Source organism: Pseudomonas sp. MPB03 (assembly GCF_046605385.1).
Taxonomy (GTDB): domain Bacteria; phylum Pseudomonadota; class Gammaproteobacteria; order Pseudomonadales; family Pseudomonadaceae; genus Aquipseudomonas; species Aquipseudomonas zanjanensis.
Genome location: NZ_CP176770.1, coordinates 4,975,357 through 5,030,856, shown reverse-complemented (window position 1 = coordinate 5,030,856; position 55,500 = coordinate 4,975,357). Strand labels below are relative to the sequence as shown.

Below are 55,500 nucleotides of genomic sequence, written 5' to 3'. Positions count from 1 at the left end.
GTCGGCGTTCAGCAAGGCTTGCAGGCCGGCGTAGCATGACAGCAGGTTGTCCAGGCGCGCGCCGGCAATGAAATCACCATGCAGGCCAATGACCGCGGCGCTTTGGGTGTCGTAGAAGCTCAACTCGTAATCGAGCACCACGTCGGCGTTCAGGCCGTGTTCCCGGGCCAGTTGATCGGTGAGCACGGCACGGAAGTCGACGCGCTCGTCACCGGCGAACTGCGCGAGGATCGGCGGCAGCTCGTTCTGCGGGTTGATGGCCCAGCCTTGGTTGGCTTCGCGATTGAGGTGGATGGCCAGGTTGGGAATCGTGGCGATCGGCGCCTTGAAATCGATCAGTTGGCTCTCGACCTTGCCATCGCGGCGGAAAGTCACGCGCCCGGCCAGGGACAGGTCACGGTCGAACCATGGCGCCAGCAGCGCGCCGCCATAGACTTCCACCCCCAGTTGCCAGAACCCGTGGCGTTGCAGCTCCGGCTGCGGCTTGACCCGCAGGCAGGGGCTGTCGGTGTGGGCGCCGACCAGGCGGATGCCGTCGTGCAGCGGTGAGTGGCGGCCGAGCTTGAAGGCAATGATCGAAGAGTCGTTGCGCGTGACGTAATAACGACCGTTGGCCTCGGTGGCCCAAGTCTCGCGTTCGTCAAGACGCTGGTAACCGGCCGCCTCCAGGCGCTTGGCCAGGCTGGCGGTGGCATGAAACGGGGTAGGGGAGGCCTTGAGGAAGTCGATCAGGCCTTGGTTCAACTCTGCGCGCATAAATCACTCCAGACAGCGATGGGCGGGAGTTTACCGTATTGGTGACGGATGGGGAGGCATCTGTTCGTTGTGCAGACTGTGGGAGCGAGCTTGCTCGCGATAGCGTCAGATCAGCCAACAGGGTTGTCGTCTGACACAACGCATCGCGAGCAAGCTCGCTCCCACATTGGTTTGCGTGTCGGATCCGGTTTCAGCGTCCGCCCCAAATCCCTGTGGGAGTGAGCTCCCACAGGAGGTCATGCGAACTTCAGAACGGTGCCGGGCACTCGAAGCGCAGGCGCTCGCCGCTTTGCGGGTGGGTGAAGCTCAACATGCTCGCGTGCAGGCACAGGCGCGGCCACGCGGCGAGGGCCTGGGGGTGGGCGTAGAGCCCGTCGCCCAGCAGCGGGTGACCGATGGAGAGCATGTGCACGCGCAGTTGGTGCGAGCGTCCGGTGATCGGTGTCAGCTCGACCCGGCACCAGTCGCCGCAACGTTCCAGCACGCGCCAGAAGGTCAGGGCGTGTTTGCCCTGTTCATGGTCCACCACATGCCGGGGTTTGGTCGGCGGGTCGTAGCGCAGGGGCAGGTCGATGCTGCCGCTGTCCAGCTCCGGTTGGCCCCAGCACAATGCCGTGTAGGCTTTTTCGGTTTCGCGGTCATGAAATTGCCGGGACAGTTCGCGATGAGTGTCCGGGTCACGGGCCAGCAGGATAATGCCAGAGGTTTCCCAGTCCAGTCGGTGTACGATTCGCGCTTCCGGATAGCCGTTTTCCTGCAGGCGGGTGATCAGGCAGTCCTTGTTGTCGTCGGCCCGGCCGGGCACGGAAAGCAACAGGGTCGGCTTGTCGACCACCAGGACAGCGGCGTCCTGATGAATGATGCGGATGTTGGACAGGGGCATTAAAAACAGTCTCGCTACAAACGCCAACGGCGGCTCGGGCCCGGCCCTTGTGGGAGCGGGCTTGCTCGCGAAAGCGGTGTCTCAGACACATTGATATCGAATGCGTCACCGTCTTCGCGAGCAAGCCCGCTCCCACAAAAAAGGCTGTGGGGACCCGAGCCGCCGTGGCTCCCGCCGGTGCGATCAGCGATCCGGCAGGGTGATATTGAGTTCCAGGATCGAGCAGCTGCCCTGGCTTTCCAGCGCCACATGCACGTCATCGCTACCGATGTTGACGTATTTGCGGATCACTTCCACCAGTTCCTTCTGCAAGGCTGGCAGGTAGTCAGGGGTACTGCGTTGGCCGCGTTCGTGCGCCACGATGATCTGTAGACGCTCTTTCGCGACCGAGGCGGTACTGGGCTTTTTGTTGGCACGAAAGAAGTCAAAAAGGTTCATTACCTACCTCCAAACAGGCGCTCGAAGAAACCTTTCTTCGTTACATCGAGGAAACGATGCTCCACGGTTTTGCCCAGCAGGCGATCGACGGCATCGCTGTATGCCTGGCCGGCATCGCTCTGGTCGTCGAGGATCACTGGCACGCCGGAGTTGGAAGCCTTGAGGACCGCTTGGGATTCCGGAATGACACCCAGCAGGGTAACGGCGAGGATTTCCTTGACGTCTTCGACGCCCAGCATTTCGCCATCGCTGACCCGTTGCGGGTTGTAGCGGGTCAGCAGCAAGTGTTCCTTGATCGGCTCTTCGCCCTTCTCGGCGCGCCGGGATTTGCTCGCCAGCAGGCCCAGCATGCGGTCGGAGTCACGGACCGACGACACTTCCGGGTTGGTCACGACAATCGCTTCGTCGGCGAAGTACATGGCCAGGTGGGCACCTTTCTCGATACCGGCCGGGGAGTCGCAGACCACGAACTCAAAGTCTTCCTTGAGCTGCATCAGCACTTTTTCCACGCCTTCCTGGGTCAGCGCGTCTTTGTCGCGGGTCTGGCTGGCGGCCAGCACGTAGAGGTTTTCAAGGCGCTTGTCCTTGATCAGGGCCTGCTGCAGGTTCGCTTCGCCGTTGACCACGTTGACGAAGTCGTAGACCACGCGACGCTCGCAACCCATGATCAGGTCGAGGTTACGCAGGCCGACGTCGAAGTCGACGATGACTGTCTTGTGGCCGCGCAGAGCGAGGCCGGTACCGATAGCGGCGCTGGTGGTGGTCTTACCCACACCACCCTTGCCGGATGTAACCACGAGAATCTTGGCCAAGGTGTTTCACCCCTAAGGAAAAAGGACTTTGTCAGCCCCTGAAAAACATCTCTGGAAAACCGCTGCAATTGGACAGGCTTGGCTGGAATCGGCTGTCGGGCGGGGTCTACCTCCGGTAAACACTGCCTGATCCTTTTTCCTACGTCGTTTAAGCCGTTTTCGCTCGTTTTAGAGATGCTTGGAAAATGCGGCAGTATCCGTTAAAGCCGAATGATGTTCAACACGTCGCCTGACAGGCTGATCTGGACGCCGGCCCCCCACAACGGGTCGCGGCGCAAATCTTCGGAGACCTTGTACTGCCCGGCGATGGAAACCAGCTCGGCGCTCAATTGCTGGCAGAATATCCTGGCCTTGGTATCACCCTTGACGCCGGCCAGTGCTCGACCGCGCATCGGGCCGTATACATGGATGTTGCCATCGGCCAGAAGTTCCGCCCCCGGGCTGACCGAGGAGACGATGACCAGATCGCCACCCTGGGCATAAATCTGTTGCCCGCCGCGCACGGGCGAGGTGATCACGCGCGTCGGCTTGACGCTGGGCTCCGGTGGTTTTTCCGGAATTTTCTTCGCTTCGACCGGATTCAGTTCCAGCACGCGCTCCCGGGCGCCGGACGGCGGCAGCACCGGAATGTCCACGGCGATGGCGGCGGCGATGTCTTCGATGCGGCTGGCGCGGATCGCCAGGGTGCGCAGGCCGTGCTGGCGGCAGACGCGCATCAGGCCCGGCAGGTCCACTGAGCCGTCGCCGGCCGGCAGCTTGTCCAGGGCCAGCACCAGGGGGGCATTGCTGAAGAAATTCGGGGCCTGGGCGACTTTCGCCGCCAGTTGCCGGTCAAGGCTCTCCAGGTCGTTGCGGGCCAGTTCCAGCACCGTAATGGCGAGCATGCTGCCCTTCAGCTGGAACACGGGATCTTGGTCTAGCGGTTCGGTTTGGCTCATGGTCGGCGTACAACGGCTTGTCACTAAAAGTGCCGAGACTTATAACGAGATCGTCCGCCAGCCGCAACCCGGGTCGAACAATGTAGAATGCGCGGCCCATGTCTTAATGGAAGCTGTAATGGATCGCCCGCGTTTTCGAGCTGCATTTTTTCATCCGCGTTTCTGGCTGCTGTGGTGCGGCCTGGGGCTGTTGTGGCTGATCGTTCAACTGCCTTATCCGTTATTGCTGCGGGTCGGTCGCGCATTGGGCGCGCTGATGTATCGGATGGCCGGCGACCGACGGCGCATCGCCCGTCGCAACCTGGAGCTGTGCTTCCCGGAAAAATCCGCCGCCGAGCGCAAGCGTCTGCTCAAGGACAACTTCGCCTCCACCGGCATCGCCTTTTTCGAGATGGCCATGAGTTGGTGGTGGTCGCGTTCGCGTTTGGCGAAACTGGCCCATGTCGAAGGGCTGGAGCACCTCAAGCAGGCCCAGCGCGAGGGCAAGGGCGTGATTTTGATGGCGTTGCATTTCACCACGCTGGAAATCGGCGCGGCCTTGCTTGGCCAGCAGCACACCATCGATGGCATGTACCGCGAGCACAAGAACCCGCTGTTCGACTACATCCAGCGTCGGGGCCGCGAGCGGCACAACCTCGATTCCCTGGCGGTGGAGCGTGACGACGTGCGTGGCATGCTCAAGCTGCTGCGGGCCGGACGGGCGATCTGGTATGCGCCGGACCAGGACTACGGCGCCAAGCAAAGCGTGTTCGTGCCGCTGTTCGGCGTCCAGGCCGCGACGGTCACCGCCACCAGCAAGTTCGCCCGCCTGGGCAAGGCGCTGGTGGTGCCTTTCACCCAGGAGCGGCTGGCCGATGGCAGCGGTTATCGCCTGGTGATCCAGGCGCCGCTGACGGATTTTCCGGGCGAGACCGAGGAAGCCGATTGCATCCGCATCAACCAGTGGGTAGAGCGGTCGGTGAGCGATTGTCCCGAGCAGTACCTTTGGGCCCACCGGCGCTTCAAGAGCCGTCCGCCAGGCGAGCCCAAGCTGTACGACAAACGCGGCTGAGTTTTTTTGATATCACCTTGAGCACGGAGCATTGCGATGACCCCAGCTGAACCGGTTACAGGTTTGATTCTTTCCGGCGGCGGGGCTCGAGCGGCGTATCAGGTAGGTGTACTGGCGGCCATCGCCGAATTGCTGCCGGATGGGGCGGATAACCCGTTTCCGGTGATCGTCGGCACCTCGGCCGGGGCGATCAACGCGGTCAGCCTGGCGAGCGGGGCGATGGACTTCAAGACGGCCATCGAGCGGCTGACCGCGTTCTGGCAAGCGGTGCGCAGCCATCAAGTCATGCGCAGCGACTGGCGAGGCGTGTTGGCCCAGTCGATGCGTTTCTTCATCCACAGCCTGCTGGGCCTGGGGGCCAAGTTGCCAGTGGCGCTGATCGACAGTTCGCCGTTGCGCGAACTGCTCCAGGCCCAATTCCACGCCTCGGGCATCGAGCAGTCCATCGCCGAGCAGCAGCTGCGGGCGGTGGCGGTGACGGCGTTCGGTTATGAATCCGGCCAGGCCGTTACGTTTTACCAAGGGCGGGGGACCATCGATGCCTGGTTGCGCCATCGGCGTATCGGTGTGCCGACGCAGTTGTCGGTGGAGCATTTGCTGGCCAGTTCGGCGATTCCATTGTTGTTCGCGCCGGTCAGGATCGGCCCGCAATATTTCGGCGACGGCGCGGTGCGGCAATCGGCGCCCATCAGCCCAGCCCTGCACCTGGGGGCCAATCGTGTGCTGGTGATCGGTGTCAGCGGCAATCCTCGGGGCGCCGGCGGGCAAGATCCGCGCGAGCGCAGCTACACCGGCCTGCAACCGACCCTGGCGCAGATCGGCGGTCATATGCTCAACAGCACGTTCATCGACAGCCTGGAAAGCGACATCGAGTTGCTTGAGCGCCTGAACGGGTTCAGCCACTTGCTGCCCGATGACGTCCCGGCCCACGCCCTCGGCGCCGCACCGGTGGACGTGCTGGTGATCTCACCCAGCCAACCGATCGACGAAATCGCCGCCCGCCATCGCCAGGAATTGCCCCGTGCGTTGCGCGTCTTCTTGCGTGGGCCGGGCGCGACCAAGACCAGCGGCGCAGGGGTGCTGAGCTACCTGTTGTTCGAGGCGGGGTATTGCAGCGAGCTGATCGAGCTGGGGCGCCAGGATGCGTTGGCGCAGCGTGAGGCGTTGAGTCGGTTTCTGGGGTTGGCTTAGGAGTGATGTCAGTAGGTTCACCCCAATCGCGAGCAGGCTCGCTCCCACAGTAGATCTTCAGTGGACACAAAATCTGTGTATGACATAAATCCTCTGTGGGAGCGAGCTTGCTCGCGATGACGGCGGCACATCCAGCATCGACTCAGGCTGACCCACCGCAATCGCGAGCAAGCTCGCTCCCACACTAGATCTTCAGTGGATACAAAATCTGTGTACGACATAAATCCACTGTGGGAGCGAGCCTGCTCGCGATAACGGCGGCACATCCAGCATCGACTCAGGCTGACCCACCGCAATCGCGAGCAAGCTAGCTCCCACAGGGTATTGCTGCGGATGTAGATCCTGGGATCAGAAATGGTACTTCAGCAAAAAGCTGGTCGTGCTCTGGTTGGTCTTGAACCCGTCGCTGTCTTCGATCGCGTACTTGTTCTTCCAGTAGTCGTATTCCACCCCGACGTATAGCTGCTTGGCGCCGAGCTTCAAGGCCTTGCCCAAGTCATATTTGACCTGCGGGACGATGTGCAGGTTGGCGTGGTAGGTGCCCTTGGAATTGGTGTCGTTGTCCACCACCCAGTCGATGAACCCGTCGAACAGGATATCGGATGAACCCACCGGCAGGGTATAGGCCCAGACCGGGGTGATCTGCCAGACGTTGTCGCCGGCGCGTGGGCCTTCGGTCTGGCGGTTGTAGAAGTTCAGCTGGAAGTAGTCGAAGCCGGGAATCGCCAGGTCGAAACCCGGGCCGATCAGGTACGACTCGTTGTCGCCTTCCCCGAACTCATAGGTCATGGCCAGCAGCACGTCCTTGATCGGCCCCAGTGCCAGCTTCTGGTCGAAGATCTTGCCGAACGACAGGCGCGGGCTGAATTCACCGTAGTAGGTGTTCGGGCCGGACTGGCTGTCGTCCTGGCCGTTGTAGAAGATCCGATCGAGGAAGAAGAAGTTGTCCCCGTATTTCCAGGCATCGGCGTGTTCGAAGGTCACGGTCTGCTGGATACGCGGGTTGATCTGGAAATCCTTGCCATACAGGTAGCTCAGGCTGTTGTTCTGCCACTGGAACAGGTCGTCGGCCATCGCCTGGCCTGCGGCCAGCAAGGATCCTGCGAGTATCAGGCTGGTGCACGTACGTTTCATTCGGTTTGCTCCCAAAGGTAAGTGGTACCGCTTTTTTTCGAGTCAGCGCTCTGGTGTGGCGCCTTTTTTCCATGGATGAAAAACATCCGTTCGGTCAGCTTTTTGAGCGTGGCGAATGCTGATAGCAAGAGCTGAGCCAAGGCAGGTGGGAAACCCGCAGAAGACTCATCCAGCTGTTTGGAACAGTCGAAAAGAGGATGCTTATTCTATTCACCGGTGCCGGGCTAAGTTGGCGGACCAGTCAGGATCTGAGGGGGTTTTTGTGTCGGCCGGTTTCGAGCGGCCGCGCAGGATACGGGCTTGTCCTGAAGGGCTCAAGTGCCCTGTAACGGCGCGTGTGCGGCGAATTTGGGGCGTGATGGCAGGGCTTGGTCATCAGGTGCTTTCCTCTTGTTTTTATTGTTGAGGCGCAGGCAGTCGCTGACGGGCGACCGGTCATTGCCGGTCGGCCTGTCAGCGGTGGGACATTGAAAGCAGTGGCTCAGTTGGTGCGCGCGCCCTGATTGATCCAGGCGCCGATCAGGTCGCGTTCCTGCTGGGTCATCTGGGTGATGTTGCCCAACGGCATGATCTGGGTGGTCACGGCCTGGGCCTGGATGCGCGCGGCTTCTTGCTGAATCTGCTGCGGCGTATCGAACATCACCCCGCCCGGCGCGGCGCTGAACAACGGGCTGGTGGGCTTGGCCGAGTGGCAGACCGAGCAGCGTTCCTGGATCACGCTGTGGACCTTCTCGAACGAAGGGCCCTGGGGGCTGGCGGCCTGGGCCGGTTTTTCCGCTGGCGCTGCCGGGGCAGTTGCGGGCTTGGCGCCACCGCCCACGGCGGTTTCCGGCAGGGGCTGGTACTCGATGGCGGCCGGCGCCTTTGCTACTTCCGGTGCGCTGGAGATGGGTTTGGGCCCGGTGACATAGGCCAGGCAAATCATCGCCAGGGCGCCGACCGGCAGCGTCCAGGCAAACCGGTTGCTGTCATGGCGCGTGTTGAAGTAATGCCGCACCAACACCGCCGCCACGGCGATCCCGGCCAGGATCAGCCAGTTGTATTGGCTGCCGTAGGTGCTCGGGAAGTGGTTGCTGATCATGATGAACAGCACCGGCAGGGTGAAGTAATTGTTGTGACGCGAACGCAGCAAGCCCTTGGCCGGCAGCGCCGGGTCGGGGGTACGGTTCTCGGCGATGGCCGCGACCAGGGCCCGTTGTGCCGGCATGATGATGCGAAACACGTTGCCCACCATGATCGTGCCGATGACCGCCCCGACATGCAGGTAGGCCCCGCGACCGCTGAACACCTTGCTGAACCCGTAGGCCGCGGCGATCAGCAGCACGAACAGGATCAGGCCGAGCAGGGCGGGGCGCTTGCCCAGAGCCGAGTCGCAGAGAAAGGAATAGACGAACCAGCCGACGAGCAACGAACCGATGCCCAGGGCCACGCCTTCAGCACCGCTCAGGCTGCTGCCGGGGGCCAGCAGGTAGACGGTCGGGTTCCAATAGAACACCACGCACAGCAGGGCGATGCCCGACATCCACGTGAAATAGGCTTCCCATTTGAACCAGTGCAGGTTGTCCGGCATGGACGGTGGCGCGAGTTTGTATTTTTCCAGGTGGTAGATGCCACCTCCGTGGATGGCCCACAGGTCGCCGGCCAGGCCGCTCTTGGGGTTGACGCGATTGAGGTTGTTTTCCAGCCAGACGAAGTAGAACGACGCGCCGATCCAGGCCACGCCAGTGATCATGTGAACCCAGCGAATGCTCAGGTTCAGCCATTCCAGCATATGTGCTTCCACAGTCTTTACCTCTCGCCCGTCACGCTTGTTTTCGCGTGATCGGACCTTCTCTTATTGGTGGGGGGCGAGGATCAAGTACTCATCCTCTTTGAAAAAATGCTCATCGCAGTTATTGCCTGTGCCACTGCGATCAACCACCAGGAAGTCATCCCGCTTTTCGATCGTCAGCACCGGGTGGTGCCAGACGCCGCGATGGTAATTAATGCCCTGCCTGCCGTTGGTGACGAAGGCGCGGACCAAGCCTGATACAGGTGCATCGCCAAGTGGCGCGACCACGATCAGAAAGGGGTTGCCGAGCAGCGGAATGAAGGCCTGGCTGCCCAGCGGATGGCGCTCCAGCATGCGCACGGTCAGCGGCATGTCCAGCGCGTCGGCGCGGAAGATGCTGATGATCGCCTTGTCATCCGGCGTGGCGGTTTCCACCGTCGCCAGGCGATGGAAGCGCATGGTCGAACCGTTGTTGATCATGAAGTGATCGCTGCCGTCGGTTTCGATCACGTCACCGAACGGGGCGAAGGCTTCTTTGGTCAACGGTTCGATCTTGAGAGTGCGCATGCTGGTCTTCTTATCCAAAAATTCTGTGTTGTGGTTCAGCTTTTGTGGCGAGGGAGCTTGCTCCCGCTGGGTTGCGAAGCGACCCCGCTTTTCAAAAAATGGGACTGCTGCGCAGTCCAGCGGGAGCAAGCTCCCTCGCCACAGGTGCGTCGTTTACTTCGATACCTTGCCCAGCACCCGCAGGCGACTCACGCCACCGTCCGGGAACACGTTCAGGCGGATGTGGGTGATCGGTCCCAGGGCCTTGATCTGCTCGGCGAAGGTGTGTTCGGCGTGCATTTCCAGCTTCTGGCTCGACAACAGTTCGCGCCAGAACAACGACTGGGTTTCGATCTGGCTGTCGGTGCCGCCCTTGACGAACGCGCCCTGGATCGAGCAGCTGTCGGGGTAGTTACCCTTGAAGTGCAGGGTGTCGACGACGACCTGTTCAACGATGCCGGCATGGCCCAGGGCGACGATCACCCAGTCATTGCCCGGGGTACGACGACGGGCGGTTTCCCAGCCATCGCCCATGTTCACGCCACGGCCCGGGTTGAGGATGTTGCTCATGCGCCCGAAGTGTTCGTCGGAGCAGGCCAGGGCGCGGCCACCGTTGAGGGCGGCAGCCAGGTCGATCTGTTCGTTGTCGCCGACGGCCGACCAGTCGCGGTACGGAATGCCGTAGACCCGCAGGCGAGCCACGCCGCCGTCTGGATAGATGTTGAAGCGCAGGTGGCTGAAGGCCTGGTCATTGCTGATTTCGTGGTAGTGGTGGCTGTTGCCTTGCAATTCGACGGCCGACAGTACTTCAGTCCACTGGGTGTTTTCGTCCGGTTCGCCTTCGCTCAGGAAGCAGGCTTCCAAGGAGGCCGACGGTGGGTAGTTGCCGGTGAAGAATGAGGTGTCGATGTCCACGCCCTTGATCGAGCCCGCCACGCCCAGGCGGATCACCGCGCTGTCGTAGCCTTCGAAGCGCTTGCGCCGCGATTCCCAGCCGTCCATCCACTTGCCATTGTCATCGAACACGCCCTCCTTCCACACGGCCGGGGTCGGCTGGAACAGGCGGTTAGCGTCGGCGAACCAATCATCGGTAACCGAGATGATCTTGGTGCCCAGGCGGGCGTCGGCCAGGTTGACGAACTTCTCGAAAGGTACGGCGTAAGCTTTCATTCTTCTTGTCTGCCTTTAAATAGGTTGGCTGGGGATGCTTGCAGGGCCTCAAGTCGCAGGGCTGCTCGCTAAAGGGTCAGTAATCGGAACAACGCGATTTTGTTGATCTCTGCCAGCGCGCATTTGAATTCGGCGTCGGCCGAGTGATGGATGCGTGTTTCGAATGCCGCAAGGATCTGGTGCCGGTTGCTGCCTTTTACCGCCATGATGAAGGGAAACTTGAACTTGGCCTTGTAGGCGTCGTTCAGCTCGGTGAAGCGCTGGAACTCTTCGGCCGTGCATTGGTGAATACCGGCGCCCGCCTGTTCATTCGTGCTGGCTTCGGTCAGTTGGCCCTGGACGGCGGCTTTGCCGGCCAGGTCCGGGTGAGCGTTGATCAGCGCCAGTTGGCTGGCGTGATCGGCACTCAACAGGATGTCGCTCATGCGCTGGTGCAGGGTTTCGATCTCGTCGATCGAGGGATCCTGGCCCAGGTCAAAGGCTTTTTCGGCGACCCATGGCGAATGTTCGTAAATGTCAGCGAAGGCTTTGACGAACGCTTCGCGGCTCAAGGTGGAAGGCTTGAGGGTTTGGAAGGCGGTCATTTGGACGCTCCCTGATACGGATGGGTTTGCTGCCAGTGGCGAGCAATGTCGACACGACGGCTGAACCAGACGTGATCATGGCCTTTGACGTATTCGAGAAAGCGCTTGAGGGAGGCCAGTCGCGCAGGGCGGCCGATCAGCCGGCAATGCAGGCCGATGGAAAGCATCTTCGGCGCCTCGGCCCCTTCGGCGTACAACACGTCGAAAGCATCCTTGAGGTATTGGAAGAAATCATCGCCCTTGTTAAAACCCTGCACCTGGGTGAAGCGCATGTCATTGGTGTCGAGGGTGTAGGGGATCACCAGGTGCGGCTTGCCGGTGGGGTTGTTCGGCTCCCAGTAGGGCAGGTCGTCGTCGTAGGTGTCGCTGTCATAGAGGAAACCGCCTTCTTCCATCACCAGGCGGCGGGTGTTCGGGCCGGTGCGGCCGGTGTACCAGCCCAGCGGACGTTCGCCGGCGATTTCGGTGAGGATGCGGATCGCTTCGAGCATGTGCTCGCGTTCCTGGGCCTCATCCATGTACTGGTAGTCGATCCAGCGATAGCCGTGGCTGCAGATCTCGTGGCCGGCGGCGACCATGGCGCGAATCACGTCTGGATGGCGCTGGGCGGCCATGGCCACGGCGAAAACGGTCAGCGGGATATCGAATTCCTTGAACAGCTTGAGGACACGCCAGACGCCGGCACGGCTGCCATACTCGTACAGCGATTCCATGCTCATGTTGCGTTCGCCCTGCAGCGGTTGCGCCGCGACCATCTCCGAAAGGAACGCTTCGGATTCCTTGTCGCCATGGAGGACGTTGCGCTCGCCGCCTTCTTCGTAATTGAGCACGAAGGACAGGGCGATGCGGGCATTGCCCGGCCAATGGGGGTGGGGAGGGTTACTGCTGTAACCGATCAGGTCGCGTGGGTAGTCAGCGCTCACTGCAGTTTTCCTTCTTGTTCGAACCATGTAGGTGGCGCCCCGGTGATGAGTTTCAGGCTGGCGTCACGACGATGGAATGATTGTATACAACTTTATGTGCGATTTGTAAGCCTGATTTTTGCATTTTTCACAAGGCCCTCTCCCGGTGTCTACACTGCAAGAAACCTGCCCAGTTGGTCAATGAATCGTCGGGAGGGTCTTGTATTCATTGGTTTGTCTTAAACCTGGGGTTGACGTGCCGTCGCGCAGTCGAAGGGCTAAAATATCTGTTTTTATTGTGTACAATTTTCTTTTAAAGTGTCTTAATTCGCTCATCGCCGTGGCGTTTCGTGCTCCGAAACGGTGCGGCCTGTCTTTCAACTGAATCAGGAGGCGTCGGGCCGGACTGCACTGCAGCGAGGCGCGCACAAGCAATGGGACGTTTGACTACGCACGTTTTGGATGCCGCACATGGCTGCCCGGGCAGCTCGATCAAGATCGAACTGTACCGCGTGGAAGATTCGCAACTACAGTGGGTCGCCAGCGCACTGACCAACAGCGACGGCCGTTGCGATGCGCCCCTGTTGCAAGGGGATGACTACCGTTCGGGCGTTTATCAATTGCAATTCCACGCCGGTGATTACTACCGCGCCCGTGGCGTGCAAATGCCCGACCCAGCGTTCCTGGATGTGGTGGTGCTGCGCTTCGGTATTTCGGCCGAGCAAGAGCACTACCACGTGCCCTTGTTGATTTCGCCCTACGCCTATTCAACGTATCGAGGCAGTTGATCCCCCAAGCAACTGCCTTGTCCTGGAAGCGACTGCGCATAAGCTTCTTTGGTTTTTAGCCCGCTCACACTGCGGGCTTTTTTTCGTCCATGAAAAATAGGGTGCCTGGGAAGGTGCCTTCGCGAGCAAGCCCCACACTGGATTTTTGTCGTCACAAAAACCTGTGGGAGCAAGCTTGCTCGCGATGCTTTTGCTTTCTCAGCGACTCAACAAGGAGGCCGCCCCCGCGCCACCAAACAACCCGGCGCTGACCCGGTTGAACCAGCCCTGGCCTTTACCCGTACGCAGATACCGCGCCGCGCCGTGGGCACCGAGGCCATAAGCCAGCTTGCACAGCAGGTCGAGTACGGTCCAAGTGGCGATCATGATCAGCAGTTGCGGCAGGAATGGCTGTTCGGCGCTCAGGAATTGCGGCAGGAACGCAGCGAAGAACAGGATGTCTTTCGGGTTGCTTGCTCCCAGCACGAACGCGCGGCCGAAGAGCGTGCGAAAGCGCGGGACGGCGACAGCCTGGGGCACTTCGGCGCCTTGGGACGGTTGGCGCGATTGCTGCCAGCTCTGCCAGGCCAGGTAAAACAGGTACAGGGCGCCGACGATCTTCAGGGCGCTGAACAACTGCTCCGAGGCCATCAACAATGCACCGAGCCCCAGCGCCGAAGCACTCAGCAGGCAGATCGACGCGATCACGCCCCCCAGGAATGCCGGATAGGAGCGGCGCAGGCCGTAGTTCAGGCTATTGCCGATCATCAACAACGACAACGGGCCGGGGATGAGGATCACCACCAATGCGGCGCCACTGAACAACAGCCAGGTTTCCAGATTCATTACTTTGCTCCTGATGTACAAAAGCCTCACCCAGGGGGTGAGGCGGGTGAATACGGTTGCGCTTACAAGAAGATGAACTTGGCGATGAAGATCGCGCAAAGCACCCACAGGCTGACGGAAATTTCCTTGTGTTTACCGGTACCGGCCTTGAGCACCACATAGGTGATGAAACCCAGGGCGATGCCGTCGGCGACCGAGAACGTCAGGGGCATCATGATGGCCGTGACGATGGCCGGAATGCTGTCGGTTGCTTCGTCCCATTCGATGTGGGCCATGCCGCCCATCATCAGCATGGCGACGTAGATCAAGGCCCCGGCCGTGGCGTAGGCCGGAATCATCCCGGCCAGCGGTGCGAAGAACATGGCGGCAATAAATAGCACACCGACGGTCACGGCGGTAAGCCCCGTGCGGCCACCGGCGGCCACACCGGCGGCGCTTTCCACGTAGCTGGTCACTGGCGGTACACCGACCATGGCGCCGAATACGCTTGAAGCGCTGTCGGCCTTCAAGGCGCGGGACAGGTTCTCGATCTTGCCATCGGCTTTCACCAGGCCGGCGCGCTGGGCAACGCCCATCAGGGTGCCGGCGGTGTCGAACATGTGCACGAAAAGGAAGGCCAGCACCACGCTGATCATGCTGATGTTGAACACGCCGGCCACGTCCATCGCCATCCAGGTCGGAGCCAGGCTCGGCGGTGTCGACATGACGCCGTTGTACTGCACTAACCCCAGGCCCCAACCGGACAGGGTCACGGCGATGATGCTGATCAGGATCGCGCCGAACACACGGTGATAACTGAGCACGGCGATCATCAGGAAGCACACCGCGGCCAGCAACGGACCGGGTTCGCGCAACGAGCCGAGCTTGATCAGGGTGGCAGGGCTGTCCACGACGATCCCGGCGGTTTTCAGGCCGATCAGCCCGAGGAACAACCCGACCCCCGCGCCCATGGCGAAGCGCAGGCTCACCGGAATGCTGTTGAGCAGCCACTCGCGCACCCGCGACAAGGTCAGGAACATGAACAGCACACCGGAGATGAACACCGCGCCCAATGCGGTCTCCCAGTTGTAGCCCATGGTGCCGACCACGGTGTAGGTGAAGAAGGCGTTCAGGCCCATGCCCGGTGCCAGGCCCACCGGCCAGTTGGCGTAAAGGCCCATCAACAGGCAACCCAGGGCGGCGGCGATGCAGGTGGCGACGAAGGCGGCGCCGTGATCGATGCCGGCGTCGGCCATGATGTTGGGGTTGACGAAAATGATGTAGGCCATGGTGATGAAGGTTGTCAGGCCAGCAATCAGCTCGGTCTTCACCGTGGTGCCATGCAAGCTGAGTTTGAAGAGGCGTTCCAGCCAGCCACTGCGTAGTGGCGGCGAGAGGTCCAGCGTCCGGGCTTCGGGTTTGCGGCTTTCCACAGCGAGTACTCCTCAAGAGTCTTATTGTTATTTCCAGCACCGCAAACGCCCTGGGGGTGGCCGCGATGCGCTGAGGCAGGTAAGGCTGGCGAGGGTATGTTGACCTGTTGGTCAGGAACTCGCACGAAGCGAATTATGCTTTTGTATACAAATAATGCAAATAATGTTTTCTGTGTTGTCGACGAAATGTTTGGCGATAGGGGTATATCGACCTTTAGGACGCTATCGCGAGCAAGCTCGCTCCCACAGGTTCATGGGTGAACACAGACCTCGCATTCACCACAGTCCCACTGTGGGAGCGAGCTTGCTCGCGATGGCGTCGGATCAGACGCCTTCATTCACTGGATTTCGCCAGTGCCAGATTCACCGCCAGCCACCCATCCACCGCCGCTTCCCCGGCTTCGGCAAACACCCGCTCCAGCAATTTCACCTGTTCACGCCGTAACGCCTGCTCAAAGCGCTCACCCTCGGCGGTCAGTTCCAGCAGCCGTTTGCGTTTGTCGGTCTCGGACGCAACGCTGTTCACCAAGTGCATTTCCATCAACTGCCGCAACGGCATGTTCAACGCCTGCTTGCTCACCCCAAGCAGGGCCAGCAATTCCTTCACGCTCAATGACGGATAGCGGGCGATGAAAAAGACGATGCGCTGGTGGACCCGGCTCAACCCACGGCGCTCGAGCATTTCATCGGCCTTGGCGGTGAACGCCTGGTAACCGAAGAAAAACGCTTCCATGGCCATTTGTTGGGAGGCAGGGTTTTTAAGGTCAAGCATATTGACGTATCCACAGAAGTCGGCGTAATTTCGGTCAACCAGTTTGACTCATTATTCCAGCGACCGGCTACAGGTGACCCATGGCTTTTTCCGAACGTGTCTCGCGCCTCAAAAGTTCTTTGATTCGAGAAATCCTCGCGGCGGCGCAGCGTCCTGAGGTGATGTCGTTCGCCGGCGGCCTGCCGGCCGAAGCCATGCTGCCGAAAGTGGAATGGGCGGCCATGCCATTGTCCATGGGCCAGTACGGCATGAGCGAAGGCGAACCGGCCCTGCGCGAAGCCCTGGCAGCCCAGGCGCGGGCGTTGGGCGTGGCCTGTGAGGCGAGCCAGGTGCTGGTGGTCAGCGGCTCCCAGCAAACCCTCGATTTGGCGGCCAAGCTGCACATCGACGTGGGCACCGAAGTGATGCTCGAAGCGCCGACCTATCTGGCGGCGTTGCAGATTTTCCAGCTGTTCGGCGCCGACTGCATCACCGTTCCCCTGGAGGCCGACGGCCCTGACTTGCAACAATTGCGGGCCCGGCTGGAGCAGCATCGCCCAGCGTTTATCTACCTGATCCCGACCTTCCAGAACCCTTCGGCGGTGCGCTACAGCGAGGCCAAGCGCGATGCGGTGGCGGCGCTGCTGGACGAGTTTGGCGTCACCCTGATCGAGGACGAGCCCTACCGCGAGCTGACCTTCGATGGCGGCAGTGCCACGCCGATTGTCAGTCGCTTGAAGAAGGCCAGTTGGATCTACACCGGCACCGTGTCGAAAACCCTGTTGCCGGGGCTAAGGGTGGGCTACCTGATCGCCAGTCCGGATCTGTTCCCGCATCTGCTGCGGCTCAAGCAATCGGCGGACCTGCACACCAATCGCATCGGCCAGTGGCAGGCGCTGCAATGGATCGGCACCGAGCAGTACCGCAGCCATTTGAGTGAGTTGAGGGATTTCTACCGGGACCGTCGCGATCGGTTCCAGGCGGCGTTGCAAACGCATTTCGCTGATATCGCGGATTGGAACGTGCCCCAGGGCGGGTTGTTTTTCTGGCTGACCCTCAGGCAACCGCTGGACACCCGCACTTTGCTCGCCGCCGCCCTGGCGGCCGACGTGGCATTCATGCCGGGGGAGCCGTTCTTTCCTGAGCCGGACCAGCATCCGGGGCACTTGCGCTTGAACTTCAGTCACATCGACCCGGCGCGGTTGGATGAAGGACTCAAGCGGTTGGCGGGGGTGGTGCGGGAGGCGTTGGCTGCAAAAGCAGCCTGATTTAGGCGGTGGCTGGGCTGGCCCCATCGCGAGCAAGCTCGGCTCCCACAGGGGACTTGGTGAACACTGGATTTGTATTCACCACTGTCCTCTGTGGGAGCCGAGCTTGCTCGCGATGAGGCCAGTCGCCACACCATAAAACTATCAGGCCGCAGAAAACCGCTTATCCAAATAATCAATGATCACCTTGGACTCATACATCCAGGTGGTCTCGCCATTCTCTTCAATGCGCAGGCACGGCACTTTGATCCTGCCCCCTTGCTCCAGCAGCGTCTGGCGATCCTGCTCGTTGTTTTTCGCATCGCGCAGGGCCACCGGTACGTTGAGGCGACGCAGGGTACGGCGAGTCTTCACGCAGAACGGGCAGGCATGGAATTGATACAGCGTCAGGCTGCGAGCGGCCTGGTCGACCTGCGCCTGGGCCTCGGCCGGGCGCTGTTTCTTGCCAGGGCGGGTAATGAAGTCGATGAAAATGATGAGCTGGCCCAAGCCAACTCGAAGCGCTTTGACGATCACGGTATTCAGCCTCGCGGCAGGGAAGAAGAGGGCGCGCAGCTTACCTGATTTTTCACGGGCGAAAAAAAACCGGCGATCAATGCCGGTTTTCTTCTTGCGACGCGTTACTTGATGAGGCTGAGGAATTCGCTGCGAGTGGCAGCGTTTTCCCGGAACTCGCCGAGCATCACCGAAGTGATCATCGAGGAGTTCTGCTTTTCCACACCGCGCATCATCATGCACATGTGCTTGGCCTCGATCACCACCGCCACGCCCAGGGCGCCGGTCACTTGCTGGACCGCGTCGGCGATCTGGCGGCTGAGGTTTTCCTGGATCTGCAGGCGACGGGCGTACATGTCGACGATACGCGCGACCTTTGACAGCCCCAGTACCTTGCCGCTCGGGATATAGGCCACGTGGGCCTTGCCGATGAAAGGCAACAAGTGATGCTCGCACAACGAGTACAACTCGATGTCCTTGACCAGCACCATCTCGCTGTTATCGGAGCTGAACAAGGCACCGTTGGTGACTTCTTCCAGGGTCTGTTCATAACCGCGGCAGAGGTACTGCATGGCCTTGGCAGCGCGCTTGGGCGTGTCGAGCAGGCCCTCGCGGGAAACGTCCTCGCCCAGTTGGCCGAGAATCGCGGTGTAATTCTGTTCCAGTGTCACAGAGGCTGATTCCATAAGGGTTTCAGGAGGGTACTTGTTCTGTCTGTACCCATTTTGTACCAATCGAGCGTTTCGATTCTGCCCAGGCCATCCAGTCGATCCGGGAGATCCAGTGGGCATAGGTCGACAGCAATTGACGCTTTGACCGAGCTGAGAGGCAGTGATTGCAGGGTTTCATGCCCGCCGTGCTGCACATGGTAGCCTAAGTGTGACGGCAGTTGTATGGCCGGCGGGCGCGAACCTCCAATCCGATCAGTGTTGTCCTGAGGTCTCGGTTGACCGTACCGGCCTGCTTGGGTTGAAGAGACAAATCTGCTTCAGGACTGGTAGCATTACGCTATCTCTTGCCCTCTCTCTCAGGAACGGAATCCATGTCTAAAAGAATCTGTGCGCTGGCCCTGTCCATGGTAGCCACTCTCTCGGGAACGCAGGATGCAGTTGCAGCTGACTACCTGTTCAAGAACTTCGCTTATGACTCCCCTATCGCCAACTACACCGAGGCTGCCGGTTACTATGATTGTTCGACGCAAGTGGGTGCTACCGTAAAATGCACCGAATTGGTCTTTATTGAACAGAAGTTCACGGCGTCGTTGGTTTTCAAGAATGACAAGCTTTCAATGGTTTCGTTACTTTCGCCCGTTGATCATGAACTGTTCCAGCGCGCGATGGGCGCCTTGGAGAAGAACTTCGATATGGTCGCGGTTAGCGACGGCAAATCTATTCTGGATTTACTCGTCCTTGCGGGCAAATCCAAAAGCATCGAGGAAGTAACTGCCGAGTTTTCAAGTTTTGAAAATACGGCCTTGAATGCGGGTAATATTACTTACACGTTCGTTGAAAATGGAATGTCGATTAAAGGCGCTAGAAATTTTCGTGGCTTAGTAGAGCTGGCACCTGACAATATGAGGAGCGTGGATTTAAGCATCAACGGCATAGGTAACGATGCTTATTTGATTATAAAGTTTACTTTCTCAAAGCTTGACCAAATCAAGCTGGCGCATCAGGCCAATAAGCCGGCCGAGTCGTTTTAACAACAAAACATCATTCATCAAGCCCCGCCATTGCGGGGCTTTTTTTATCTCGGTACTTCCATGCATGCGCTGGCGGGTAGGACAACAGGTCTATTCGTCGCGGCCTTCCATCATGGTGCGCTTGAGCATCACGTAGACCGCCCCGGCGCCGCCGTGTTTTGCCTGGCAGGAGGTGAAGCCCAGCACTTGCGGGTGCTGGCGCAGCCAGGTGTTGACGTGGCTCTTGATCATCGGCCGCTTGCCGTCCAGGCGCACGGCTTTGCCATGGGTGACGCGCACGCAGCGGATCTCGAACTTGGTGGCTTCGGCCAGGAACGCCCAAAGGGTTTCCCGGGCCTTTTCGACGGTCATGCCGTGCAGGTCGAGGCTGCCTTCGAAGGGGATCTGGCCGACCTTCAGCTTGCGCATCTGGCTTTCCTGGACACCGTCGCGGGCCCACATCAACTCGTCTTCCGGCCCGACGTCGATCACGAACTGATCGGACAAGCCGTCCACGGTGGTGGCGTCGGTGCGCACGGTGGCGGCTTGGCGCAGCTTGGCGATCTGCGCGCGATCGGCCTTGGGCTTGCCGGTCTCGGCACGGTCGTGTTTGATCGGTTTTACGCCCTGGATCGCACTTTTGAACAAGGAAAAGTCGTCGTCTTGCATGTCAGCCTCCGCGAAGCCGGCCAGTTTACCCAACTCTGGCGGGATCAGGCGCGACAAAACGTCGAGTGGCGGATCAGTCGTGCTTTTTCATCAGGTGCGGAGCCATGGCCAGCTCCAGGGATTGGCGGGCGCGACGGCGGCAGCGGCGCCAGAGCCAGACGCCCAGCAACAGTACGAAAAGACCGACTGCCAGGATGATCGCCGAACCCATTGGGGTGGCATTCAACTCGCCCAGTGCGGGAGGGCGGCCCAGCAGGCTGGCGGCACCGGCCATGGCCAGCAGTACACCGAGTGTTGCCAGCAGCGCGGCGATCGCCGCGCCGAAACGAAACCGCCAGTTGCTCGGGCCCTTGGGCCGCAAGCGACGTGCGTCAAAACCATCGGATAACTTCATTCCGACCTTCCTCAATGGGTATCGGCCCTTCGACCGGAAGATATTCGGGTTGTTCCTGAAGGTAGGGCAATTGCAGCAAATGAGAGGCTTTTGCGGATGAGCGGCGGGAGTGGCCGCTCATCAAGGCGCATCAGATGAAGTCGCGGGTCAGGGCCAGGGTGGCGAAGTTGTCGGCCATGATCGCCATTTCGGTCTGCTGCACGTGCTCGGCGCTGAGGACGCCGCCCTTGTATGGCAGGTCGCGCGTGGCGCAGGCGTCTTCCACCAGGGTACAGCGGAAGCCCAGGTTCTTGGCGGCGCGCACGGTGGTGCTGACACTGGAATGGCTCATGAACCCACACACGATCAGGTCCAGGGGGCCGAAGTCTTCCAGGCGTTTTTTCAGCTCGGTGCCGTGGAAGGCGCTGGGCAGCAGCTTTTCGACCACGGTTTCGTCGCCCTGGGGTTCGAGGCCGGGGATGAACTCCCCGCGTTCACCTTGTGGATCGAACAGCCCGCCATGGGTGCCCAGGTGGCGCACATGCACGATCGGGCGACCGGCTGCGCGGGCCGCGCCGAGCAGTTGCTTGATGTTCGCGACGGCTGCATCCATGCCGCTCAGGGCCAGGGGCCCGGCGAGGTATTCTTTCTGGGCATCGATGATGATCAAGGTCGCTTGACTCAGGTTGGCCGCTGCATAACCACGGCCGCTGAGTTGAAACATCGTTTTTGGAACGGACATTCTGGGGCTCCTTCGAGTGGGGCTTTTGCGACATTCTCCTCTGGCTGAGCGGTTCTGTGAATCGCTTCCATCGCAAGGGCCGCCGTTGCTGGCCTACAGCCTTGTCAAGATGCTCGTCTCGTTCAATAGGCGGTGCAAAAAAACGATAAATCCTACGGTTGGTCCGGCGCTTTTCGTTCGTCATCGAGGCGCGTTTGGGTGGCGCCGCGTTTGACTGGTAGACTCGCCCGTCGATTTTTCTGGAGTTTGCCGCCGTGATCACTTCCCGTCTCCGTACCCTGCGCGACCATATCCGTTGGGCCGTCAGCCGTTTCCATGGAGAGGATCTGTTTTTCGGCCATGGCACCGACAACGCGTGGGACGAAGCCAGGCAACTGGTGTTGGGCGCATTGCATCTGCCGTGGGAAATTGCCGACAGCTACCTGGACTGCCGTCTTGAAGACGAAGAACTGGTCCATGTGCAGCGCCTGCTGCGCCGACGCATTGCCGAGCGCATTCCGACGGCCTACCTGTTGGGTGAAGCCTGGTTTTGCGGGATGTCGTTCATTGTTGATGAGCGCGTGCTCATTCCACGCTCGCCCATCGGTGAGCTGATCGAAAAGCGTTTCGAGCCTTGGTTGGGCCAGGCGCCGGCACGGATTCTCGATCTGTGCACCGGTTCCGGCTGCATCGGCATCGCCTGTGCCTATGAATTCCCGGAAGCCGAAGTGGTGCTGGCCGACCTGTCGTTCGAAGCGCTGGAAGTGGCCAACCAGAACATCGAGCGCCACGGTGTCGATGAGCGCGTATTCACCGTCCAGGGTGATGGCTTCGAAGGTTTGCCGGGGCAACGTTTCGACCTGATCGTGTCGAACCCACCCTACGTCGATGCGGAAGATTTCGCCGATATGCCCCAGGAATACCAGCACGAGCCGGAATTGGGTCTGGCCTGTGGCGATGACGGCCTGGACCTGGTTCGGCGGATGCTGGCCGAGGCGGCCGATCATCTGACCGAGAAGGGGCTGTTGATTGTCGAGGTGGGCAACAGCCAGGTGCACGTCGAGGCGCTGTACCCGGAAGTCGATTTTGCCTGGCTGGACTTCGAGCGCGGCGGGCATGGCGTGTTCATGCTCAGCGCCGAGCAGTGCCGCGAGCACCAGGCGTTGTTTGCTTCGCGGGTTTGACCACTGTGACCGCTTTTGTGGCGAGGGAGCTTGCTCCCGCTGGGCCCTGTAGGAGCTGGCGAAGCCTGCGATCTTTTGATCTTTCGCTTGAGATTCAAGTGGCTGGGGAAGATCGCAGCCTCGTTGCACTCGACAGCTCCTACAGACGCAGCCGAGCGGGAGCAAGCTCCCTCGCCACGGGATTGTCTGTATTGCGCGGCAACCCCACTGTGGGAGCGAGCTTGCTCGCGATGGCGTCGGGTCAGTGGCATTGAATTGACTGACCCACCGCTATCGCGAGCAAGCTCGCTCCCACAGGGGGTGTTCATGCGCGGTTGGAGTCAGTGCCGCGTCGCAATCCAGATCAGCAACCCCGCCTGAAACATGGCGAAGGCCACCAGGCAGGTGATGGTGAAGCGCAAACCGGTGTCTTCGCGCTTGAACTTGGTGACCTTCTCTTCCTGCTGCTTGAGTTTGACTTCCTGTTCCGCCAGGTTCTGCTCGGCTTGTTGCAGCATCTGCGCGGCTTCGAGGATGGTCACGAACTGCAGCTTCTCGGTGTTCCAGTCGCCGACCAAATCGCCAACCTGGGCTGACTTGATACTACCCTTGAGGTGCTGGGCGTCGGCGTAGGCCACCTCGAAACCCTGGGCCTTGAGGAAGCGATCACGGCGCAGGCGCGTGTCTTCGTTCAGGGCGTCCTTGTTATCCAGGTCGGTGCCGTCTACCTGATAGGCCGACCAGCGCTTCTTGGCCCAGGTAATACCCTGGGCCGCGAGGAAACGGCCGATGCCACGGTTCAACGGCTCGACTTGGAGGTTGTCCGGGGAAAAAGTCAGGCGTTTCTCGACGTGATCGGCCCAGACGTCCAGATGATTCTGTTCCTTGCGCACCCGCTGGTTCGGCAGTTGGAGGGTCATGCGCAGCAGGCTGCGTTCCTTGCTGTGGCGCTCGACATAGCTGAACTCGACAAACCGCAACGGCCGCACGCCGGTGGCGCGGTCGGTCTTGAGCGGCGCCAGCCGGAGCATCTTGTGATGCTCGGTCTGTACGTCGGCCCACGGCAGCTCAGCCACGGACGAGGCGGGGGCTTCGGCAGCGGTGTCGGGGGAAGCTTGAGTTTCAGTCATAACGGCAAAATCCTGTCCAGGCCGGCGGGTCGGTAGCCATTGCGCTATCCGACACCGGGTTATCGGCCATTTTTGCCAGTACTGAAGCTAAATCGACTAAAACCGCCTAACGCGCGGCTAACGCGTCAATAAAACGCAGAACCCGCGTGCCGAGCTCGGCCGCCAGGGGCAGGTTGGGGTCTTTGTAGGAAGCCAGTTGTTGTTTGACGTCGTTGGGCACGATGCGCATCACGTGGTTCATGCCCTGGATCAGCGCCAACTCGGCGTCGGGCTTGGCGGCTTTCAACTGCCGGGCATCATCGATGCTGACCTGGATGTCGTTGCTGCCCTGGATGATCAAGGCCGGCATCTTCAACGCGGCGAAAGCCCGAGCCGGGTCCTGGCGGAACAACGAGATCAGGTAGGGTTGTACGCTGGGGCGGAAAATCACCTGCAGTTGCGTCGGCACGTTGTCGTCGAGTCGCCCGGCCTTGAGGCTGTCGAGCAGCTCATTGCTGCGCAACATCAGCGGCGGTGGCAGGCGGTTGCTCAATTGTTGGCGCAGTACCTGGTCGATTGGCCGGGCACTGCCGGACAGGGAAATGACCGCCGCCGCGTTGGCCTGGGGCGCGGCGAGGCTGGCGATCAACGCGCCTTCGCTGTGGCCCAGCAGGATCAACGGGCCCAGGCGTGGGTCGGCGGCGAGTTTGCGGCTCCAGGCCACGGTATCGGCGACATAGGTCTCGACGCTCAGGTTGCGCTCGTCCGGTGTCGCTGCGAGGCTGGCGGCCACGCCGCGTTTGTCATAGCGCACGCTGGCAATGTTGTGCCTGGCCAAGACCCAGGCCAGGCGCTTGAGGCTGTCGTTGCGCCCGCCCTCGGGGTTGTTACCGTCGCGGTCTGTAGGACCGGACCCGGAAATGATCAGGACAACCGGCACGGGCGTGTCGGACTTGGGCAGCAACAATGAGCCGAATAGTTCGCCATTGCCGGTGTCGAGGCTGATCGGGCGTTGCAGCACCGTGGCCTGGGCCAGGCAGGAAAACAGGCCGGTGAACAAGGTAAGGCTTAGGGCTAGCAGCTTTAACATCATCACGCCATTAGTTGCGAAGGTGCCGGTTGGACTGGTGGGCGCCGATAAGGTTCGAGGATGAACTACGCGGGGAGCCTGCGTATACTGGCGCCCACTACGAATCCAAGGTTGAGTCTCTCAGCGTTTTTCACGGAGCACCCTGCATGTCCGGCAATACCTACGGCAAGCTGTTCACTGTCACCACCGCGGGCGAAAGCCATGGCCCGGCGTTGGTCGCCATTGTCGACGGCTGCCCGCCGGGCCTGGAGATTTCCCTGGACGACCTGCAACGTGACCTGGACCGCCGCAAGCCCGGCACCAGCCGCCATACCACCCAGCGGCAGGAAGCCGATGAAGTCGAAATCCTGTCCGGCGTGTTCGAAGGACGCACCACCGGCTGTGCCATCGGCCTGCTGATCCGCAACACCGACCAGAAGTCCAAGGACTACTCGGCCATCAAGGACCTGTTCCGCCCGGCCCACGCCGACTACACCTACCACCACAAATACGGTGAACGCGACTACCGTGGCGGCGGTCGCAGCTCGGCCCGGGAAACCGCCATGCGCGTGGCGGCCGGGGCGATTGCCAAGAAGTACCTGGCCAGCCAGGGCATCGTCATCCGTGGCTACATGAGCCAGTTGGGCCCCATCGAAATCCCGTTCAAGACCTGGGACTCGGTAGAGCAGAACGCCTTTTTCTGCCCCGATCCAGACAAGGTGCCAGAACTCGAGGCCTACATGGACCAACTGCGCCGGGACCAGGACTCGGTCGGCGCAAAGATCACCGTCGTCGCCGAAGGCGTGATGCCGGGCCTTGGCGAGCCGATCTTCGACCGCCTCGACGCCGAGCTGGCTCATGCGCTGATGAGCATCAACGCGGTGAAAGGCGTGGAAATCGGCGCCGGTTTTGCCTGCGTCGCCCAGCGTGGTACCGAACACCGTGACGAACTGACGCCTGAGGGTTTCCTCAGCAATAATGCCGGCGGCATCCTCGGCGGCATTTCCTCGGGCCAGCCGATCGTGGCGCACCTGGCCTTGAAGCCGACGTCCAGCATCACCACGCCGGGGCGCTCCATCGATGTCCATGGCAACCCGGTGGAGGTCATCACCAAGGGCCGTCACGACCCCTGCGTCGGCATTCGTGCTACGCCCATCGCCGAGGCGATGATGGCCATCGTGCTGATGGATCACCTGCTGCGTCATCGCGGCCAGAACGCCGACGTGCGCGTCAGCACCCCGGTGCTGGGGCAGCTTTGATGGTCGGCCTGCCAGCCGCCGTGGCCTGACGACCGTGGCGGCACTGCCGTACTGGCGGCTTTCCAGCTTCTATCTGTTCTATTTCGCGCTGCTCGGTTCGACGGCGCCGTTCCTGGCGCTGTATTTCGATCACCTGGGGTTCAACGCGGCGCGCATCGGCGAGCTGGTGGCCATCCCCATGCTGATGCGTTGCGTGGCGCCGAACATCTGGGGTTGGCTGGGGGATTACACCGGCCGACGCCTGGCAATCGTGCGCTTTGGCGCGATCTGCACGCTGTTGGCCTTCTCGCTGATCTTCATCGACAAAAGCTACGCCTGGCTGGCGATGGTCATGGCGTTACACGCATTTTTCTGGCACGCGGTGTTGCCGCAGTTCGAAGTCATCACCTTGGCCCATCTGAGCGGGCAGGCCTCGCGCTACAGCCAGATCCGCCTGTGGGGCTCCATCGGTTTCATCATCACTGTGGTCGTGCTTGGCCGCTTGTTCGAATGGCTGAGCCTGGACATCTACCCGGTAGCCCTGGTGTTGATCATGGCCGGCATCGTCCTCGCCAGTTTCTGGGTGCCCAATGCCCAGCCATTGCAGGGGCCGCGAGTCGCGGGGGAGGGCTTCCTGCGGCAACTGCGCAACCCTGGCGTACTGGCGTTCTACACTTGCGTGGGCCTGATGCAGGTGAGTCACGGGCCGTATTACACCTTTCTGACGTTGCACCTCGAACGCCTGGGCTACAGTCGCGGTTTGATCGGCCTGCTCTGGGCGGTCGGCGTGGTGGCAGAGGTGTTGGTCTTCCTGCTGATGAGCCGGATCCTGGCGCGATTTTCCGTGCGCCGGGTACTGCTGGTGAGTTTCCTGCTGGCGGCGTTGCGCTGGTTGCTGCTGGGTTCGCTGGCCGAATTTCTCTGGGTGCTGCTGTTTGCCCAAGTGCTGCACGCGGCGACCTTCGGCAGCTTTCACGCCGCCGCCATCCATTTCGTGCAACGCAGCTTCGGCCCTCGCCAGCAAGGCCAGGGGCAGGCGCTGTATGCGGCGCTGGCCGGCACGGGCGGGGCCTTGGGCGCGTTGTATTCCGGCTACAGTTGGAACGCCCTGGGCGCCACTTGGACCTTCAGCCTCGCCAGCCTCGCGGCCTTTGCGGCAGCCGTTATCATTGCGACACGTATGCAAGAGGACCGGCCATGAGCCTTCGAACCGTTAATTTGCTGGAGCCATTTTCATGAGCAGCCTGTCCGTCTATCACGTTTCGAGCCCTGAGATTCCGAACAAGGTGTTGACCCACTTCGAGGACATTGTCGCGACGTTGGCTGAGCAAGGTGTTCGCTTTGCCCGTTGGGAAGCGGCGGTGAAAATTCAGCCGGGTGCCAGTGAGGAGGAGATCATTGCGGCTTACCAGGTTCAGATCGATGGGGTGATGACTGAGCGGGGGTATGTTGCGGTCGATGTGGTTAGCGTTAGAAGCGATCATCCGGAACCGGCTGGAGGGCTTGATGAATACTGTCATAGCCAGGAAGAGGTACGATTCTTCGTTAGTGGTCGGGGGTTGTTTAGTCTGCACATCGGCGATTATGTCTACGCCGTGTTGTGTGAAAGGAACGACTTGATCACGGTGCCTGCTGGTATGCCGCATTGGTTTGATGGGGGGGAGCGGCCGTATTTCGTTTCGATTCGGTTGTCTGGTGATTTGCAGGGGTTGGTTGCCGAGGTTACTGGGGATGATATTGCTCGGCGGTTTCCTCGTTTGGAGGATTGACCTGTATCTGGTGTGAGATTTTTGTGTATATCCGTTGCTGCGGTAACGGCTGCTTATGGTTCCGCTCTTACAGCGGGTCACTTTTGGAAGAGCGCCAAAAGTAACCAAAAGCGCTTTGCCCCACCACTCGGCACCTCGCCTAGGCTCGGTGTGCCCTCACTCCGGCATTGCTCCGTGGGCCGCCGCGAAGGGCCATCCATGGCCCAGCGCGGCTACCTCGGCATCCATGCCGAGGTGCCCACTGCGCAATGCCTGCGTTCGGCCAGCGTGGTTTAACGGGGCGTTCAGATCAAGATCAAGATCCAAAGCAAGAGCAAGAGCAAGAGCAAGAGCAAGAGTGGGGCAAAGGCCGACATCTATGTGGCTGAGCCACCGCTATCGCGAGCAAGCTCGCTCCCACAATGGATCTGCGGTGAACACAAACTCATGAACACCCAAGATCCCCTGTGGGAGCGAGCTTGCTCGCGAAGAGGCCGGCCCACCAACATCACCGTCAACTGACACACCGCTTTCGCGAGCAAGCTCGCTCCCACAATGGATCTGCGGTGAACACAAGACTCATGAACACCCAAGATCCCCTGTGGGAGCGAGCTTGCTCGCGATGAGGCCGGCACATCCAACATCACTGCAAACGGGCCCACCGCCTTCGCGAGCAAGCCCGCTCCCACAGGAGGAACGCGGTCCCCATCAGTCATAAGTGGCCGTTACCGCAGAAACGGATATACACACCGATCAATTGCCCTCAAAAGAAGGCGCAAAAAAACGACGCTTCCCATCTCTGAAAAGCGCCGTTTCCAAGTAAACAGCAAATCAAATTGACCAGCAGACTCAAGCGCTATGGTAAGTCGGCAGCGCAAACCGATGCTGGCTCTGCAACAGCGTGATCTGTGGCAACTCGCTGGCCTGTTCAGCCAGGTCGCGACGGATCGCGCTGATCGCCCAGGACAACTGGTCCCCCGCATGCAATTGAGCATAGGAAATCGTGCGCTTGAACAGCTTGCCGTCGCTATTGCGCAAGGTCAGCAAAATGCCGCCATCCGGGCGGGGCTGAGTGGTCACTTCGTAGTTGGAAAACAGGGACGCAAACTTTTCTTGAATCATGTTCATAGTTGACTGCTCCATGGTGTGGCAAACCGTGGAGGGGTGGTTGCACTGTCTGTGCCAGCATCTAAGTTTTCAATAAATACTTTAAAAACAATAGGTTATGTTTTGTGTGGGATTTTGCTTTCGTGCATCTTGCATGAATGGCCACCGTGCATCCTGCATTTTGCGTGGTCCGGCAATGATTTTTGGAACCAAATCGTTTTCCGGCGCTCACGCTTCGCCTGTCTCGGGCAGCGGATACAAAACATTGCAAAAACCGCGTGTACAGCCTCGCAAGTGCGAGCGTACTTTCGAGCCAAAATCACCGCCAGCCCGATAACAAGAACCGAGACCCACGAGGTCGAACGGGGAAATCACCATGAGTCGTACACCCAACGACACCATTACCTGGGGCATGATGCTGCGCAAGTTGCCTGCCATCGCCAGGGCCGTCCCGCGCATCGTCAAAGGCATGAAGCTGGCCAATGTCCAGGACCCGACCCAGCCTTGTGGCCTGGGCTGGTGTTTCGAACAGGCCACGCAACGCAATCCCCAGGGCCCGGCATTGCTGTGTGGCGACACGGTGTTGAGTTATGCACAGGTCAACGCGCAGGCCAATCGCATCGCCCATTACCTGTTGGCCCAGGGCATCGGCAAGGGCGATTGCGTGGCGATCTTCATCGAGAACCGGCCGCAGCTGTTGATCAGCGTGCTGGCGATGGCCAAGGTTGGCGCGGTCAGTGCCATGCTCAACACCTCGCAAACCGGCGATGCGCTGGTGCACAGCCTGGCCCTGGTCAACCCGGTCGCGGTGGTGGTCGGGGACGAGCGGGTCGCGGCCTTCAACGACGTGCGAGCGCGCACCGCGCTGTCGAGCGGCAGGACCTGGTGGGTAGCGGATCAGGACAGTGGCGATGTTCCGTCCGGCTTCGTCGACCTGATGGCTGATTGTGCGGATTACCCCGGCGATAACCCGGCGTGCAGCCAGCAGGTTTTTTGCAACGATCCATGTTTTTATCTCTACACCTCGGGCACTACCGGGCTGCCCAAGGCCGGAGTCTTTCGCCATGGTCGCTGGATGCGCACGTCCACCAGCTTCGGCCTGATCGCCTTGGACATGCAGCCCGACGATGTCGTCTATTGCACCTTGCCGCTGTACCACGCCACTGGCCTGTGCGTGTGTTGGGGCGCGGCGATCTGTGGCGCATCGGGGTTCGCGATTCGCCGCAAGTTCAGCGCCAGCCAGTTCTGGAGCGACGTTCGCCGTTACCGGGCGACCACCCTGGGGTATGTCGGCGAGTTGTGCCGCTACCTGATCGACCAGCCTGTCGCTGCCGATGACCGCCACCACAGTGTGAGGAAAATGATCGGCAACGGCCTGCGCCCCGGGGCCTGGTCGACCTTCAAGACGCGTTTCGGCGTTGACCACATCTGCGAGCTGTATGCGGCCAGCGACGGCAATATCGGGTTCACCAATATCCTGAATTTCGACAACACCGTCGGGTTTTCCCTGATGGGCTGGGAGCTGGTGCAGTACGACCAAGCCAGCGGCTTGCCGTTGCGCAACCTGCAAGGGCGCATGCAAAAAGTCCCCAGGGGCCAACCGGGCCTGCTGCTGGCGCGGATCGACGAGAAGGCGCCACTGGATGGCTACACGGATCCCGCCAAGACCGAAAAAACCATCTGCCGGGATGTCTTCGTGCCGGGCGACCGTTATTTCAACACCGGGGACCTGTTGCGCAACATCGGCTTCGGGCATGGGCAGTTCGTCGATCGCCTCGGCGACACCTATCGCTGGAAAGGCGAAAACGTCTCCACCACGGAAGTCGAAAACGTCTTGCTGCAACACCCGCAGGTGGCCGAGGCGGTGGCTTACGGTGTGGAGATCAATGGCACCAACGGCCGCGCCGGCATGGCGGCGATCACCCCGTCTGAATCCCTGGCGACCTTGGATTTCAGCGAGCTGCTGCAATTTTTGCACTGCAAGTTGCCCGTATATGCCGTGCCGCTGTTCCTGCGCATCAAGGTGAAAATGGACACTACCGGCACCTTCAAGTACCAGAAGACGCGCCTCAAGACCGAAGGGTTCGATCCGTGTGGCACTGGGGATGAGCCGGTCTATGCCTGGCTTCCCGGCACCGACACCTACGTGCGGGTCGACCGGCAACTGGCGACCCGGATCCAGGGCGGCCAACTGCGTTATTGATTCTGGCTATGACGGGCGCAGTGAAAAAAGGGATGACAGCGCCCAGGTCCCTCGGGAAACTAGCCGCTTTGCGAAGACCCGAGTGGAGTTCCCGATGTCCGATACAAGCCGCCAGATGACCCCGGAAGAGGCTGCCGAGTTTGCCGAGCAGGTGTTCAACGTCGCGCGCCAGGGCGACGCCGCCATGATGGCCGCGCTGTTGAGCAAGGGCCTGCCGCCCAATCTGCGCAACCACAAGGGTGACACCCTGTTGATGCTGGCCGCTTACCACGGGCATGTGGAAACGGTGAAAGTGCTGCTGGAGCACAAGGCCGATCCGGAAATCCGCAACGACAACGGCCAGAGCCCGATTGCCGGCGCGGCGTTCAAGGGCGACCTGCCCGTGGTCGCGACGCTGGTGGACGGCGGCGCGCAGGTGGAAGGCGCTTCCTTCGATGGCCGTACCGCCTTGATGATGGCGGCGATGTTCAACCGGGTGGAAATCGTCGACTACCTGATCGGCAAAGGCGCCGACCCGAAAGCCAAGGACGCCAACGGCGTCTCGGCCCTCGATGCCGCGCGGACCATGGGCGCGGTGGACACCACGGCGCAGTTGGAAAAATTGTTGGGTTGAAGGCCCAAAGCAGATCCCGACCGCTTTTGTGGCGAGGGAGCTTGCTCCCGCTGGGCTGCGTAGCAGCCCCAAATCCAGCCACCGCAACCTGTCAGGTTTACCCTGCCCAGCGGATTTACGACTGCTTCGCAGCCGAGCGGGAGCAAGCTCCCTCGCCACAGGTTCCTGACTCGACCGGTGCGATGCGCTATCCTGCCCGCCCTCAAAACTCCATTCGCCACAGGATTCACCCCCATGAAAGCCGCCCTCATCGAACTCATCGGTAAAATCAGCTCCGGCTGCCTCGGCGAGGCGGACATCGAGAAAATCGCTGATGAAGCGGCCCAGGCCTACGCGGACCCGACGGCTTTCCTGGCGGCCAATCCCGATATCAATTACGACGACACGTTCCCGATTCCGTTGGGGGAATGGGTGGTGGTGGGCAGCCTGCCGGACACCGTGCTGTTCCAGGCCGACACCTACGTGGACCTGTTCGAGCAGATCGTCGCCTCGTTCGGCCCCGGCGTGGCGTTCAACCTCAAGCCCAAGCAATTGGCGAAGACCGAAGCCCTGACCGCGCTCAACCGCATCCAGATCCAGATGGGTAGCCTGAACAAGGAAAATGGCGGCTACGTGTTGATGAACTTCAGCCAGTTGCTCGACGATGAATTGCAGATGGTGCTGGTGTACGGCAACGACGTGCCACGGGTGCTGGAGCTGTGTGCCGAAGTCGGCATCGCTGCCGCGCCGGCCCTGGAAGCCCTCAAGGTCGCGGTCCACGTCTGAAGCAATAAAACGGAACCCTTGCCGGGGGCCCGCTATCCTAAGGGTGCACACCACCATTTGGGAGCGACACCATGGGTTCCACCTTCAACGGCCTGGTCGGCCTGATTATCCTGGCGCTCGATATCTGGGCGATCATCAATGTCCTCAAGAGTGGCGCGGAAACCGGGATGAAAATCCTCTGGGTGCTGCTGATCCTGCTGCTGCCGGTCCTGGGCCTGATCATCTGGGCGATTGCCGGGCCGCGTGGCAACGTGCGGATTTGAATGCTCCATGAAAAATGCCCGGGCGCCTTGAGCGACCGGGCATTTTTTGTGCCTGGGTAATCAGGCCGTGGCCAGGGAAGCTTTTTGCGAGGCACTCAGGAAGCGCAGCAAGGCCAACAGCGGGAAGGCGCTGCCGACGATGACCACCCACAACCAGCCGCCGTGCTCGTACACCGCGCTGGCAATCGATGAGCCGAAGGCGCCGCCGACGAAGATGCTGGTCATGTACAACGCATTCAACCGGCTGCGGCTCTTGGCATCGAGGGCGTAAATGGTGCGCTGGCCCAGGACCATGTTCATTTGCACACAGAAATCCAGGACCACACCGGTCACCGCCAGGCCGATCACGCTGTAGAGCGGATGGATGAACGCCGGCAGGAAACTCACGCTGGCGAACAGCATCGCCAGCAGCGAGGCATTGCGGGTATGGCCGGCATCGGCCAGGCGGCCGGCGATGGGCGCGGCGATGGCACCGATGGCGCCAACCAGGGCAAACAGGGCGATTTCAGTCTGGGACAGGCCGTGGTTGCGGGACAACTCCAGCGGAACGGCGGTCCAGAACAGGCTGAACGTGGCGAACATGCAGGCTTGGTAGAACGCCCGTTGCCGCAACAGCGGCTGTTGGCGCAGCAAGGTGCCGAGCGAACCCAGCAGTTGGCCATAGGAGGCGCTATGGTCGGGCTGGCGCTTGGGCACGGTCAGCGCCAGGACGATGCTGATCGCGGCCATCAACGCGGCGGCGATGATGAACATGGCGCGCCAGCCGAAGTGATCGGCCACGACACTGGAGATGGGCCGCGCCAGCAGGATGCCCAGCAGCAGGCCGCCCATGATCCCACCGACAACCCGTCCCCGGGATTCTTCTGGCGCCAGGTGCGCGGCCAGCGGAATCAGGACTTGCACCGACACCGAACTGAAACCCACCAGCAGCGAGACCAGCAGGAACACGTTCGGCTGGTCAGTGAAGGCAGCCCCCAGCAGGCTGGCAATCGCCACCAGCGTGGTGAGGATCATCAGCCGGCGGTTCTCCAGCAAGTCCCCCAGCGGCACCAGGAAAAACAGGCCCAGGGCATAACCGATCTGGGTCAGCGAAACGATCAGGCTGGCCAGGGTGCTGCTCAGGCCGACGTCAGGGGCGATCAGTTCGATGATGGGTTGGGCGTAATAGATGTTGGCGACGATGGCGCCGCAGCAGAAGGCGAAGAGCAGGACCATGCCGCGGGTCAGGGTGCTGCCGGGCGTGGTGGGGGGATGAGCACTCATGGCAATCTCGTCAGTGAACAGGAAAGATGGCGCGAGGCTAAAGCGTTACAGGGCTCTGGAACAGGGCTTGTGGTTGATAGCTGTCATGCCCGCGGTTAATGGTAGGCACAGCCCAGCAGATTAGACACAGCACAGCAGATAAGGGAGTGCTTTTGTGGCGAGGGAGCTTGCTCCCGCTGGGCTGCGTAGCGGCCCCATTCCGGCGGTCGCTGCGCAACCGAGCGGGAGCAAGCTCCCTCGCCACAAAAGCTTGCATGCAATCCTGGTTGAATCAGTGTCTTACTGCCCGCTATAGATCTGGTCGAAAACCCCACCATCATTGAAGTGAGTCTTCTGCACCGTGCGCCAGTCACCAAAGGTTTTTTCCACCGACAGGAAGTCTACTTTCGGGAAGCGGTCGGTGTATTTGGCCAGTACCGCCGGGTCCCGTGGGCGCAGGTAGTTGGCGGCGGCGATTTCCTGGCCTTCGGGCGACCACAGGTATTTGAGGTACGCCTCGGCGGCTGCGCGGGAGCCTTTTTTCTCGACCACTTTGTCGACCACGCTGACCGGTGGCTCGGCCTCGGCGGAAACGCTTGGGTAGACCACTTCGAACTGATCGCGACCGAACTCGCGGGCGATCATTTCCGCTTCGTTTTCAAACGTCACCAGCACGTCGCCGATCTGGTTGGTCATGAAGGTGGTTGTCGCGGCGCGACCACCGGTGTCCAGTACCGGCGCCTGCTTGAACAGCTTGCCGACGAAGTCCTTGGCCTTGTTCTCGTCGCCGCCATTCTTCAGTACATAGCCCCAGGCCGACAGGTAGGTGTAGCGACCGTTGCCGGAGGTTTTCGGGTTGGGCACGATCACCTGCACGCCGTCCTTGAGCAGGTCGGGCCAGTCTTTCAAGGCTTTCGGGTTGCCTTTGCGCACGATGAACACCGTGGCGGAGGTGAACGGCGCGCTGTTGTTCGGCAGGCGGGTGACCCAGTTATCAGGCACCAGTTTGCCGTTGTCGGCCAAGGCGTTGATGTCAGTGGCCATGTTCATGGTGATGACATCCGCCGGCAGCCCGTCGATCACTGAGCGCGCCTGCTTGCTGGAGCCGCCGAAGGACATCTGCACGGTGATGTTTTCGTTGTGCTCGGCCTGCCAGTGTTTCTGGAAGGCGGCGTTGTAGTCCTTGTAGAAATCGCGCATCACGTCGTAGGAAACGTTGAGCAGGGTCGGGGCGGCGTGGGCCAGGCCGCCAAAGGTCAGGCCGGCGGCGAGAAGGGAGGCGCCAAAGAAGTTCTTCACTGCGAATTCCTTTTTATTAACGGGGTTCCGGGCAATTAGCCAGCAACACTAGCGGCAAGCCAATAGGCCATCAAGCATTAAAAAGTGCTTTGCTTATTCCAATTTCCTAAACAACGCATTGCCACAACGGGAGCAGAAAGCGGCGCCGTGTTCATGGTTGTTTTTGCTGCACACCGGGCAATCGTGCTTGAGCTGGTCGCCGCGCATGGCCGTGGCCAGTTCCGCCGTGAAAATGCCCGTCGGCACGGCGATGATCGAGTAACCGGTGATCATCACCAGGGACGACACCACTTGGCCGAGTGGGGTCTTGGGCACGATGTCGCCGAAGCCTACGGTGGTCAATGTCACGATAGCCCAATAGATGCCCTTGGGGATGCTGGTGAACCCGTGCTCGGGGCCTTCGATGACGTACATCAGCGTGCCGAAGACGGTCACCAGGGTCGAGACGCTGACGAGGAACACGATGATTTTCTGCTTGCTCCCGCGCAGCGCCGCCATCAGGTAGTTGGCTTGCTTGAGGTAAGGGCTGAGCTTGAGCACACGGAAAATCCGCAACATGCGGATGATCCGAATGATCAGCAGGTATTGGGCATCGCTGTAGTACAGCGCCAGGATCCCCGGCACGATCGCCAGCAGATCCACCAACCCATAAAAACTGAAGGCATAGCGCAGCGGCTTGGGTGAGCAATACAGGCGCAGGCCGTACTCGACGATGAAGATGAAGGTGAAACCCCACTCGATACCGGCCAGCAGGGCGGCGTAGTGCTTGTGCACGCTGTCGATGCTGTCGAGCATCACGATCACCAGGCTGGCGAGGATGATCAGCAGCAGGGTGCTGTCGAAGCGCCGGCCGGCCACGGTGTCGGTCTGGAAAATGATCACGTAGAGGCGTTCACGCCAGTTGTTGCTGCTGTCCATACTCTTCGCCTGAACCCGGAATCAGCGAAGCCTAGGGTGATTACCCCGCAGAGTGCAAGGCGCGCTGTCGAGGCTGGCCTGGTGCCACGCCCGGCCGCCGGCCTGGATCAGCCAGCAGGCGAGGATGAACGGTGCCGTCAGGGGCGGCAGGCCGAGGGCGGTAAACCCTGGTGTGAGCATGACCGCCAGGAGGATGCCCGTCAGCGGCAGCCACGGGCGACGCTGTTGGCTGAAGGCCAGCGCCACCAACACAGGGTTGTAGCCGTCCAGTCCGGAAAGGGCGGTTGCGTTCCCCTGTTGCGACAAAGCGAAGGCCAGGCCGACGGCGGAAGCGAACAAGGCCCATACCGCGGCGCGACGGTTGGCCAGCAACAAGCCCAGCGCAATCAGTGCACCGGCCGCAGGGTGACCGAGAAACATGACCTGGCCCAGTCCGCTCAAATGCGCGGCCACCAGGTTGGGCATCGTCATTTCGATCGAAGTGGCTGGGGACGTCGGCGCGGTGACACTCATCAGCAGCCACGCCAACCCTACAAACGGCGCGGTGTAGGCGGGCAGGCAACGAGGGCTGCGGGTGCGTTTGAGCCATTGCTGGGTCAGCATCGCACTGAGGCCGCCAGCGGCGAGGATCAACGGCGGTAACAGCACCGACCAGGGCAACGCCTGGCTCAGCAGCAAGCCCAGCAGGATGCCGTTGTAGCTAAACAGCCCGGCTTGCCGATCGGCCTTGGCGTAACCACGTCGCTGGGCCGTCAGCAACCCGGCCACCCCGCCCAGCAGCGCGCCGCCGAACAGGGCCGGCGCCGTGAGCAGAATCGCCAGCAGGCACAGCAGGCCGCACAGCGGATGGCGCTGGAGGAAGATTTGGCTGAAGCCGTTGAGCAGGGCGGTGGCCCAGTCGGGGCAGTGGGGGGTGGAGGAATGGTTGGGCATGATGGGTCAGGAATAAGAGAACTGTGGCGAGGGAGCTTGCTCCCGCTGGGTCGCGCAGCGGCCCCTCTTTTTGCGGTTGCTACGCAACCGAGCGGGAGCAAGCTCCCTCGCCACAGAAAAGCTCAGAGCAGCGTCTCAATGCGCAGCGAATTGGTCGACCCCGGCTGCCCGAACGGCACGCCCGCGGTAATCAGCAGGGTATCGCCACGCTGGGCCATGCCTTGGGCCTGGGCGATTTCCAGGGCGGTGGAACAGACTTCATCCACCTGTTTCAACCGGTCATTGACCACCGAGTGCACGCCCCAGGCCACCGTCAGGCGGCGGGCGGCCTGTAGGTTCGGCGTGAGGTTGAGGATCGGCACCGTCGGCCGTTCCCGCGCCGCGCGCAGGCTGGAACTGCCCGATTCGCTGTAGTTCACCAGCACCGCCACCGGCAGGATGCTGCTGATGCGCCGGATCGCGCAGCTGATGGCGTCCGACACCGTGGCCTCGGCCTTCGGCCGGCTGACGTCCAGTTGCGCCTGGTAGTCGGGGCCGTTTTCCACCTGACGGATGATCTTGCTCATCATCTGCACGGCTTCGAGGGGGTAATCGCCGGACGCGGTTTCCGCCGAGAGCATGACCGCATCGGCCCCCTCGGCCACGGCGTTGGCGACGTCAGTGACTTCGGCACGAGTGGGGGCCGGGGAGAAGCGCATCGACTCGAGCATCTGAGTCGCCACCACCACCGGTTTGCCGAGGGCACGGCAGGTGCCGATGATGTTTTTCTGGATCTGCGGCACGCTTTCGGCCGGGACTTCGACCCCCAGGTCACCACGGGCGACCATGATTGCGTCGCTCAATTCGGCGATCTCGCGCAGTTGGGTCACCGCCGACGGCTTCTCGATCTTCGCCATCAGGAACGCCTTGTTGCCGATCAGCCCACGCGCCTCGCGAATGTCCTCGGGACGCTGCACGAACGACAGCGCCACCCAGTCCACGCCCAGCTCAAGGCCGAAACTCAAGTCGCGCCGGTCCTTGGCGGTCAACGGGCTCAGGTCGAGCACGGCCTGGGGCACGTTCACGCCCTTGCGGTCCGACAGTTCGCCGCCGTTGAGCACCTCGGTGTCGATGGCGTCGCTGTGCCTGGCGATCACGCGCAGGCGCAACTTGCCGTCGTCCAGCAGCAGGTCCATGCCGGGCTCCAGGGCCGCGATGATTTCCGGGTGGGGCAGGTTCACCCGGCGTTGATCGCCCGGTGTCGGGTCCAGGTCCAAGCGCAGGGCCTGGCCTCGTTGCAGCAGGACCTTGCCATCGGCGAACCGGCCGACCCGCAGCTTCGGGCCTTGCAGGTCCATCAGGATGCCCAGCGGGTAGTTGAGTTGCTGCTCGACCTCACGAATCCACTGGTAGCGCTGGGCGTGGTCGGCGTGCTCGCCGTGGCTGAAGTTCAGGCGGAAGATGTTCACCCCGGCCTGTACCAGCTCGCGGATGTCATCGATGCCGCGCGTCGCGGGGCCGAGGGTCGCGAGGATCTTGACCTTTTTATCAGGCGTCATGTTTGGGGTTCTCGAGGATCAGGATGGCGCGAAAGTCGTTGACGTTGGTGCGGGTCGGTTCGGTGACGATCAGCGCGTCAAGGGCGGCGAAGTAGCCGTAGCCATTGTTGTTGTCCAACTCGTCGCTGGCGCACAGGCCCAGCTCGGCGGCGCGGCGATAGCTGTCCGGGGTCATGAGGGCGCCGGCGTTGTCTTCGGAGCCGTCGATGCCGTCCGTGTCGCCGGCCAGCGCATAGATGCCGGGATGGCCCTTGAGGTTGTCGGTCAGGCTCAGCAGGAATTCGGCATTGCGCCCGCCACGGCCATCGCCGCGCACGGTGACGGTGGTTTCACCGCCGGAGAGAATCACGCACGGTGCTGCCAACGGCTGGCCGTGCAGGGCGATTTGCCGGGCGATGCCGGCGTGGACTTTGGCCACCTCCCGGGATTCGCCTTCCAGGTCGCCGAGGATCAGTGGGCTGAAACCGGCCTGCCGGGCCTTCACCGCCGCGGCTTCCAATGACTGCTGGGGGCGGGCGATCAACTGGAAGTGGCTGCGGGCCAGGCTCGGGTCACCGGGCTTGACGGTTTCCGACGCCGGGCTTTGCAGCCAGGTGCGCACCGAGGCCGGCACCTCGATGTGGTAGCGCTGGAGAATCGCCAGGGCTTCGGCCGACGTGCTGGGGTCGGCCACGGTGGGTCCGGACGCGATGACCGTGGCCAGGTCGCCGGGCACATCGGAAATCGCATAGGTGTACACCGTCGCCGGCCAGCAGGCCTTGCCCAGGCGCCCGCCCTTGATCGCCGAGAGGTGCTTGCGCACGCAATTCATCTCGCCGATGGTCGCGCCGGATTTGAGCAAGGCTTTGTTGATCGATTGCTTGTCGGCCAGGGTGATGCCTTCGGCCGGCAAGGCGAGCAGGGCCGAACCGCCGCCGGACAACAGGAAGATCACCCGGTCGTCTTCGCTGAGATTGCTCACCAGCTCCAGCACCCGTTGGGCCACGGCCAGGCCAGCGGCGTCAGGCACCGGGTGGGCGGCTTCCACCACTTCGATTTTCTGACAGGGTGCGCCATGACCGTAGCGGGTCACCACCAGGCCGGACACGTCGCCCTGCCAGCAGCGCTCGACCACTTGCGCCATGGCTGCCGCGGCCTTGCCGGCACCGATGACGATCACCCGGCCGCTGCGGTCGCTGGGCAGGTAGTGTTCGAGGACTTGCTGCGGATGGGCCGCGTCGATGGCTGTGGCAAACAGCTCGCGCAGCAGTTGTTGCGGATCGACCGACATGGCGGGCTCCCGGTTTTTATTATGAGTATCGATGCGACTCCTGTGGGAGCGAGCTTGCTCGCGATAGCGGTTTTACATTCAACAACGATGTTGGCTGGGCTACCGCTATCGCGAGCAAGCTCGCTCCCACATGGGATAGTGCAGGGCTTATTTGTCGCGAATCGAGAAATTGGCCATATGCTCCAACCCCTTGATCAGCGCCGAGTGATCCCAATTGCTGCCGCCGATGGCCGCGCAGGTGCTGAACACTTGTTGGGCGTTGGCGGTGTTGGGCAGGTTGATGTTCAGCTCCCTGGCGCCTTGCAGGGCCAGGTTAAGGTCCTTCTGGTGCAGGCTGATGCGGAAGCCCGGATCGAAGGTGCCCTTGATCATGCGTTCGCCGTGGACCTCAAGGATCTTCGACGAAGCGAAACCGCCCATCAGCGCTTCACGGACCTTGGCCGGGTCGGCACCGTTTTTCGAGGCGAACAACAGCGCTTCGGCCACCGCCTGGATGTTCAGGGCGACGATGATCTGGTTCGCCACTTTGGCAGTCTGGCCGTCACCGTTGCCGCCCACCAGGGTGATGTTCTTGCCCATGGCCTGGAACAGCGGCAGCGCGCGTTCGAAGGCGGCGCTGTCGCCACCGACCATGATGCTCAGGGTGGCGGCCTTGGCACCGACTTCACCACCGGAGACCGGGGCATCGAGGTACTGCGCGCCTTTTTCATTGATCTTCGCCGCGAACGCCTTGGTGGCGGTGGGGGAGATCGAACTCATGTCGATCACCACCTTGCCCGCGCCCACGCCCGCCGCGACGCCGTCGGCGCGGAACAGCACGTCGTCGACCTGCGGCGTGTCCGGGACCATGACGATGATGAACTCGGCTTCCTGGGCCACTTCCTTCGGGTTGGCCAAGGCCACCGCGCCGCCGGCCAGCAGGTCGGCCGGGGCCGGGTCGTGGTGCTGGGACAGGAACAGGCTGTGACCGGCCTTTTGCAGGTTCATTGCCATGGGGTGGCCCATGATGCCGGTGCCGATGAATCCAATTTTAGCCATGGGGAAATCCTCTCTTATTGAAATGTCCCGGGGTTCTGTGGCGAGGGAGCTTGCTCCCGCTGGGCCGCGAAGCGGCCCCAGAAATCCATGTAGGGTGAAAAATCATGCGTCTGCTTCGCAGCCGAGCGGGAGCAAGCTCCCTCGCCACAAAAGCCCGCGCCAGTCAGACCGCGTTATGGGTTTTCAGCCAGCCCAAGCCAGCTTCGGTGGTGGTCAGCGGCTTGTATTCACAGCCGATCCAACCCTGGTAGCCGATGCGGTCCAGGTGTTCGAACAGGAAGCGGTAGTTGATTTCGCCCGTGCCCGGCTCGTTACGGCCCGGGTTGTCCGCCAGTTGCACATGGTTGATCTCGCCCAGGTGCGCCGACAGGGTCCGGGCCAGGTCACCTTCCATGATCTGCATGTGGTAGATGTCGTATTGCAGGAACAGGTTGGCGCTGCCCACCTGCTCGCGGATCGACAGGGCCTGGGCAGTGTTGTTCAAGTAGAAGCCGGGAATGTCGCGAGTGTTGATGGCTTCCATCACCAGCTTGATGCCTTTGGCCTGCAGCTTCTCGGCGGCGTATTTCAGGTTGGCGACAAAGGTTTTTTCCACCAGGGTTTCACTGCAGTTCTGCGGGCGAATCCCCGACAGGCAATTGACCTGCGTGTTGCCCAATACTTGGGCGTAGGCGATTGCCAGGTCGACCCCGGCGCGGAACTCTTCGACCCGGTCCGGCAGGCAGGCAATCCCGCGCTCGCCCTTGGCCCAGTCGCCGGCTGGCAGGTTGAACAGCACCTGGGTCAGGCCGTTGGCGTCGAGCAAGGCCTTGAGTTCGGCGGAGCTGTAGTCGTAGGGGAACAGGTATTCGACACCACTGAAACCGGCCTTGGCGGCGGCTTCGAAACGGGCGAGGAAATCCTGCTCGGTAAACAGCATGGACAGGTTGGCGGCGAAACGCGGCATGGTGGTCTCCTGTAAATAATGTGAACGCACCCCTGTGGGAGCGAGCTTGCTCGCGATGAAGGCAGTACAGCCAACATCACCGGCACTGACTCACCGCTATCGCGAGCAAGCTCGCTCCCACAGGAGGGCGTCAGCAGTCAATCGAGCAACGAAATGGCGGTCGGTGCATCGTTGCCCACCAGCGCCAGGTCTTCAAACTCATTGACGGCGTTGATCTCGGTACCCATGGAGATGTTGGTCACCCGCTCCAGGATGATCTCGACGATCACCGGCACCTTGAACTCCTCGATCATTGCCTGGGCCTGGCGCAGCGCCGGTTGGATACCGGCCGGTTCGAACACCCGCAGCGCCTTGCACCCCAGGCCTTCGGCCACGGCAACGTGGTCCACGCCATAACCGTTGAGTTCCGGGGCGTTGAGGTTGTCGAACGACAGCTGCACGCAGTAATCCATGTCGAAGCCGCGCTGGGCCTGGCGAATCAAGCCCAAGTAGGAGTTGTTCACTACAACGTGGATGTACGGCAATTTGAACTGTGCACCCACCGCCAGCTCTTCGATCATGAACTGGAAATCATAGTCGCCCGACAGCGCCACGACCTTGCGGCTCGGATCGGCCTTGACCACCCCCAGCGCCGCCGGAATGGTCCAGCCCAAAGGCCCGGCCTGGCCGCAGTTGATCCAATGGCGTGGCTTGTAGACGTGGAGGAACTGCGCGCCGGCGATCTGCGACAGGCCGATGGTGCTGACATAGCAGGTGTCCTTGCCGAACACCTGGTTCATTTCTTCGTACACCCGTTGTGGCTTGACCGGCACGTTGTCGAAGTGGGTCTTGCGTTGCAGGCTGGCCTTGCGTTGCTGGCAATCCTGCAACCAGGCGCTGCGGTTCTTCAGCTTGCCGGCGGCTTGCCACTCGCGGGCCACTTCAATGAACACCGTCAGGGCGGAGGCGGCATCGGAGACGATACCCAGGTCGGGAGTGAACACCCGGCCGATCTGGGTTGGCTCGATGTCCACGTGAATGAACGTGCGGCCTTCGGTGTAGACGTCCACCGAACCGGTGTGACGGTTGGCCCAGCGGTTGCCGACGCCCAGCACCACGTCCGACTTGAGCAAGGTGGCGTTGCCGTAGCGGTGGGAGGTTTGCAGACCAACCATGCCGACCATCAACGGATGGTCATCCGGGATCGTGCCCCAGCCCATCAAGGTCGGAATGACCGGGATGCCAGCCAGCTCGGCGAACTCCACCAGCAGATCGCTGGCATCGGCATTGATGATGCCGCCGCCGGCCACCAGCAAGGGGCGTTCAGCCTGATTGAGCATTGCCAGGGCTTTCTCGATCTGCACGCGGTTGGCCGCGGGTTTGGCCAGGGGCAGCGGTTGGTAGGCGTCGATGTCGAACTCGATCTCTGCCATCTGCACGTCGAACGGCAGGTCGATCAGCACCGGGCCCGGCCGGCCGGAGCGCATCTCGAAGAACGCCTTCTGGAAGGCATACGGCACCTGGCCAGGCTCCAGCACGGTGGTCGCCCACTTGGTCACGGGCTTGACGATGCTGGTGATATCCACAGCCTGGAAGTCTTCCTTGTGCATACGGGCGCGGGGCGCTTGCCCGGTGATGCACAGAATCGGGATCGAGTCGGCCGATGCGCTGTAGAGCCCGGTCACCATGTCGGTGCCGGCCGGGCCCGAGGTGCCGATGCACACGCCGATGTTGCCGGCCTTGGTCCGGGTGTAGCCCTCGGCCATGTGCGAGGCGCCTTCAACGTGGCGAGCGAGGACATGATCGATGCCACCCACCTTCTGCAGGGCGGAGTACAGCGGGTTGATCGCAGCACCCGGGATGCCGAAGGCGGTGTCCACGCCTTCACGGCGCATCACCAGAACGGCGGCTTCGATTGCTCTCATTTTGCTCATGGTTTTGTGCCTCTTACGTTTTGTAATTGTATACAAGTGGCTTTGCGCAGAGTGTATTCATGGCGAACGACGCAGGTCAATCCATTTCCTCAAGCACCTGTTTCATTCGTCGGAACGCCAGGTTTTGCTGCGGCCTTTTGTCGTTAACGATTGTTTGTGAAAATTATTGTATACAAAAATTGTCGTTGTTGTGTTCTATTTGTTGGGTTCGGTTTTGCTGAAAGTGAAGCCCGCAAGGCGTTCCCATAACAAAAGAAGGACAGCACCCATGAGCGTTCTAACCTTGAAAATCGCCATCAACCTGGCCGGGCAAGTGCTTGCCGCAGGTCGTGAAATCAGCGCCGCACCCTTGACCGTCGCGGTCCTGGACAGCGGCGGACACCTGGTCGCCTTGCAGCGCGAAGACGGCGCCAGCCTGCTACGCCCGCAGATCGCCATCGGCAAGGCCTGGGGCGCCATCGCCCTGGGCAAAGGCTCGCGCCTGCTCGCCCAGGACGCCCAACAACGCCCGGCGTTCTTCGCCGCGTTGAATGGATTGGGCCAAGGCAACGTCGTACCGGCCCCGGGTGGGGTGTTGATCAGGGATCAGGAGGGGAGAGTGCTGGGAGCGATTGGGGTGAGTGGGGATGTTTCGGATGTGGATGAGCAGGTGGCGGTGAGGGCGGTGGAGGCGCTGCGGTTGAGGGCGGATGCTGGGGTTACTGTTTGATTTTGTGGTGAGTTGACTGGCGCATTCGCGAGCAAGCTCGCTCCCACAGGTTTGATATTGGACACATCATGTCTAAACACCGCAAACCCAGTGTGGGAGCGAGCTTGCTCGCGATGACGATCTACCAGACACATCCAGCCAAGAGTCTGTCCGGCATTCAAACATCTACAGGCCTAGCCTTTGATGACTTGAACATTGGAAAGGCGAAGGAATGCCTGATCTACCTGCTTCACATCGCTTGCGCACCGGTCGTTACGGTGAGTTGAATCGAACCTACTTATTGACCACTAACACGGCTGAGCGAAAGCCGATTTTCAAGGATTTCGCTCTCGGTCGATTGGTCGTTGAGCAATTTAGGTGTGCGCAGGATGAGAGATGGGCGAAGTCATTGGCTTGGGTGATCATGCCTGACCATTTCCATTGGTTGATTGAGTTGCAGCAAGGCTCGCTGAATGAGTTGATGCAGAAAACCAAGTCCTTGAGTGCTCGCGCGGTAAACATGTCCACAGGACACAGAGGCAGTCTTTGGCAACCGGGTTACCACGATCGAGCGCTGCGGCGGGAAGAGGATTTGGTAAAGCTGGCTCGCTATGTTGTGGCAAATCCACTGCGGGCAGGCCTGGTAGAGCGGCTTGGCGACTATCCGCTGTGGGATGCCATTTGGCTTTGACTTGAAATCGAGTTGTCTTCAATCGCGAGCAAGCTCGCTCCCACAGGGTTCTGCGGTGAATTTAGATTCTGCGAACAACCCAAATCCCTTGTGGGAGCGAGCTTGCTCGCGATGAAGGCCACTCGGTCTGTCAGCCGGGCTCACACCCCTTCAAAACCAACCGAATAATCGTCTGCGCCGCCGCTTCGTAATCCGCTTCATCCAGCTTGGCCTTGCCGGTCACGGCGCTGATTTGCCAGTCGAAATCGGCATAGGTCTGGGTGGCGGCCCAGATGCTGAACATCAGGTGGTTGGGGTCGATGGGGGCGATCTGGCCGCGGTCGATCCAGGTCTGGATGCAGTCGATGTTGTGCCGGGCCTGGGCGTTGAGTTGCTCCACCAGGTCGGGGCTCAGGTGCGGGGCGCCGTGCATGATTTCGCTGGCGAAGACTTTCGAGGCGAAGGGCAGGTCGCGGGAAATGCGGATCTTGGAGCGGATGTAGTGGCTCAGCACCTCACCGGGTACGCCGTCGGCATTGAACGGTGTCGAAGCCTGGAGAATCGGCTCGATGATGCTTTCCAACACCTCGCGGTAGAGGTTTTCCTTGGATTTGAAGTAGTAGTAGACGTTCGGCTTGGGCAGGCCAGCCTTGGCCGCGATGTCGCTGGTCTTGGTCGCGGCGAAGCCCTTGTCGGCAAATTCTTCGCTGGCGGCACGCAGGATCAATTCTTTGTTGCGCTCGCGGATTGTGCTCATAAACCCAGGGGTTCCTTGCCTGTTCTGGCGGTGGCGCATGGTAGCACCGGCCTCGCGCGGCGCTCAAGAATGCCCCTGGTGGCCTGTGTGGCTAATTCGTGCACTCAACTTCGGCGCCAGTGCTTGCCAAGCTGCGTTACCATTCCTCGCCGTAGCGGGCTACGACTCGTCATGGCGCCTTGCCTGGCAAGCACTGGCACTCGAATTTGAGTACTCGAATTAACCGTACAGGCCACAAGGCCCGCGGCTCGCGGTATGCTGCGCAGCATTATTGTTCAAGGAGTCCCTCCATGGCTGGAAGCAGTTTGCTGGTACTGATCGACGATATCGCTACCGTACTCGACGATGTTGCGCTGATGACCAAGATGGCCGCCAAGAAAACCGCCGGCGTGCTCGGCGATGACCTGGCGCTCAACGCCCAGCAAGTGTCAGGTGTGCGCGCCGAGCGCGAGCTGCCGGTGGTGTGGGCGGTGGCCAAGGGGTCGTTCATCAACAAATTGATCCTGGTGCCGTCGGCGCTGGCGATCAGTGCCTTCGTCCCTTGGCTGGTGACGCCGCTGTTGATGATCGGCGGCGCCTACCTGTGCTTCGAAGGGTTCGAGAAACTGGCCCACAAGTTCCTTCACAGCAAGGCCGAGGACCAGGCTGAACATGCGCAACTGGTCGAGGCGGTGGCGGATCCGGCGGTGGATCTGGTGGCCTTCGAAAAAGACAAGATCAAGGGCGCCGTGCGCACTGACTTTATCCTTTCGGCGGAAATCATTGCCATCACCCTCGGCACCGTCGCCGAAGCGCCGCTGACTCAGCAGGTGATCGTGCTGTCGGGCATTGCGATTGTCATGACCGTTGGTGTGTACGGCCTGGTGGCGGGCATCGTCAAGCTCGATGACCTGGGGCTCTGGTTGACGCAGAAGCCAGGACAGGTCGCCAAAAGCATCGGCGGGGCCATCCTGCGCGCAGCACCCTACATGATGAAAAGCCTGTCGGTGATCGGCACCGCAGCGATGTTCCTGGTGGGCGGTGGCATCCTTACCCACGGCGTGCCGGCGGTGCATCACTGGATCGAAGGCGTGACGGCCAGCGCCGGTGGCGCCGGGTTTATCGTGCCGATGCTGCTCAATGCGGTGGCGGGGATCGTGGCGGGGGCGGTGGTGCTGGCGGGTGTGCTGGCAGTGGGCAAGGTTTGGAAAGCGCTGAAAGGCTGAACCTGGCAACACAAAACAACTGTGGGAGCGAGCTTGCTCGCGATAGCGGTGTATCAGCCAATGCAAATGTAGCTGAACCGACGCCATCGCGAGCAAGCTCGCTCCCACCGAGGATTTTGGGTGGCCGAAAGTTACTCGGCAATCTGCAATTTGCGCGACTCGGTGTACACGTAGCGCACCTTTTCATATTCGAACGGCGTGTTCAGTTGGCCGTAGCGGAAACTGGTCTGGTAGCGCTTGTCCACACCGCGCAGGAGCAAGAGCTCCGGGTGGTTGGAGCTGACTTCCGAGACGTTCAGGAAGTTGATTGCCGATTCGGCGGTGTAGTCCACCAGCAAGCCCGAGGTGTCGCGCAGGTTCGAGGGGCCGAAGATTGGCAACACGAAATACGCGCCGCCCGGCACGCCGTAGAAGCCCAGGGTCTGGCCGAAGTCTTCGCTCTGGCGCGGCAGGCCCATGGCGGTGGCCGGGTCCCACAGGCCGGCGATGCCAACGGTGGTGTTGAGCAGCAGGCGCGCCGTGGTTTCCATCGAACGCTTGCCCTTGAATTGCAGCAGGCTGTTCATCAGGTTCGGCACGTCTCCCAGGTTATTGAAGAAGTTACTGACCCCGGTGCGCACGAAGCCGGGGGTGATGTAGCGATAGCCGTCGACCACGGGCAGGAAGACCCATTGGTCGAAGCGGTAGTTGAAGTGATAGACCCGGCGGTTCCAGGATTCCAGCGGGTCATAGACGTTCAATGCGTTAAGGGTCGAACGCTCGAACTCGCGTTGGTCCAGCCCCGGGTTGAACTTGAGCTTGGTCAGCGGTTCCTTGAAACCGTCCGAATCCACCACCACAGGTGCATCGGCCTTGCTGTTGTCGGCCTGGACCATGCCCGCACTGATTAAAGCAGCGATAAGCAGCAGATATTTAGCCACGGAAAAACTCCAGCATGGCGTCGCTGTTGACGCGGTAATTAAGGTTGCCGCAGTGGCCGCCCAGTGGATAAACCGTCAGGCGATCGCCAAAGGTCTTGCGCAGGAAGCCCAGGTCGCCCGGGCCGAGAATCACGTCGTCGGCGTTGTGCATGACCGAAATCTTCGTGCTGGCCTGCAAATAATCCTTCAGTGCGTACAGGCTCACCTGGTCGACCAGTTGCAGCAGGCTGCCGCCGTCGGTGCGCGCGCGCCACATCGGGATCACCTGCTCGGTGAGGTAGCAGTCGAAATCGCATTGCAGCGCGCGCTTGAGAAATGGCGTGAGGCTGGTGCTTTCGGTGATCGGGAATTTCGGCGGGATGATCAGGCCGCGGCGGTTGATCAGGTCCGAGGTGAAGGCGATGTCGGCCGCCGAGAAGCGGAACGAGGTGCCGATCAACATCGCCATTTGCTCGTTGCTCAGGTGTTGCTTGGACTGCTGGAAGTCATACAGCAACGCATCGTTGAGGTCGATGTAGCCTTTTTGCTGGAAGTAGCGGGTCAGCTTGTTCAACACCAGTTCATAAAAAGTCGTGGTGCTGTTGATGCCCTTGACCTCGGTCTGGACCAGTTTGTCCAGGTTGGTGATCGAGGTGTAGAGGTTCACCGGCGGGTTCAGCAGCAGCACCTTCTTGAAATTGAAGCTGCGCCGGGTTTCGTCCAGGTGGGCGACGAAGGCCGCGTCCAGGGCACCGAGGCTGTAGCCGGTGAGGTAGTACTCGGTGACGGGTACTTTCGGGTTCTGGGCGCGTACCGCCTGCATCACCCGGTACATGTCTTCGGCGTCTTCCTTGGTGATGCCCGGCGTGGCGAAGCGCGAAGCGGCACTCATGAAGTCGAAGCTGGTGGGCGAGGACAACTGCACCACGTGGTAGCCGGCCTTGTAGTAGAGGCGCTTGAGGTACTCGTTGAGGGTGCTGTCGTAGCGTGCACCGGTGCCGGCGATCAGAAAAATCAGCGGCGCGGGCTTGTCCTGGGTGGCCATGCGGTAGGTGAGGCTTTTTACCGGCCAGAAGTTGTCCGGCAGGATGAACTCGCGTTCCGGGCGCAGGGTCAGGCTGTGGTCCGCCTGATTGATGTCTTCGATCAGTGGCAGCTCCGGACGCAGGTCCGGCGGCGTGGTGGCGATGGTCGCCTCGAACGGGTTGGTCAAGGGGTAGCCATAGCTGGCGGCGTCAATATCTGCCGCCAGCGCGGACGCACTCAGGATAAGGCCGCCGAGGAGGGCAGCGAAGCGCAAGGAACGGAGCATGACTAGATCCCTTAGAGGAAGGTGCCGAATGAGGTTCGCAGCCTATGACCACCGAAGCGGAGCCAAGTGCCATGACGGGCACAAAACAGGCACGGACGGGGCGCGATAGTAGCGGGACGATACACGGTCATGCGCAGTAGCGGCTAGTTATCTGGTATTTACCGTATTTCGCCTGCGAACCTCACTGTGAGGGGGCGCCAATTGCGCGAAATCATTAGCTGGCGTTCTGATGTCGTTTCTCGTTGCTTCGACGTCGCAGGCAGAGCAGGTTCCAGAACGGCACAGGTTGATGATCGATCCTGTCAGTACTCCACTGGCATTCAGACCGGTTTGAGGGCGAGCGTGATGGGGGCGCTGAGCATCATAACTATACGTTGACGCCGCCCGGCATCCGTCGGGCGCAGCACTTTCGGGGAAGTAACGATGAAGATGCGACGACTCTTGGGCGCAGGTGCCGCACTGGTACTGGCCATCAGTTCCACCTTGGCCAGCGCCGAAACCAAAACCCTGAGCATCGGTTACGTTGACGGCTGGTCCGACAGCGTCGCGACCACCCACGTGGCCGCCGAAGTGATCAAGCAGAAACTCGGTTATGACGTGAAGCTGCAAGCGGTCGCGACCGGGATCATGTGGCAAGGCGTGGCCACCGGCAAACTCGACGCGATGCTCTCGGCCTGGCTGCCGGTGACGCACGGCGACTATTGGACCAAGAACAAGGACAACGTGGTCGATTACGGCCCCAACTTCAAGGACGCCAAGATCGGCCTGATCGTGCCGGAGTACGTCAAGGCCAAGTCGCTCGAGGATCTCAAGACCGACGACTCGTTCAAGAAGCGCATCGTCGGCATCGACGCCGGTTCAGGCGTGATGCTCAAGACCGAACAGGCGATCAAGGATTACGACCTGACCGGTTATCAACTCAAGGCCAGTTCCGGCGCCGGCATGATCGCCGAGCTGACCCGTGCCGAGAAGAAAAACGAATCCATCGCCGTCACCGGTTGGGTGCCGCACTGGATGTTCGCCAAGTGGAAACTGCGTTTCCTGGAAGACCCGAAAGGCGTCTACGGCGCGGCTGAGACTGTAAACAGCATCGGCAGCAAGGAACTGGGGACCAAGGCGCCAGAAGTGGTGGAGTTCCTGAAGAAGTTCCAGTGGGCTTCGAAGGACGAGATCGGCGAAGTCATGCTGGCGATCCAGGAAGGCGCCAAGCCTGACGCTGCTGCCAAGGATTGGGTCGCCAAGCACCCGGACCGCGTGAAGGAGTGGACCGGCAAGTAATCGGCCTGGTTTGACTGTTCCGAAAACCGCATGACGTTGTGTCATGCGGTTTTTTTGTGCGTGCAATTCCTGGCTCCAACGCAGATCCCCCTTGTGGGAGATTCTATGGTTGAGGGGAAGCCCTCAAGCCGCTTTTGGTTGGTATTCGCTTTGCCCTTTCAGCAGAGCGAATACGATCCGAGCAAGCTTGCGTGCCAGTATCACTAGCGCCTGGGTGGTAGCGAAGCCTTGAGCTCTTAGTTTTTCATAAAAGCCTTTCCAGGCAGGCGTACGGCTAGCCGACATGGCTGCGTTGTGCAAAAGCCGACGAACTTCCGGATCGCCTCGTTTGCTCAAGCTTCGGCGGTCGTCTTTTTGTCCTGATTGGGACACTCGCAAATCCATCCCCAAGAAGGCAATGAAGGCGTCTGCGTTTTTGAAGTCGCCCCGCTGAAACGCCGTAAGTAAGCGGGCTCCGGTCAGAAATCCGATGCCCTCGACCTTCAGGCAATGGTTCAGTTGACCTAGCAAACCAGCATTTTTCAGATGATCCTTGATCGTCTTCTCGATCAATGTCTCAAGCCTCTGCATGGCGGCGATTTGCTCGGCGAAAGCGGTCTTGAGCAGCGGCTCATTGGCCCAGCTTTGTACCAGGGCGACTCGAGCCTGAACCAACGCAGCGCGACGGCGGAAAAGGCTTAGAAGCTGGCGATACAACGGAGATGGCGGCGCCCATGGATGAAGCTCATGCCCTTCGTTCTTCAGGTAACGAGCCAGCAGCTTGGCGTCCAGCGCGTCGGTTTTGGCGCGTACTTTTACGCCTTTGCGGTAATGGTGAAGTTCATAACCGCCCACCATATAGATCGTGCAACCGGCCTCATAGGCCAGATCAGCAAAATCCAAGTGATAGATATTGGTCGACTCAATGGCGACATCGACGGGCCCCGGCAGTACTTTCAACCACCTTTTGATGGCCGCCTTGTCGTTGGGAATCGCTTCCAACACATCAAGCTCTGCGTGATAGATCACCAGCTCGTTCTTGGCGACATCCACGCCCACGATCGGCTTTGTGACAGAAACCGGCATTGCCATTGAAAATCCTCCGGGCTAAGGTTTGAACACTTGAAGGGGTCACCCAGAGGCGCAGGCTTGTCTCTATCGTCGATCCAGGCCGAAGCATTCTTTATCGGCGCTTGGGTGAAAGGAGGAGGGGCGAAATCTCCCACGGTCTGTACTGCGCGAACAGTCAGAATCGAGCCTTGTCCCTCCTCCTCCCTTCAAGTCCTACCATACAAGCGAGCCTGCTCGCGAAAGCGGTGTGCCAGCCAATTACAGGGTTAACTGACAGATCGCCTTCGCGAGCAGGCTCGCTCCCACAAAGGGAACTGAGAAAATGTGCGGAAAACCGGCAGAGCCGTCATGTCGTTCTAATACTAAGGTCGTCTGGAACCTGGCCTTGAGCCGCATAGAGTAGGGCTGTTCCAATTAAATCTGTGCTGCGAGGATAAAAACAATGAACGACAGCATTTACCTCTCGATTCAAAACAGCCCGCGCTTCAAGGAGCTGGTGAGAAAAAGGGAAAAGTTCGCCTGGATTCTCTCGGCGATCATGCTTGGGCTGTATTCCGGCTTCATTCTTCTGATCGCCTACGGGCCACACATTCTCGGGGCAAAGATCACGCCTGAGTCCACCATCACCTGGGGCATTCCCATCGGGGTCGGCCTGATTCTCTCGGCCTTCGTCCTGACCGGTATCTACGTGCGACGCGCCAACGGCGAGTTCGACGACCTGAACAATGCGATTCTCAAGGAGGCTCAGCAATGATCCGGCGTCTACTGGCTCTATTGAGCGTCGCAGCGTTCGCACCGGGCGCCTGGGCGGCTGATGCCGTGGCGGGGGCCGTGCAGAAACAACCCCTCAACGTCGCCGCTATCCTGATGTTCGTGGCCTTCGTCGGCGCGACGCTGTACATCACCTACTGGGCGTCCAAGAAAAACAATTCGGCGGCCGACTACTATGCGGCCGGCGGCAAGATCACCGGCTTCCAGAACGGCCTGGCAATCGCGGGCGACTACATGTCGGCGGCGTCCTTCCTGGGCATTTCCGCGCTGGTGTTCACCTCCGGCTACGATGGCCTGATCTACTCCATCGGCTTCCTGGTGGGCTGGCCGATCATTCTGTTCCTGATCGCCGAACGCCTGCGCAACCTGGGTAAATACACCTTTGCCGACGTGGCGTCCTATCGCCTCGGGCAAACCCAGATCCGCAGTCTGTCCGCCTGCGGCTCGCTGGTGGTGGTGGCGTTCTATCTGATCGCGCAAATGGTCGGTGCCGGCAAGCTGATCCAGCTGCTGTTCGGCCTGGACTACCACGTTGCGGTGATCCTGGTGGGTATCCTGATGTGCCTCTACGTGTTGTTCGGCGGCATGCTGGCCACCACCTGGGTGCAGATCATCAAGGCAGTGCTGTTGCTGTCGGGTGCTTCGTTCATGGCCTTGATGGTCATGAAGCACGTCAACTTCGACTTCAACATGCTGTTTGCCGAAGCGGTCAAGGTTCACCCTAAAGGTGAGGCAATCATGAGCCCTGGCGGCCTGGTGAAGGATCCGATCTCGGCCTTCTCCCTCGGCCTGGCGCTGATGTTCGGCACCGCTGGCCTGCCGCACATCCTGATGCGCTTCTTCACCGTGAGCGACGCCAAGGAAGCGCGCAAGAGCGTGCTGTATGCCACTGGCTTCATCGGCTACTTCTACATCCTGACCTTCATCATCGGCTTCGGCGCGATCCTGCTGGTCAGCACCAACCCGGCCTTCAAGGACGCGGCAGGTGCCTTGCTGGGCGGTAACAACATGGCGGCGGTGCACCTGTCCAACGCAGTTGGCGGCAGCATCTTCCTGGGCTTCATCTCGGCGGTGGCGTTCGCGACCATCCTGGCGGTAGTAGCAGGCTTGACCCTGGCCGGTGCCTCGGCGGTGTCCCACGACCTGTATGCCAGCGTGATCAAGAAAGGCAAGGCCAACGAGAAGGATGAGATTCGGGTTTCGAAAATCACCACCATCTGTCTGGCGGTGCTGGCGATCGGCCTGGGCATCCTGTTCGAGAAGCAGAACATCGCATTCATGGTGGGCCTGGCGTTCTCCATCGCGGCGAGCTGCAACTTCCCGGTACTGCTGCTTTCGATGTACTGGAAGAAGCTGACCACCCGTGGCGCGATGATCGGTGGCTGGCTGGGCCTGGTCAGTGCCGTGGGCCTGATGGTGCTCGGTCCGACCATCTGGGTGCAGATCATGGGGCACGAGAAGGCGATCTTCCCGTACGAATACCCAGCGCTGTTCTCGATGGTCATCGCCTTTATCGGCATCTGGTTCTTCTCCATCACCGACAAGTCGGTTGAAGGTGCAAACGAGCGGGCGCTGTTCTTCCCGCAGTTCGTGCGTTCGCAGACGGGTCTGGGGGCGAGTGGGGCGGTGAATCACTGAGGCAACTGCAAGCTTCAAGTTGAAGCGTTGTGTTTGAAGAAATACCCCGGTCGAGAGGCCGGGGTATTTTTTTGCAGGCGATATTTGTGGTCGTTTGTGAGGATGTCTTCGCGAGCAGGCTCGCTCCCACAGGGGAGGGGGCATGGATTCCAGATGTGGGAGCGAGCCTGCTCGCGAAGGCGCCGGTCCAGACACTGAGTCTTTGGAGATATAAACAAAACAGCCCCTGCTCTTTATAAGAAGCAGGGGCTGTTTCAGTGCCGCTTGGGACCTAGCGCAAGGCAGGCCTTACTTGCGGTCTTCCAGCTGGGTAATGTCACGCGACTCGTAGCCGGTGTACAACTGGCGCGGGCGGCCGATCTTGTACGGGCTGGAGAGCATTTCCTTCCAGTGGGAGATCCAGCCGACGGTCCGCGCCAGGGCGAAGATCACGGTGAACATGCTGGTTGGAATGCCGATCGCCTTGAGGATGATCCCCGAGTAGAAGTCGACGTTCGGGTACAGCGAGCGCTCGATGAAGTACGGGTCGGTCAGGGCGATCTCTTCCAGGCGCATGGCCAGTTCGAGTTGCGGATCGTTCTTGATCCCCAGTTCCTTGAGCACTTCGTCGCAGGTCTGCTTCATCACCGTGGCGCGTGGGTCGCGGTTCTTGTAGACCCGGTGACCGAAGCCCATCAGCTTGAACGGATCGTTCTTGTCCTTGGCCTTGGCGATGAACTTGTCGATGTTCGAGACATCGCCGATTTCATCGAGCATGGTCAGTACCGCTTCGTTGGCACCGCCGTGGGCAGGGCCCCAGAGCGCGGCGATACCGGCGGCGATACAGGCGAACGGGTTGGCGCCCGACGAGCCGGCCAGGCGCACGGTGGACGTGGAGGCGTTCTGCTCGTGGTCGGCATGGAGGATGAAGATCCGGTCCATGGCCTTGGCGAGCACCGGGCTGATCGGTTTGATCTCGCACGGGGTGTTGAACATCATATGCAGGAAGTTCTCTGCATAGGTCAGGTCGTTGCGCGGGTACATCATGGGCTGGCCCATGGAGTACTTGTAGACCATGGCTGCCAGGGTCGGCATCTTCGCCACCAGGCGAATCGCGGAAATCTCGCGATGCTGGGGGTTATTGATGTCCAGGGAGTCGTGGTAGAAGGCCGAAAGGGCGCCGACAACGCCGCACATGACGGCCATCGGGTGGGCATCGCGACGGAAACCGTTGAAGAAGGTCTTCAACTGCTCGTGAACCATGGTGTGGTTCTTCACCGTGCTGACGAACTGGGCCTTTTGCTCTGCGGTTGGCAGCTCGCCGTTGAGCAGCAGGTAGCAGGTTTCCAGGTAGTCCGATTTCTCAGCCAGTTGCTCGATCGGGTAGCCGCGGTGCAGCAGGATGCCGTTGTCGCCGTCGATGTAGGTGATTTTCGACTCGCACGAGGCGGTCGACATGAAACCTGGGTCAAAGGTGAAACGGCCCGTGGCCGTCAGGCCCCGTACGTCGATTACATCGGGACCAACGGTGCCGGTTAAAATGGGCAGCTCGACGGGGGCTGCGCCCTCGATGATCAACTGCGCTTTTTTGTCAGCCATGTGGCCTCCTATTAATGCTTGGAATCATCAGACAGACCCCCCACGCAGGGCCCGCACCACTATAGTGAGATAAATCCGAATGTCAATTTGCCTAAAGTCTTGCTCCAGAAGGCTTTAACC

General features: G+C 60.8%; 55 protein-coding genes (1 of these 55 only partly in view). 19 read left to right on the top strand and 36 right to left on the bottom strand.

What is annotated here, in order from left to right; translation table 11 throughout:
* The 5 genes from ACLH0I_RS21730 to minC all read right to left on the bottom strand — a co-directional run.
* On the bottom strand, window positions 1-756 hold the 5' portion of the coding sequence (locus ACLH0I_RS21730; protein ID WP_072406529.1) for a M18 family aminopeptidase. It extends 534 nt beyond the left edge of the window; the window shows 756 of its 1,290 coding nt (coding positions 1-756); the start codon lies at window positions 754-756; the stop codon falls past the left edge of the window.
* A gap of 247 nt (window positions 757-1,003) precedes the next feature.
* Window positions 1,004-1,639 (bottom strand): RluA family pseudouridine synthase, encoded by a 636-nt coding sequence (locus ACLH0I_RS21725; protein ID WP_018612476.1) that lies wholly within the window; start codon window positions 1,637-1,639, stop codon window positions 1,004-1,006.
* 183 nt (window positions 1,640-1,822) lie between these two features.
* Window positions 1,823-2,077 (bottom strand): cell division topological specificity factor MinE, encoded by a 255-nt coding sequence (gene minE / locus ACLH0I_RS21720; protein WP_003179111.1) that lies wholly within the window; start codon window positions 2,075-2,077, stop codon window positions 1,823-1,825.
* On the bottom strand, window positions 2,077-2,889 hold the full coding sequence (minD, locus tag ACLH0I_RS21715; RefSeq protein ID WP_003179114.1) for a septum site-determining protein MinD: 813 nt from the start codon (window positions 2,887-2,889) through the stop codon (window positions 2,077-2,079). Before minD ends, minE begins: the two co-directional genes overlap by 1 nt.
* Before the next feature lie 200 nt (window positions 2,890-3,089).
* Window positions 3,090-3,827, bottom strand: coding sequence for a septum site-determining protein MinC (minC, locus tag ACLH0I_RS21710; RefSeq protein ID WP_411385352.1), 738 nt, complete (start codon window positions 3,825-3,827; stop codon window positions 3,090-3,092).
* Window positions 3,828-3,945: 118 nt separating this feature from the next.
* Here minC and ACLH0I_RS21705 point away from each other — a divergent pair, with 118 nt between their 5' ends.
* Entirely contained in the window at window positions 3,946-4,878 is a 933-nt protein-coding gene (locus tag ACLH0I_RS21705) for a lipid A biosynthesis lauroyl acyltransferase (RefSeq protein WP_250964836.1), read from the top strand.
* 36 nt (window positions 4,879-4,914) lie between these two features.
* Window positions 4,915-6,069: a patatin-like phospholipase family protein gene (locus ACLH0I_RS21700; RefSeq protein ID WP_411385351.1), complete on the top strand. Its 1,155-nt coding sequence runs from the start codon at window positions 4,915-4,917 to the stop codon at window positions 6,067-6,069.
* Between the two features lie 348 nt (window positions 6,070-6,417).
* On the opposite strand, the gene ACLH0I_RS21695 is transcribed toward ACLH0I_RS21700, so the two are convergent.
* The 6 genes from ACLH0I_RS21695 to puuE all read right to left on the bottom strand — a co-directional run bounded on the left by ACLH0I_RS21695 (window position 6,418) and on the right by puuE (window position 12,197).
* Window positions 6,418-7,203, bottom strand: coding sequence for an outer membrane protein OmpK (locus ACLH0I_RS21695; protein ID WP_411385350.1), 786 nt, complete (start codon window positions 7,201-7,203; stop codon window positions 6,418-6,420).
* Window positions 7,204-7,684: 481 nt separating this feature from the next.
* Window positions 7,685-8,986, bottom strand: coding sequence for a urate hydroxylase PuuD (locus ACLH0I_RS21690; protein ID WP_411385349.1), 1,302 nt, complete (start codon window positions 8,984-8,986; stop codon window positions 7,685-7,687).
* Window positions 8,987-9,037: 51 nt separating this feature from the next.
* The gene (locus ACLH0I_RS21685; RefSeq protein ID WP_024618504.1) at window positions 9,038-9,541 is read right to left on the bottom strand and encodes an ureidoglycolate lyase; all 504 of its coding nucleotides are present in this window, start codon (window positions 9,539-9,541) and stop codon (window positions 9,038-9,040) included.
* A 153-nt stretch (window positions 9,542-9,694) separates the two neighbouring features.
* Window positions 9,695-10,690 carry an allantoicase gene (gene alc / locus ACLH0I_RS21680; RefSeq protein ID WP_411385348.1) on the bottom strand — a complete coding sequence of 332 codons (996 nt, stop codon included), beginning with the start codon at window positions 10,688-10,690 and terminating at the stop codon, window positions 9,695-9,697.
* Window positions 10,691-10,758: 68 nt separating this feature from the next.
* Window positions 10,759-11,274 carry a 2-oxo-4-hydroxy-4-carboxy-5-ureidoimidazoline decarboxylase gene (gene uraD / locus ACLH0I_RS21675; protein WP_039594512.1) on the bottom strand — a complete coding sequence of 172 codons (516 nt, stop codon included), beginning with the start codon at window positions 11,272-11,274 and terminating at the stop codon, window positions 10,759-10,761.
* Window positions 11,271-12,197: an allantoinase PuuE gene (gene puuE, locus ACLH0I_RS21670; protein ID WP_411385347.1), complete on the bottom strand. Its 927-nt coding sequence runs from the start codon at window positions 12,195-12,197 to the stop codon at window positions 11,271-11,273. The genes uraD and puuE overlap by 4 nt, the downstream gene beginning before the upstream one ends.
* Before the next feature lie 413 nt (window positions 12,198-12,610).
* Here puuE and uraH point away from each other — a divergent pair, with 413 nt between their 5' ends.
* On the top strand, window positions 12,611-12,964 hold the full coding sequence (gene uraH / locus ACLH0I_RS21665) for a hydroxyisourate hydrolase (RefSeq protein WP_250964843.1): 354 nt from the start codon (window positions 12,611-12,613) through the stop codon (window positions 12,962-12,964).
* 198 nt (window positions 12,965-13,162) lie between these two features.
* On the opposite strand, the gene ACLH0I_RS21660 is transcribed toward uraH, so the two are convergent.
* The 3 genes from ACLH0I_RS21660 to ACLH0I_RS21650 all read right to left on the bottom strand — a co-directional run bounded on the left by ACLH0I_RS21660 (window position 13,163) and on the right by ACLH0I_RS21650 (window position 15,973).
* Entirely contained in the window at window positions 13,163-13,789 is a 627-nt protein-coding gene (locus tag ACLH0I_RS21660; RefSeq protein ID WP_411385346.1) for a LysE family translocator, read from the bottom strand.
* A gap of 62 nt (window positions 13,790-13,851) precedes the next feature.
* Complete coding sequence (locus ACLH0I_RS21655; RefSeq protein WP_411385345.1) at window positions 13,852-15,201, bottom strand: NCS2 family permease; 1,350 nt, start codon at window positions 15,199-15,201, stop codon at window positions 13,852-13,854.
* Between the two features lie 334 nt (window positions 15,202-15,535).
* Complete coding sequence (locus ACLH0I_RS21650; protein ID WP_250964846.1) at window positions 15,536-15,973, bottom strand: MarR family winged helix-turn-helix transcriptional regulator; 438 nt, start codon at window positions 15,971-15,973, stop codon at window positions 15,536-15,538.
* Window positions 15,974-16,053: 80 nt separating this feature from the next.
* On the opposite strand from ACLH0I_RS21650, the gene ACLH0I_RS21645 reads away from it, so the two are divergent.
* Window positions 16,054-17,220 carry a PLP-dependent aminotransferase family protein gene (locus ACLH0I_RS21645; RefSeq protein WP_186730640.1) on the top strand — a complete coding sequence of 389 codons (1,167 nt, stop codon included), beginning with the start codon at window positions 16,054-16,056 and terminating at the stop codon, window positions 17,218-17,220.
* Window positions 17,221-17,364: 144 nt separating this feature from the next.
* Here ACLH0I_RS21645 and ACLH0I_RS21640 read toward each other — a convergent pair whose 3' ends face one another.
* Both ACLH0I_RS21640 and folE read right to left on the bottom strand, forming a co-directional pair.
* Window positions 17,365-17,736, bottom strand: coding sequence for a glutathione S-transferase N-terminal domain-containing protein (locus ACLH0I_RS21640; protein ID WP_186710078.1), 372 nt, complete (start codon window positions 17,734-17,736; stop codon window positions 17,365-17,367).
* 104 nt (window positions 17,737-17,840) lie between these two features.
* Window positions 17,841-18,386, bottom strand: a complete 546-nt coding sequence (gene folE / locus ACLH0I_RS21635; protein WP_010456659.1) for a GTP cyclohydrolase I FolE — start codon at window positions 18,384-18,386, stop codon at window positions 17,841-17,843.
* 371 nt (window positions 18,387-18,757) lie between these two features.
* On the opposite strand from folE, the gene ACLH0I_RS21630 reads away from it, so the two are divergent.
* Window positions 18,758-19,417 carry a hypothetical protein gene (locus ACLH0I_RS21630; protein WP_250964849.1) on the top strand — a complete coding sequence of 220 codons (660 nt, stop codon included), beginning with the start codon at window positions 18,758-18,760 and terminating at the stop codon, window positions 19,415-19,417.
* A gap of 90 nt (window positions 19,418-19,507) precedes the next feature.
* On the opposite strand, the gene ACLH0I_RS21625 is transcribed toward ACLH0I_RS21630, so the two are convergent.
* From ACLH0I_RS21625 to ACLH0I_RS21615, 3 genes are all read right to left on the bottom strand, one after another.
* Window positions 19,508-20,065, bottom strand: a complete 558-nt coding sequence (locus ACLH0I_RS21625; RefSeq protein WP_025214971.1) for a Smr/MutS family protein — start codon at window positions 20,063-20,065, stop codon at window positions 19,508-19,510.
* Window positions 20,066-20,138: 73 nt separating this feature from the next.
* Complete coding sequence (locus ACLH0I_RS21620) at window positions 20,139-20,459, bottom strand: hypothetical protein (protein WP_014339620.1); 321 nt, start codon at window positions 20,457-20,459, stop codon at window positions 20,139-20,141.
* A 130-nt stretch (window positions 20,460-20,589) separates the two neighbouring features.
* Window positions 20,590-21,180: a cysteine hydrolase family protein gene (locus ACLH0I_RS21615; RefSeq protein ID WP_014339619.1), complete on the bottom strand. Its 591-nt coding sequence runs from the start codon at window positions 21,178-21,180 to the stop codon at window positions 20,590-20,592.
* Between the two features lie 254 nt (window positions 21,181-21,434).
* Here ACLH0I_RS21615 and prmB point away from each other — a divergent pair, with 254 nt between their 5' ends.
* On the top strand, window positions 21,435-22,343 hold the full coding sequence (gene prmB, locus ACLH0I_RS21610) for a 50S ribosomal protein L3 N(5)-glutamine methyltransferase (protein ID WP_411385344.1): 909 nt from the start codon (window positions 21,435-21,437) through the stop codon (window positions 22,341-22,343).
* A gap of 320 nt (window positions 22,344-22,663) precedes the next feature.
* On the opposite strand, the gene ACLH0I_RS21605 is transcribed toward prmB, so the two are convergent.
* Both ACLH0I_RS21605 and ACLH0I_RS21600 read right to left on the bottom strand, forming a co-directional pair.
* The gene (locus ACLH0I_RS21605; RefSeq protein WP_250964852.1) at window positions 22,664-23,452 is read right to left on the bottom strand and encodes a hypothetical protein; all 789 of its coding nucleotides are present in this window, start codon (window positions 23,450-23,452) and stop codon (window positions 22,664-22,666) included.
* A gap of 106 nt (window positions 23,453-23,558) precedes the next feature.
* Window positions 23,559-24,524 (bottom strand): alpha/beta hydrolase, encoded by a 966-nt coding sequence (locus ACLH0I_RS21600; protein ID WP_411385343.1) that lies wholly within the window; start codon window positions 24,522-24,524, stop codon window positions 23,559-23,561.
* Between the two features lie 143 nt (window positions 24,525-24,667).
* Here ACLH0I_RS21600 and aroC point away from each other — a divergent pair, with 143 nt between their 5' ends.
* Genes aroC through ACLH0I_RS21585 form a run of 3 tightly spaced genes read left to right on the top strand, consistent with a single transcriptional unit; the run spans window position 24,668 to window position 27,507 of the window.
* Window positions 24,668-25,759 carry a chorismate synthase gene (aroC, locus tag ACLH0I_RS21595; RefSeq protein ID WP_411385342.1) on the top strand — a complete coding sequence of 364 codons (1,092 nt, stop codon included), beginning with the start codon at window positions 24,668-24,670 and terminating at the stop codon, window positions 25,757-25,759.
* A gap of 34 nt (window positions 25,760-25,793) precedes the next feature.
* The gene (locus ACLH0I_RS21590; RefSeq protein WP_411385341.1) at window positions 25,794-26,939 is read left to right on the top strand and encodes an MFS transporter; all 1,146 of its coding nucleotides are present in this window, start codon (window positions 25,794-25,796) and stop codon (window positions 26,937-26,939) included.
* 34 nt (window positions 26,940-26,973) lie between these two features.
* The gene (locus tag ACLH0I_RS21585; protein WP_250964856.1) at window positions 26,974-27,507 is read left to right on the top strand and encodes a 1,2-dihydroxy-3-keto-5-methylthiopentene dioxygenase; all 534 of its coding nucleotides are present in this window, start codon (window positions 26,974-26,976) and stop codon (window positions 27,505-27,507) included.
* A gap of 828 nt (window positions 27,508-28,335) precedes the next feature.
* On the opposite strand, the gene ACLH0I_RS21580 is transcribed toward ACLH0I_RS21585, so the two are convergent.
* Entirely contained in the window at window positions 28,336-28,614 is a 279-nt protein-coding gene (locus tag ACLH0I_RS21580; protein WP_003204481.1) for a DUF3509 domain-containing protein, read from the bottom strand.
* A gap of 355 nt (window positions 28,615-28,969) precedes the next feature.
* Between ACLH0I_RS21580 and ACLH0I_RS21575 the strand changes: the two genes are divergently transcribed.
* From ACLH0I_RS21575 to ACLH0I_RS21560, 4 genes are all read left to right on the top strand, one after another.
* Window positions 28,970-30,796 carry a long-chain-acyl-CoA synthetase gene (locus ACLH0I_RS21575; protein WP_411385340.1) on the top strand — a complete coding sequence of 609 codons (1,827 nt, stop codon included), beginning with the start codon at window positions 28,970-28,972 and terminating at the stop codon, window positions 30,794-30,796.
* Window positions 30,797-30,890: 94 nt separating this feature from the next.
* On the top strand, window positions 30,891-31,409 hold the full coding sequence (locus tag ACLH0I_RS21570; RefSeq protein ID WP_411385339.1) for an ankyrin repeat domain-containing protein: 519 nt from the start codon (window positions 30,891-30,893) through the stop codon (window positions 31,407-31,409).
* Window positions 31,410-31,643: 234 nt separating this feature from the next.
* On the top strand, window positions 31,644-32,174 hold the full coding sequence (locus ACLH0I_RS21565; RefSeq protein ID WP_186708176.1) for a hypothetical protein: 531 nt from the start codon (window positions 31,644-31,646) through the stop codon (window positions 32,172-32,174).
* Between the two features lie 71 nt (window positions 32,175-32,245).
* Window positions 32,246-32,437 carry a PLDc N-terminal domain-containing protein gene (locus tag ACLH0I_RS21560; RefSeq protein WP_003204476.1) on the top strand — a complete coding sequence of 64 codons (192 nt, stop codon included), beginning with the start codon at window positions 32,246-32,248 and terminating at the stop codon, window positions 32,435-32,437.
* A gap of 60 nt (window positions 32,438-32,497) precedes the next feature.
* On the opposite strand, the gene ACLH0I_RS21555 is transcribed toward ACLH0I_RS21560, so the two are convergent.
* The 9 genes from ACLH0I_RS21555 to gcl form a co-directional block, all read right to left on the bottom strand.
* On the bottom strand, window positions 32,498-33,700 hold the full coding sequence (locus ACLH0I_RS21555) for an MFS transporter (protein WP_411385338.1): 1,203 nt from the start codon (window positions 33,698-33,700) through the stop codon (window positions 32,498-32,500).
* 279 nt (window positions 33,701-33,979) lie between these two features.
* A complete protein-coding gene (locus tag ACLH0I_RS21550) occupies window positions 33,980-34,978 on the bottom strand; it encodes a sulfate ABC transporter substrate-binding protein (protein ID WP_411385337.1) in 999 nt (332 codons plus the stop codon).
* A gap of 93 nt (window positions 34,979-35,071) precedes the next feature.
* Window positions 35,072-35,896, bottom strand: coding sequence for an ion transporter (locus ACLH0I_RS21545; protein ID WP_250965811.1), 825 nt, complete (start codon window positions 35,894-35,896; stop codon window positions 35,072-35,074).
* A 21-nt stretch (window positions 35,897-35,917) separates the two neighbouring features.
* Complete coding sequence (locus tag ACLH0I_RS21540) at window positions 35,918-36,829, bottom strand: urea transporter (protein ID WP_411385336.1); 912 nt, start codon at window positions 36,827-36,829, stop codon at window positions 35,918-35,920.
* A 122-nt stretch (window positions 36,830-36,951) separates the two neighbouring features.
* Window positions 36,952-38,367 (bottom strand): pyruvate kinase, encoded by a 1,416-nt coding sequence (gene pyk / locus ACLH0I_RS21535; protein WP_411385335.1) that lies wholly within the window; start codon window positions 38,365-38,367, stop codon window positions 36,952-36,954.
* On the bottom strand, window positions 38,357-39,637 hold the full coding sequence (locus tag ACLH0I_RS21530) for a glycerate kinase (protein WP_411385334.1): 1,281 nt from the start codon (window positions 39,635-39,637) through the stop codon (window positions 38,357-38,359). Before ACLH0I_RS21530 ends, pyk begins: the two co-directional genes overlap by 11 nt.
* Window positions 39,638-39,784: 147 nt before the next feature.
* Window positions 39,785-40,675: a 2-hydroxy-3-oxopropionate reductase gene (locus ACLH0I_RS21525; RefSeq protein WP_411385333.1), complete on the bottom strand. Its 891-nt coding sequence runs from the start codon at window positions 40,673-40,675 to the stop codon at window positions 39,785-39,787.
* A 163-nt stretch (window positions 40,676-40,838) separates the two neighbouring features.
* The gene (gene hyi, locus ACLH0I_RS21520; protein WP_411385332.1) at window positions 40,839-41,621 is read right to left on the bottom strand and encodes a hydroxypyruvate isomerase; all 783 of its coding nucleotides are present in this window, start codon (window positions 41,619-41,621) and stop codon (window positions 40,839-40,841) included.
* Between the two features lie 137 nt (window positions 41,622-41,758).
* Window positions 41,759-43,534 carry a glyoxylate carboligase gene (gene gcl, locus ACLH0I_RS21515; RefSeq protein ID WP_411385331.1) on the bottom strand — a complete coding sequence of 592 codons (1,776 nt, stop codon included), beginning with the start codon at window positions 43,532-43,534 and terminating at the stop codon, window positions 41,759-41,761.
* A gap of 268 nt (window positions 43,535-43,802) precedes the next feature.
* Between gcl and ACLH0I_RS21510 the strand changes: the two genes are divergently transcribed.
* Window positions 43,803-44,243 (top strand): GlcG/HbpS family heme-binding protein, encoded by a 441-nt coding sequence (locus ACLH0I_RS21510; protein WP_411385330.1) that lies wholly within the window; start codon window positions 43,803-43,805, stop codon window positions 44,241-44,243.
* A gap of 211 nt (window positions 44,244-44,454) precedes the next feature.
* Complete coding sequence (locus ACLH0I_RS21505; protein ID WP_411385329.1) at window positions 44,455-44,913, top strand: REP-associated tyrosine transposase; 459 nt, start codon at window positions 44,455-44,457, stop codon at window positions 44,911-44,913.
* A 130-nt stretch (window positions 44,914-45,043) separates the two neighbouring features.
* Here the strand turns inward: ACLH0I_RS21505 and ACLH0I_RS21500 are convergent, their stop codons facing one another.
* Complete coding sequence (locus ACLH0I_RS21500; RefSeq protein ID WP_411385328.1) at window positions 45,044-45,649, bottom strand: TetR/AcrR family transcriptional regulator; 606 nt, start codon at window positions 45,647-45,649, stop codon at window positions 45,044-45,046.
* Between the two features lie 290 nt (window positions 45,650-45,939).
* Here ACLH0I_RS21500 and ACLH0I_RS21495 point away from each other — a divergent pair, with 290 nt between their 5' ends.
* Window positions 45,940-46,854, top strand: coding sequence for a DUF808 domain-containing protein (locus ACLH0I_RS21495; RefSeq protein WP_411385327.1), 915 nt, complete (start codon window positions 45,940-45,942; stop codon window positions 46,852-46,854).
* Between the two features lie 131 nt (window positions 46,855-46,985).
* On the opposite strand, the gene ACLH0I_RS21490 is transcribed toward ACLH0I_RS21495, so the two are convergent.
* On the bottom strand, window positions 46,986-47,774 hold the full coding sequence (locus tag ACLH0I_RS21490; RefSeq protein WP_186708152.1) for an MlaA family lipoprotein: 789 nt from the start codon (window positions 47,772-47,774) through the stop codon (window positions 46,986-46,988).
* A complete protein-coding gene (locus ACLH0I_RS21485) occupies window positions 47,767-49,065 on the bottom strand; it encodes a serine/threonine protein kinase (protein ID WP_411385326.1) in 1,299 nt (432 codons plus the stop codon). The genes ACLH0I_RS21490 and ACLH0I_RS21485 overlap by 8 nt, the downstream gene beginning before the upstream one ends.
* A gap of 423 nt (window positions 49,066-49,488) precedes the next feature.
* Between ACLH0I_RS21485 and ACLH0I_RS21480 the strand changes: the two genes are divergently transcribed.
* Window positions 49,489-50,343: a glycine betaine ABC transporter substrate-binding protein gene (locus ACLH0I_RS21480; protein WP_207964736.1), complete on the top strand. Its 855-nt coding sequence runs from the start codon at window positions 49,489-49,491 to the stop codon at window positions 50,341-50,343.
* A gap of 123 nt (window positions 50,344-50,466) precedes the next feature.
* Here the strand turns inward: ACLH0I_RS21480 and ACLH0I_RS21475 are convergent, their stop codons facing one another.
* On the bottom strand, window positions 50,467-51,414 hold the full coding sequence (locus ACLH0I_RS21475) for an IS110 family transposase (RefSeq protein WP_250966064.1): 948 nt from the start codon (window positions 51,412-51,414) through the stop codon (window positions 50,467-50,469).
* A gap of 421 nt (window positions 51,415-51,835) precedes the next feature.
* On the opposite strand from ACLH0I_RS21475, the gene ACLH0I_RS21470 reads away from it, so the two are divergent.
* Together ACLH0I_RS21470 and ACLH0I_RS21465 are read left to right on the top strand one after the other, a co-directional pair.
* On the top strand, window positions 51,836-52,147 hold the full coding sequence (locus ACLH0I_RS21470; protein WP_072406462.1) for a DUF485 domain-containing protein: 312 nt from the start codon (window positions 51,836-51,838) through the stop codon (window positions 52,145-52,147).
* Complete coding sequence (locus ACLH0I_RS21465; protein WP_411385325.1) at window positions 52,144-53,802, top strand: cation acetate symporter; 1,659 nt, start codon at window positions 52,144-52,146, stop codon at window positions 53,800-53,802. The genes ACLH0I_RS21470 and ACLH0I_RS21465 overlap by 4 nt, the downstream gene beginning before the upstream one ends.
* 288 nt (window positions 53,803-54,090) lie before the next feature.
* Here ACLH0I_RS21465 and gltA read toward each other — a convergent pair whose 3' ends face one another.
* Window positions 54,091-55,380, bottom strand: coding sequence for a citrate synthase (gltA, locus tag ACLH0I_RS21460; RefSeq protein ID WP_003204440.1), 1,290 nt, complete (start codon window positions 55,378-55,380; stop codon window positions 54,091-54,093).
* Between the last annotated feature and the right edge of the window lie 120 nt (window positions 55,381-55,500).

Bases quoted from the DNA above. Each gene is read 5' to 3' on its own strand.
- ACLH0I_RS21525 (WP_411385333.1), bottom strand. From the start codon at position 40,675: ATGGCTAAAATTGGATTCATCGGCACCGGCATCATGGGCCACCCCATG.
- minC (WP_411385352.1), bottom strand. From the start codon at position 3,827: ATGAGCCAAACCGAACCGCTAGACCAAGATCCCGTGTTCCAGCTGAAG.
- ACLH0I_RS21585 (WP_250964856.1), top strand. From the start codon at position 26,974: ATGAGCAGCCTGTCCGTCTATCACGTTTCGAGCCCTGAGATTCCGAAC.
- ACLH0I_RS21480 (WP_207964736.1), top strand. From the start codon at position 49,489: ATGAAGATGCGACGACTCTTGGGCGCAGGTGCCGCACTGGTACTGGCC.
- ACLH0I_RS21565 (WP_186708176.1), top strand. From the start codon at position 31,644: ATGAAAGCCGCCCTCATCGAACTCATCGGTAAAATCAGCTCCGGCTGC.
- ACLH0I_RS21505 (WP_411385329.1), top strand. From the start codon at position 44,455: ATGCCTGATCTACCTGCTTCACATCGCTTGCGCACCGGTCGTTACGGT.
- alc (WP_411385348.1), bottom strand. From the start codon at position 10,690: ATGAAAGCTTACGCCGTACCTTTCGAGAAGTTCGTCAACCTGGCCGAC.
- ACLH0I_RS21685 (WP_024618504.1), bottom strand. From the start codon at position 9,541: ATGCGCACTCTCAAGATCGAACCGTTGACCAAAGAAGCCTTCGCCCCG.
- ACLH0I_RS21510 (WP_411385330.1), top strand. From the start codon at position 43,803: ATGAGCGTTCTAACCTTGAAAATCGCCATCAACCTGGCCGGGCAAGTG.
- ACLH0I_RS21625 (WP_025214971.1), bottom strand. From the start codon at position 20,065: ATGCAAGACGACGACTTTTCCTTGTTCAAAAGTGCGATCCAGGGCGTA.
- ACLH0I_RS21485 (WP_411385326.1), bottom strand. From the start codon at position 49,065: ATGCTCCGTTCCTTGCGCTTCGCTGCCCTCCTCGGCGGCCTTATCCTG.
- ACLH0I_RS21555 (WP_411385338.1), bottom strand. From the start codon at position 33,700: ATGAGTGCTCATCCCCCCACCACGCCCGGCAGCACCCTGACCCGCGGC.
- ACLH0I_RS21600 (WP_411385343.1), bottom strand. From the start codon at position 24,524: ATGATGTTAAAGCTGCTAGCCCTAAGCCTTACCTTGTTCACCGGCCTG.
- aroC (WP_411385342.1), top strand. From the start codon at position 24,668: ATGTCCGGCAATACCTACGGCAAGCTGTTCACTGTCACCACCGCGGGC.
- ACLH0I_RS21645 (WP_186730640.1), top strand. From the start codon at position 16,054: ATGGCTTTTTCCGAACGTGTCTCGCGCCTCAAAAGTTCTTTGATTCGA.
- ACLH0I_RS21620 (WP_014339620.1), bottom strand. From the start codon at position 20,459: ATGAAGTTATCCGATGGTTTTGACGCACGTCGCTTGCGGCCCAAGGGC.
- ACLH0I_RS21580 (WP_003204481.1), bottom strand. From the start codon at position 28,614: ATGAACATGATTCAAGAAAAGTTTGCGTCCCTGTTTTCCAACTACGAA.
- ACLH0I_RS21530 (WP_411385334.1), bottom strand. From the start codon at position 39,637: ATGTCGGTCGATCCGCAACAACTGCTGCGCGAGCTGTTTGCCACAGCC.
- ACLH0I_RS21725 (WP_018612476.1), bottom strand. From the start codon at position 1,639: ATGCCCCTGTCCAACATCCGCATCATTCATCAGGACGCCGCTGTCCTG.
- gltA (WP_003204440.1), bottom strand. From the start codon at position 55,380: ATGGCTGACAAAAAAGCGCAGTTGATCATCGAGGGCGCAGCCCCCGTC.
- ACLH0I_RS21540 (WP_411385336.1), bottom strand. From the start codon at position 36,829: ATGCCCAACCATTCCTCCACCCCCCACTGCCCCGACTGGGCCACCGCC.
- uraH (WP_250964843.1), top strand. From the start codon at position 12,611: ATGGGACGTTTGACTACGCACGTTTTGGATGCCGCACATGGCTGCCCG.
- ACLH0I_RS21660 (WP_411385346.1), bottom strand. From the start codon at position 13,789: ATGAATCTGGAAACCTGGCTGTTGTTCAGTGGCGCCGCATTGGTGGTG.
- minE (WP_003179111.1), bottom strand. From the start codon at position 2,077: ATGAACCTTTTTGACTTCTTTCGTGCCAACAAAAAGCCCAGTACCGCC.
- ACLH0I_RS21700 (WP_411385351.1), top strand. From the start codon at position 4,915: ATGACCCCAGCTGAACCGGTTACAGGTTTGATTCTTTCCGGCGGCGGG.
- ACLH0I_RS21465 (WP_411385325.1), top strand. From the start codon at position 52,144: ATGATCCGGCGTCTACTGGCTCTATTGAGCGTCGCAGCGTTCGCACCG.
- ACLH0I_RS21605 (WP_250964852.1), bottom strand. From the start codon at position 23,452: ATGACTGAAACTCAAGCTTCCCCCGACACCGCTGCCGAAGCCCCCGCC.
- ACLH0I_RS21500 (WP_411385328.1), bottom strand. From the start codon at position 45,649: ATGAGCACAATCCGCGAGCGCAACAAAGAATTGATCCTGCGTGCCGCC.
- ACLH0I_RS21475 (WP_250966064.1), bottom strand. From the start codon at position 51,414: ATGGCAATGCCGGTTTCTGTCACAAAGCCGATCGTGGGCGTGGATGTC.
- ACLH0I_RS21495 (WP_411385327.1), top strand. From the start codon at position 45,940: ATGGCTGGAAGCAGTTTGCTGGTACTGATCGACGATATCGCTACCGTA.
- ACLH0I_RS21630 (WP_250964849.1), top strand. From the start codon at position 18,758: ATGTCTAAAAGAATCTGTGCGCTGGCCCTGTCCATGGTAGCCACTCTC.
- ACLH0I_RS21615 (WP_014339619.1), bottom strand. From the start codon at position 21,180: ATGTCCGTTCCAAAAACGATGTTTCAACTCAGCGGCCGTGGTTATGCA.
- ACLH0I_RS21545 (WP_250965811.1), bottom strand. From the start codon at position 35,896: ATGGACAGCAGCAACAACTGGCGTGAACGCCTCTACGTGATCATTTTC.
- ACLH0I_RS21575 (WP_411385340.1), top strand. From the start codon at position 28,970: ATGAGTCGTACACCCAACGACACCATTACCTGGGGCATGATGCTGCGC.
- ACLH0I_RS21560 (WP_003204476.1), top strand. From the start codon at position 32,246: ATGGGTTCCACCTTCAACGGCCTGGTCGGCCTGATTATCCTGGCGCTC.
- ACLH0I_RS21650 (WP_250964846.1), bottom strand. From the start codon at position 15,973: ATGCTTGACCTTAAAAACCCTGCCTCCCAACAAATGGCCATGGAAGCG.
- ACLH0I_RS21470 (WP_072406462.1), top strand. From the start codon at position 51,836: ATGAACGACAGCATTTACCTCTCGATTCAAAACAGCCCGCGCTTCAAG.
- ACLH0I_RS21570 (WP_411385339.1), top strand. From the start codon at position 30,891: ATGTCCGATACAAGCCGCCAGATGACCCCGGAAGAGGCTGCCGAGTTT.
- ACLH0I_RS21705 (WP_250964836.1), top strand. From the start codon at position 3,946: ATGGATCGCCCGCGTTTTCGAGCTGCATTTTTTCATCCGCGTTTCTGG.
- ACLH0I_RS21695 (WP_411385350.1), bottom strand. From the start codon at position 7,203: ATGAAACGTACGTGCACCAGCCTGATACTCGCAGGATCCTTGCTGGCC.
- gcl (WP_411385331.1), bottom strand. From the start codon at position 43,534: ATGAGCAAAATGAGAGCAATCGAAGCCGCCGTTCTGGTGATGCGCCGT.
- uraD (WP_039594512.1), bottom strand. From the start codon at position 11,274: ATGACCGCCTTCCAAACCCTCAAGCCTTCCACCTTGAGCCGCGAAGCG.
- hyi (WP_411385332.1), bottom strand. From the start codon at position 41,621: ATGCCGCGTTTCGCCGCCAACCTGTCCATGCTGTTTACCGAGCAGGAT.
- pyk (WP_411385335.1), bottom strand. From the start codon at position 38,367: ATGACGCCTGATAAAAAGGTCAAGATCCTCGCGACCCTCGGCCCCGCG.